This window comes from Rhizobium sp. R693 (assembly GCF_002211315.1).
In the GTDB taxonomy this organism is placed as follows: Bacteria; Pseudomonadota; Alphaproteobacteria; order Rhizobiales; family Rhizobiaceae; genus Rhizobium.
This window is the reverse complement of record NZ_LOKY01000004.1, coordinates 1-57,671: the sequence shown is the minus strand read 5'-3', so window position 1 is coordinate 57,671 and position 57,671 is coordinate 1. Positions and strand designations below refer to the sequence as shown.

46 protein-coding genes and 8 pseudogenes (1 of these 54 running past the window's edge) are annotated in these 57,671 nt (G+C 57.3%); 22 read left to right on the top strand and 32 right to left on the bottom strand.

Going from position 1 to position 57,671, the window contains the following annotated elements; all coding sequences use genetic code 11:
* Positions 1–283 carry the start of an amino acid ABC transporter permease gene (locus ATY79_RS05540; protein WP_088703216.1) on the bottom strand. 584 nt of this gene lie to the left of the window's left edge, so the window shows 283 of its 867 coding nt (coding positions 1–283); the start codon lies at positions 281–283; the stop codon falls past the left edge of the window.
* Positions 280–1,734, bottom strand: a complete 1,455-nt coding sequence (argH, locus tag ATY79_RS05535) for an argininosuccinate lyase (RefSeq protein WP_088703215.1) — start codon at positions 1,732–1,734, stop codon at positions 280–282. The genes ATY79_RS05540 and argH overlap by 4 nt, the downstream gene beginning before the upstream one ends.
* 123 nt (positions 1,735–1,857) lie before the next feature.
* Between argH and ATY79_RS05530 the strand changes: the two genes are divergently transcribed.
* Positions 1,858–2,775, top strand: coding sequence for a LysR substrate-binding domain-containing protein (locus tag ATY79_RS05530; protein WP_245312320.1), 918 nt, complete (start codon positions 1,858–1,860; stop codon positions 2,773–2,775).
* A 399-nt stretch (positions 2,776–3,174) separates the two neighbouring features.
* On the opposite strand, the gene ocd is transcribed toward ATY79_RS05530, so the two are convergent.
* A complete protein-coding gene (gene ocd / locus ATY79_RS05525) occupies positions 3,175–4,236 on the bottom strand; it encodes an ornithine cyclodeaminase (protein ID WP_088703213.1) in 1,062 nt (353 codons plus the stop codon).
* Between the two features lie 28 nt (positions 4,237–4,264).
* Positions 4,265–5,185 (bottom strand): arginase, encoded by a 921-nt coding sequence (gene rocF / locus ATY79_RS05520; RefSeq protein ID WP_088703212.1) that lies wholly within the window; start codon positions 5,183–5,185, stop codon positions 4,265–4,267.
* A 118-nt stretch (positions 5,186–5,303) separates the two neighbouring features.
* Between rocF and ATY79_RS05515 the strand changes: the two genes are divergently transcribed.
* Entirely contained in the window at positions 5,304–5,741 is a 438-nt protein-coding gene (locus ATY79_RS05515) for an Lrp/AsnC family transcriptional regulator (protein WP_088703211.1), read from the top strand.
* A gap of 793 nt (positions 5,742–6,534) precedes the next feature.
* Here the strand turns inward: ATY79_RS05515 and ATY79_RS05510 are convergent.
* A pseudogene (locus tag ATY79_RS05510) lies at positions 6,535–6,789 on the bottom strand (transposase); the annotation flags it as partial.
* Positions 6,790–6,997: 208 nt separating this feature from the next.
* Positions 6,998–7,720: an extracellular solute-binding protein gene (locus tag ATY79_RS05505; RefSeq protein WP_141105698.1), complete on the bottom strand. Its 723-nt coding sequence runs from the start codon at positions 7,718–7,720 to the stop codon at positions 6,998–7,000.
* Between the two features lie 165 nt (positions 7,721–7,885).
* Here ATY79_RS05505 and ATY79_RS05500 point away from each other — a divergent pair, with 165 nt between their 5' ends.
* The 3 genes from ATY79_RS05500 (at position 7,886) to ATY79_RS05490 (ending at position 11,102) form a co-directional block, all read left to right on the top strand.
* Positions 7,886–8,713 carry a helix-turn-helix transcriptional regulator gene (locus ATY79_RS05500; protein ID WP_088703209.1) on the top strand — a complete coding sequence of 276 codons (828 nt, stop codon included), beginning with the start codon at positions 7,886–7,888 and terminating at the stop codon, positions 8,711–8,713.
* A gap of 575 nt (positions 8,714–9,288) precedes the next feature.
* A complete protein-coding gene (gene hisD / locus ATY79_RS05495; protein ID WP_088703208.1) occupies positions 9,289–10,599 on the top strand; it encodes a histidinol dehydrogenase in 1,311 nt (436 codons plus the stop codon).
* Between the two features lie 185 nt (positions 10,600–10,784).
* A complete protein-coding gene (locus tag ATY79_RS05490) occupies positions 10,785–11,102 on the top strand; it encodes a lyase family protein (protein WP_280950866.1) in 318 nt (105 codons plus the stop codon).
* 12 nt (positions 11,103–11,114) lie between these two features.
* On the opposite strand, the pseudogene ATY79_RS30405 reads toward ATY79_RS05490, so the two are convergent.
* The 3 pseudogenes from ATY79_RS30405 to ATY79_RS05480 all read right to left on the bottom strand — a co-directional run.
* Positions 11,115–11,286: pseudogene (locus ATY79_RS30405) on the bottom strand (IS3 family transposase); the annotation flags it as partial.
* A 50-nt stretch (positions 11,287–11,336) separates the two neighbouring features.
* Positions 11,337–11,909: pseudogene (locus ATY79_RS05485) on the bottom strand (UPF0149 family protein).
* Positions 11,910–12,016: 107 nt separating this feature from the next.
* Positions 12,017–12,181: pseudogene (locus ATY79_RS05480) on the bottom strand (transposase); the annotation flags it as partial.
* Positions 12,182–12,894: 713 nt separating this feature from the next.
* On the opposite strand from ATY79_RS05480, the gene ATY79_RS05475 reads away from it, so the two are divergent.
* The 6 genes from ATY79_RS05475 to ATY79_RS05450 all read left to right on the top strand — a co-directional run bounded on the left by ATY79_RS05475 (position 12,895) and on the right by ATY79_RS05450 (position 19,676).
* On the top strand, positions 12,895–13,995 hold the full coding sequence (locus ATY79_RS05475) for a Zn-dependent alcohol dehydrogenase (protein WP_088703206.1): 1,101 nt from the start codon (positions 12,895–12,897) through the stop codon (positions 13,993–13,995).
* A 17-nt stretch (positions 13,996–14,012) separates the two neighbouring features.
* Positions 14,013–15,440 (top strand): gamma-aminobutyraldehyde dehydrogenase, encoded by a 1,428-nt coding sequence (locus tag ATY79_RS05470; RefSeq protein WP_088703205.1) that lies wholly within the window; start codon positions 14,013–14,015, stop codon positions 15,438–15,440.
* 359 nt (positions 15,441–15,799) lie between these two features.
* The gene (locus ATY79_RS05465) at positions 15,800–16,849 is read left to right on the top strand and encodes an ABC transporter substrate-binding protein (RefSeq protein ID WP_245312319.1); all 1,050 of its coding nucleotides are present in this window, start codon (positions 15,800–15,802) and stop codon (positions 16,847–16,849) included.
* A 76-nt stretch (positions 16,850–16,925) separates the two neighbouring features.
* Entirely contained in the window at positions 16,926–18,002 is a 1,077-nt protein-coding gene (locus tag ATY79_RS05460; RefSeq protein WP_088703203.1) for an ABC transporter ATP-binding protein, read from the top strand.
* Between the two features lie 2 nt (positions 18,003–18,004).
* Positions 18,005–18,868: an ABC transporter permease gene (locus ATY79_RS05455; protein ID WP_088703353.1), complete on the top strand. Its 864-nt coding sequence runs from the start codon at positions 18,005–18,007 to the stop codon at positions 18,866–18,868.
* Between the two features lies 1 nt (position 18,869).
* The gene (locus ATY79_RS05450) at positions 18,870–19,676 is read left to right on the top strand and encodes an ABC transporter permease subunit (RefSeq protein WP_088703202.1); all 807 of its coding nucleotides are present in this window, start codon (positions 18,870–18,872) and stop codon (positions 19,674–19,676) included.
* 200 nt (positions 19,677–19,876) lie between these two features.
* On the opposite strand, the gene ggt is transcribed toward ATY79_RS05450, so the two are convergent.
* The 6 genes from ggt to ATY79_RS05420 form a co-directional block, all read right to left on the bottom strand.
* Positions 19,877–21,430 (bottom strand): gamma-glutamyltransferase, encoded by a 1,554-nt coding sequence (gene ggt, locus ATY79_RS05445; RefSeq protein ID WP_189637961.1) that lies wholly within the window; start codon positions 21,428–21,430, stop codon positions 19,877–19,879.
* A gap of 44 nt (positions 21,431–21,474) precedes the next feature.
* Positions 21,475–22,869, bottom strand: a complete 1,395-nt coding sequence (locus tag ATY79_RS05440) for a M20 family metallopeptidase (protein ID WP_088703200.1) — start codon at positions 22,867–22,869, stop codon at positions 21,475–21,477.
* A 32-nt stretch (positions 22,870–22,901) separates the two neighbouring features.
* Positions 22,902–24,578: an ABC transporter ATP-binding protein gene (locus tag ATY79_RS05435; RefSeq protein ID WP_088703199.1), complete on the bottom strand. Its 1,677-nt coding sequence runs from the start codon at positions 24,576–24,578 to the stop codon at positions 22,902–22,904.
* On the bottom strand, positions 24,578–25,462 hold the full coding sequence (locus ATY79_RS05430) for an ABC transporter permease (protein ID WP_088703198.1): 885 nt from the start codon (positions 25,460–25,462) through the stop codon (positions 24,578–24,580). The genes ATY79_RS05435 and ATY79_RS05430 overlap by 1 nt, the downstream gene beginning before the upstream one ends.
* Positions 25,459–26,376: an ABC transporter permease gene (locus tag ATY79_RS05425; protein WP_088703197.1), complete on the bottom strand. Its 918-nt coding sequence runs from the start codon at positions 26,374–26,376 to the stop codon at positions 25,459–25,461. Before ATY79_RS05425 ends, ATY79_RS05430 begins: the two co-directional genes overlap by 4 nt.
* 67 nt (positions 26,377–26,443) lie before the next feature.
* Positions 26,444–27,964: an ABC transporter substrate-binding protein gene (locus tag ATY79_RS05420; RefSeq protein ID WP_210421392.1), complete on the bottom strand. Its 1,521-nt coding sequence runs from the start codon at positions 27,962–27,964 to the stop codon at positions 26,444–26,446.
* 303 nt (positions 27,965–28,267) lie between these two features.
* On the opposite strand from ATY79_RS05420, the gene ATY79_RS05415 reads away from it, so the two are divergent.
* From ATY79_RS05415 to ATY79_RS05395, 4 genes and pseudogenes are all read left to right on the top strand, one after another.
* Complete coding sequence (locus tag ATY79_RS05415) at positions 28,268–28,945, top strand: GntR family transcriptional regulator (protein WP_088703196.1); 678 nt, start codon at positions 28,268–28,270, stop codon at positions 28,943–28,945.
* Between the two features lie 343 nt (positions 28,946–29,288).
* Positions 29,289–30,629 carry a malonyl-CoA decarboxylase gene (locus tag ATY79_RS05410; RefSeq protein ID WP_088703195.1) on the top strand — a complete coding sequence of 447 codons (1,341 nt, stop codon included), beginning with the start codon at positions 29,289–29,291 and terminating at the stop codon, positions 30,627–30,629.
* Positions 30,630–30,690: 61 nt separating this feature from the next.
* Positions 30,691–32,214, top strand: coding sequence for a malonyl-CoA synthase (locus tag ATY79_RS05405; RefSeq protein ID WP_088703194.1), 1,524 nt, complete (start codon positions 30,691–30,693; stop codon positions 32,212–32,214).
* Positions 32,215–32,656: 442 nt separating this feature from the next.
* Positions 32,657–32,935 (top strand): annotated as a pseudogene (locus ATY79_RS05395) (transposase); the annotation flags it as partial.
* 185 nt (positions 32,936–33,120) lie between these two features.
* Here the strand turns inward: ATY79_RS05395 and ATY79_RS05390 are convergent.
* The 8 genes from ATY79_RS05390 to ATY79_RS05355 all read right to left on the bottom strand — a co-directional run bounded on the left by ATY79_RS05390 (position 33,121) and on the right by ATY79_RS05355 (position 41,665).
* The gene (locus ATY79_RS05390) at positions 33,121–34,566 is read right to left on the bottom strand and encodes an aldehyde dehydrogenase (protein ID WP_088703351.1); all 1,446 of its coding nucleotides are present in this window, start codon (positions 34,564–34,566) and stop codon (positions 33,121–33,123) included.
* Positions 34,567–34,587: 21 nt separating this feature from the next.
* The gene (locus tag ATY79_RS05385) at positions 34,588–35,373 is read right to left on the bottom strand and encodes a coniferyl-alcohol dehydrogenase (protein ID WP_088703350.1); all 786 of its coding nucleotides are present in this window, start codon (positions 35,371–35,373) and stop codon (positions 34,588–34,590) included.
* A 41-nt stretch (positions 35,374–35,414) separates the two neighbouring features.
* On the bottom strand, positions 35,415–36,440 hold the full coding sequence (locus ATY79_RS05380; RefSeq protein WP_088703193.1) for a branched-chain amino acid ABC transporter permease: 1,026 nt from the start codon (positions 36,438–36,440) through the stop codon (positions 35,415–35,417).
* Positions 36,437–37,351, bottom strand: a complete 915-nt coding sequence (locus ATY79_RS05375; RefSeq protein WP_088703192.1) for a branched-chain amino acid ABC transporter permease — start codon at positions 37,349–37,351, stop codon at positions 36,437–36,439. The genes ATY79_RS05380 and ATY79_RS05375 overlap by 4 nt, the downstream gene beginning before the upstream one ends.
* Positions 37,348–38,076: an ABC transporter ATP-binding protein gene (locus ATY79_RS05370; RefSeq protein WP_088703191.1), complete on the bottom strand. Its 729-nt coding sequence runs from the start codon at positions 38,074–38,076 to the stop codon at positions 37,348–37,350. The genes ATY79_RS05375 and ATY79_RS05370 overlap by 4 nt, the downstream gene beginning before the upstream one ends.
* Positions 38,073–38,825 carry an ABC transporter ATP-binding protein gene (locus ATY79_RS05365; RefSeq protein ID WP_012555840.1) on the bottom strand — a complete coding sequence of 251 codons (753 nt, stop codon included), beginning with the start codon at positions 38,823–38,825 and terminating at the stop codon, positions 38,073–38,075. The genes ATY79_RS05370 and ATY79_RS05365 overlap by 4 nt, the downstream gene beginning before the upstream one ends.
* A 6-nt stretch (positions 38,826–38,831) precedes the next feature.
* The gene (locus ATY79_RS05360; RefSeq protein ID WP_088703190.1) at positions 38,832–40,133 is read right to left on the bottom strand and encodes an ABC transporter substrate-binding protein; all 1,302 of its coding nucleotides are present in this window, start codon (positions 40,131–40,133) and stop codon (positions 38,832–38,834) included.
* 68 nt (positions 40,134–40,201) lie between these two features.
* Complete coding sequence (locus tag ATY79_RS05355) at positions 40,202–41,665, bottom strand: aldehyde dehydrogenase (protein ID WP_088703189.1); 1,464 nt, start codon at positions 41,663–41,665, stop codon at positions 40,202–40,204.
* Between the two features lie 222 nt (positions 41,666–41,887).
* Here ATY79_RS05355 and ATY79_RS05350 point away from each other — a divergent pair, with 222 nt between their 5' ends.
* On the top strand, positions 41,888–42,787 hold the full coding sequence (locus ATY79_RS05350) for an AraC family transcriptional regulator (RefSeq protein WP_088703188.1): 900 nt from the start codon (positions 41,888–41,890) through the stop codon (positions 42,785–42,787).
* Positions 42,788–42,827: 40 nt separating this feature from the next.
* On the opposite strand, the pseudogene ATY79_RS05345 reads toward ATY79_RS05350, so the two are convergent.
* Positions 42,828–43,147, bottom strand: a pseudogene (locus ATY79_RS05345) (MarR family transcriptional regulator); the annotation flags it as partial.
* 4 nt (positions 43,148–43,151) lie between these two features.
* Between ATY79_RS05345 and ATY79_RS05340 the strand changes: the two are divergent.
* Positions 43,152–43,506 (top strand): annotated as a pseudogene (locus tag ATY79_RS05340) (aldehyde dehydrogenase family protein); the annotation flags it as partial.
* A 183-nt stretch (positions 43,507–43,689) separates the two neighbouring features.
* Here the strand turns inward: ATY79_RS05340 and ATY79_RS05335 are convergent.
* Entirely contained in the window at positions 43,690–44,781 is a 1,092-nt protein-coding gene (locus tag ATY79_RS05335) for an AraC family transcriptional regulator (protein WP_245312318.1), read from the bottom strand.
* An 88-nt stretch (positions 44,782–44,869) separates the two neighbouring features.
* Here ATY79_RS05335 and ATY79_RS05330 point away from each other — a divergent pair, with 88 nt between their 5' ends.
* The 3 genes and pseudogenes from ATY79_RS05330 to ATY79_RS31300 all read left to right on the top strand — a co-directional run.
* Positions 44,870–46,327 (top strand): APC family permease, encoded by a 1,458-nt coding sequence (locus ATY79_RS05330; protein WP_088703187.1) that lies wholly within the window; start codon positions 44,870–44,872, stop codon positions 46,325–46,327.
* 99 nt (positions 46,328–46,426) lie between these two features.
* The gene (locus ATY79_RS05325; protein ID WP_088703186.1) at positions 46,427–47,773 is read left to right on the top strand and encodes an aminotransferase class III-fold pyridoxal phosphate-dependent enzyme; all 1,347 of its coding nucleotides are present in this window, start codon (positions 46,427–46,429) and stop codon (positions 47,771–47,773) included.
* A gap of 138 nt (positions 47,774–47,911) precedes the next feature.
* Positions 47,912–48,111 (top strand): annotated as a pseudogene (locus ATY79_RS31300) (aldehyde dehydrogenase family protein); the annotation flags it as partial.
* Between the two features lie 220 nt (positions 48,112–48,331).
* Here ATY79_RS31300 and ATY79_RS05315 read toward each other — a convergent pair.
* Genes ATY79_RS05315 through ATY79_RS05290 form a run of 6 tightly spaced genes read right to left on the bottom strand, consistent with a single transcriptional unit; the run spans position 48,332 to position 54,427 of the window.
* The gene (locus ATY79_RS05315) at positions 48,332–48,799 is read right to left on the bottom strand and encodes an Lrp/AsnC family transcriptional regulator (RefSeq protein ID WP_088703185.1); all 468 of its coding nucleotides are present in this window, start codon (positions 48,797–48,799) and stop codon (positions 48,332–48,334) included.
* A gap of 18 nt (positions 48,800–48,817) precedes the next feature.
* The gene (locus ATY79_RS05310) at positions 48,818–49,603 is read right to left on the bottom strand and encodes a phosphotransferase (RefSeq protein WP_088703184.1); all 786 of its coding nucleotides are present in this window, start codon (positions 49,601–49,603) and stop codon (positions 48,818–48,820) included.
* Positions 49,604–49,607: 4 nt separating this feature from the next.
* Entirely contained in the window at positions 49,608–51,029 is a 1,422-nt protein-coding gene (locus ATY79_RS05305) for an aspartate ammonia-lyase (protein ID WP_088703183.1), read from the bottom strand.
* Between the two features lie 14 nt (positions 51,030–51,043).
* A complete protein-coding gene (gene dapA, locus ATY79_RS05300) occupies positions 51,044–51,919 on the bottom strand; it encodes a 4-hydroxy-tetrahydrodipicolinate synthase (protein ID WP_088703182.1) in 876 nt (291 codons plus the stop codon).
* Positions 51,920–51,953: 34 nt separating this feature from the next.
* Positions 51,954–53,369, bottom strand: a complete 1,416-nt coding sequence (locus tag ATY79_RS05295; protein ID WP_088703181.1) for an aldehyde dehydrogenase family protein — start codon at positions 53,367–53,369, stop codon at positions 51,954–51,956.
* Entirely contained in the window at positions 53,369–54,427 is a 1,059-nt protein-coding gene (locus ATY79_RS05290) for a homoserine dehydrogenase (RefSeq protein ID WP_088703180.1), read from the bottom strand. Before ATY79_RS05290 ends, ATY79_RS05295 begins: the two co-directional genes overlap by 1 nt.
* 467 nt (positions 54,428–54,894) lie before the next feature.
* Here ATY79_RS05290 and ATY79_RS05285 point away from each other — a divergent pair, with 467 nt between their 5' ends.
* Entirely contained in the window at positions 54,895–55,800 is a 906-nt protein-coding gene (locus ATY79_RS05285) for an amidohydrolase family protein (RefSeq protein ID WP_088703179.1), read from the top strand.
* A gap of 38 nt (positions 55,801–55,838) precedes the next feature.
* Positions 55,839–56,597 (top strand): SDR family oxidoreductase, encoded by a 759-nt coding sequence (locus ATY79_RS05280; RefSeq protein ID WP_088703178.1) that lies wholly within the window; start codon positions 55,839–55,841, stop codon positions 56,595–56,597.
* A gap of 192 nt (positions 56,598–56,789) precedes the next feature.
* Here the strand turns inward: ATY79_RS05280 and ATY79_RS05275 are convergent, their stop codons facing one another.
* A complete protein-coding gene (locus ATY79_RS05275) occupies positions 56,790–57,464 on the bottom strand; it encodes a LysR substrate-binding domain-containing protein (protein WP_088703177.1) in 675 nt (224 codons plus the stop codon).
* Between the last annotated feature and the right edge of the window lie 207 nt (positions 57,465–57,671).

Here is a 57,671-nt window from a genome sequence, read left to right as displayed (position 1 = left end):
GCATGATGGCGATCAGGACGCCGAGCGCGATCCCGAGCGACATGGCCGCCACGGTCATCAACAGGGTGTTCGTGATGCCTTGAAGGATGACTGGGGCAAAGAGAAACTGGCCGACGACCGGCCATTCGATCTGGCCGACAACGAACGCCCGGATCAGGAGTGCCACCAAGAGCAGCACGACGGCGGCGAAGATCTTCCGTCCCACGTGTTTGCGCGGGACGAGTTCGAGATGAGCGATGTCATGGGCATCGCGGCCGGTTTGAGGAAGGGCTGTGACGCTCATGCGGCCGCTCCTTCCAAAGGTGCCAGCGCGAGGCCGACCAGGTTCCGTTCGGCCCAGGCACGCTGTTCCGTGCAGGTCTTGGCGAAGGCGGCGATCTGCTCGCGCACTCGAACGGGAGCGGTGCCACCTTGGCCAAATCGTTCCGCGAGAGCCTTGGCCGGGTCGATGGTTGCCAGCACTTCGGCGGTCAGTGCCGCGTCAATGTTCGGCAGGTCCACCTCGGTCAGGCCGTCGAGCTCAATTCCCCGCTCCTCACAATACCGTACGGTGGCGCCGGAAATTTCATGAGCGTGCGAGAAAGGAATGCCTTGCCGGACCAGCCAATCCGCTACCTCCGTCGCGAGTGTGAAGCCACGCGGCGCGTCGGTCGCCATGCGATCGACATCGAACGCCATTGTCGCAACCATGCCGGCGAAGGCGGGAAGGATCAGGTCCAGCAGATCGATCGTCTCGAACAGCGCGCGCTTGTCTTCCGCGAGATCCCGGTTGTAGGCGAGCGGCATCGCCTTCAGGGTCGCCAGCATGCCGGCCAGATTGCCGATCATGGTCCCCGACATACCGCGCGTCAGTTCCGCGATATCGGGGTTCTTCTTCTGCGGCATGATCGATGAGCCGGTGGAATAGGAGTCGTGCAGCTTCACCCAGGCGAATTGACGGGTGGCCCAGATGCAGATTTCCTCCGAGAGGCGCGAAAGGTTGACGCCGAGCATCGCCGTGACGAAAAGGAACTCCGACACGACGTCGCGGCTCGCCACCGCGTCGATGGAGTTTTCGCACGGGCGGGCATAGCCCAGGTCGCGGCACGAGCTTTCTGGGTTGCGGGCGAACGCCGAGCCGGCCAGAGCCGCCGCGCCGAGCGGCGATCGGTCGAAGCGGCGATCCCAATCAATGAAGCGCTCGATATCGCGGCTCAAAGACTGTGCATGGGCCATGAGATGATGCCCGAGCGAAACCGGCTGTGCCGGCTGCAGATGCGTGAAGCCCGGCATCACTGTGTCCACGTGCCGGTCCGCCTGCGCGGCCAGCGCATCCTGGACGGTAAGGACCAGCTTCGCGAGCCGACGCGCTGTGCGGCGAAGATAGATGCGGGTGTTGTTCGCGGTCTGATCATTGCGTGAACGGCCCGCCCGCAGCTTCCCGCCGATCGGGCCCAGGCGTTCGATCAACAGGCGTTCATGGAAAGTGTGAAGATCTTCGTCCGAAGCTTTGGGCTTCTCGCGGCCGCTTGCAACGTCGGCTTCGATTGCATCGAGCGTTTCCAGCATTCTGGCCAACTCGTCGTCAGTCAACACCTTGGCGCGCGCCAATTCCCGAGCGTGTGCGCGGGATCCGGCGATGTCCTCGGGAGAAAGGCGAAAGAAGCTTGGATGGGATCGTGAGAGCGCTTCGAGTTCCTGAGACGGGCCGCTCGAAAAACGACCGCCCCACAGCGATGTGGACTGTTCTGTCATGCAATTCCTCCCCTGGGTAAGCGCATGCTGATGCAAGGATGATTGACTCTTTGGGGAACTTGTACAAACGAGAAAAATCGCTAATGGTATGAGGAAACCGACTAGCCCCATTGGAGGGCGACATTGCCCCACACTTCCGCACTGTTTCCGTCCATGACGGCTTTACGCGTGATTCTGGCGATCGCTGAACGAGGCTCGACCACAGCCGCGGCAGAAAGCATCCATCTGTCGCAAAGCGCCGTGAGCAAGCAGCTTCTCACCTTGGAGACGGCTCTTGCGGGCCAAATCTTTGAGCGCAGGCCGAGCGGCATGGTTCCGACCGAGCTTGGCCGCATCTACCTGGAGCAAGCACAGGTCGCAGTTAAAGCGATGGAAGAAGCAGCCTTTCGCGCCGCGCTCCTGCAGCCGGAGTCGCACACCTTGCGCCTCAAGGTCCTCCCAATTCTGGGGGATCGCTGGCTTTTGCCGCGTTTTTCAGACTTTAGCTCGAAGCATCCCGAGATCGACGTGCAATACACGACGTTTTCGACCGATCACCCTTCCGTTCAGCCCGACGGGTCGTTTCGCTTCGGTCGCGGTCCATTTCCCGGCGAAGACGCCATGTACATTTTCGGGAAGAACGTGCGCTTGGTATGTTCGCCCGCGTATCTTCAACGTGTTGGCAGATGCGAAAACATCGAGGACGCGGCTAGGGGAGTGATCATTGAACACCCCGCCACACCTCTTCAGTGGAGCGATCTTGTGGACGCCCTCGACGTTCCTGATTTGAAACCGAGTGGCGTGCTGCGCTTTGACTACTACACGCTGGTGCTGCGCGCGGCGATCTCGGGTCAGGGGTTTGCGCTGGTGCCCTGGCAACTTGTTGAGGAAGAGCTTCGGTCCGGTAGTTTGGTCAATCCAGGCGGGCTGGGATACACTTCACAAGTGGTCTACTGGTTTGCCACTCCCAGCAATCGGAAGCCGACCGTCGCGCTCAAGTTGTTCTTGCACTGGCTTGAAGCGAACAAGGCTAAATGGGAAACAATAGGTCCGGTTGAATGACATTCCGCCTCGGCGTCAGGTGGCAAGGACCGCCAAAAACGGCCTGAACATTTGACCGAATGTGTCATTGGCGGCCGCAATGCTGCGGACGCGTAGCGCAGCGTGCCCCTCGTCGCGACCGTGGATATTGGACCTAGCGGTGCGAAGGCTGCCTAGCCGACAAGAGCAATTTGACAAATGTTCCAAACTGAAACCGCGATACTTCGTTGTCGGGGCCGCTCGCATCAGTCATATGTGAGACCACGAGGCCCAGTTGCCAGCGTCAACTGATCCTTATCGCACCCCTCGCCAGCTTTCAAGGCGTTCATTTGGCCTCTATCAGGCTGCTTGGCGACTGACGCCTAGCGTTCCCCGGTTTGACCGTCGACAAACCGGGGAGCGCGATTGCTGCGCGGCGGTCTATGCCGCTTCGAGCTTTTTCTCACAGCGAAGCAGCATGCCGTAGAGGTCGCGCGGCTCGTCGGGGTCGGCGAGGAGGTCAAGTTCTGTGAACATGCCGTTCTCGGCAATCTGCTCCCGGACATAGCGCAGGGCGGAGAAGTCCTCGATGGCGAAACCGACACTGTCGAAGAGCGTGATCTGGTCCGGGCTCTTGCGGCCCTCTGTCTCGCCGGTCATGACCTGCCAGAGTTCGACGACGGGATGCTCGGCCGGAAGCTGCTGGATTTCGCCTTCGATGCGTGTCTGCGGCGGGTATTCGACAAAGATGTCCGAGCGCAGCAGGATGTCCTTGCTGAGTTCGGTCTTGCCTGGACAGTCGCCGCCCACCGCGTTGATGTGAACGCCGGGACCAACATGGTTGTCCGAGAGGATCGTCGCGTACTGCTTGTCGGCGGTAACCGTGGTGATGATGTCCGCGCCTTCGACCGCCTCTTCGACTGACGTGCATTCCTCAATGGTAAACCCGAGGCCCGCGAGGTTGCGCGCGCATTTCCGGGTGGCTGAGGCGTCGATATCGTAGAGGCGAAGCTTGTCGATGCCGAGAAGCGACTTGAAGGCACGCGCCTGGAATTCGCTCTGTGCGCCGTTGCCGATGATGGCCATGGTGCGAGCGTTCGGGCGTGCCAGGTACTTCGCCGCGACCGCCGAAGTTGCCGCAGTGCGTAGCGCGGTCAGGATCGTCATTTCGGTGAGCAGCATCGGGTAGCCGTTGCCGACATCCGATAGTACGCCGAAGGCCGTCACAGTCTGCCGGCCATCGCGCGTGTTCTTCGGATGACCGTTGACATATTTGAAGCCGTAGAGCGTTCCGTCGCTGGTCGGCATCAACTCGATGACGCCTTCCTGCGAATGGGAGGCGACGCGCGGGGTCTTGTCGAAGACCGGCCAGCGGCGGAAGTCTTCCTCGATGGTGGCCGCCAGCTCCGTCAGGAACCGGTCGATACCGACCTTCAGAACCAGTTTCATCATGTGGTCGACGCTTACGAACGGAACCACGTTCAGTTTCGGATCAGTATTCATTTTCCCTCCAACCAAAGAACATTCGAAATCAGCCAGTAACAGTCGGGCGATCCATCACCCGCTTGCCCATCAGGCTGGCGACGAGATCGACGAGCAGCCGTGCGGTCTTGCCGCGCTCGTCGAGGAACGGATTGAGCTCGACGATGTCGAGGCTGGTCACGAGGCCGCTGTCATGCAGCATCTCCATGATCAGGTGGGCCTCGCGGAATGTTGCTCCGCCCGGTACCGTGGTGCCAACGGCCGGCGCGAAGTCCGGCTCGAGGAAGTCGACATCGAAGCTGACATGCAGGAGGCCGTTTGCGGCGCGGACCTGCTCGATGAAATTGCGGACGAGGACGGCCACGCCATGCTCATCGATCACGCGCATGTCGTGCACCGTGATCCCGGTGGTGCGAATGGCGGCCTTTTCTGCGGCGTCAACGCTACGGATACCGATCATGCAGACGTTTTCTGCGGCAACGGGATGGGTAAGCGCAGGGAAATAGCCACCAAAACCGGCCTGGCCGGTATAGTACGCGACCGGCGTGCCGTGCAGGTTGCCGCTGACCGTCGTTTCGAGAGTGTGGAAATCGGTATGGGCGTCAAGCCAGAGCACGAAGAGCGGCCGCCCGAGTTCGGCGGCTCGGCGTGCGAGACCCGGAACGGTTCCCGCGGATATGGCGTGGTCGCCGCCGAGGAAGATGGGCATGCCCGTCTTGCTGTGTTCGTAGGCAGCAGCCGATAGCGCTTCTACCCAGGCGACCGTTTCGCCGAGGTGATGGACGGCCTTGTTCGGATGCGGCATTTCATCGAACGCCCGTGGGCTGAGATTGCCGGTGTCCTTGACCGTATGACCCAGTTCTTCCAGAGCGGGGCGGAGGCCAGCGATTCGCAGGGCACTCGGGCCCATCTCGCAGCCAAGCTGCCCTGCGCCGATTTGCAATGGCGCGCCGATGAGCGTGCAATCCATAGTTTACTCCCGTTTGTTTTTATGACTTTAAAGGCCATTGATGGCGGATTGAACATTGAATTTTGGCACATCGAGATCCTATTTTGACCAGATTGACAAGAACGGAAACCAATTTGGCATGGATGCTCTTGACCAGAAGATCGTGATGCTGTTGCGCGGCAATGGGCGTCGGAGTGTCTCGGATCTCGCGCTGGAAACGGGCGCCTCGCGGGCGACCGTGCGAGCGCGCATCGAGCGGATGGAGCAGGACGGGACCATCCTCGGCTACACGGTGATGCTGCGCGCTGATGCGCTTGAAGATGTCGTTCGTGGGGTGATGATGGTTGAGATCGAGGGCCATGTGACCGATCGGGTGATCCGCACACTCGGCGGCTTTCCTGAAATCTCGCAGATTCACACGACGAACGGCCGGTGGGATTTGCTGGTGGAACTCAGTGCATCGAGCCTGGCCAACTTCGATGCCGTGCTGCGCAAGATCCGCCTCGTGCCTGGAATTATGGGTAGCGAAACGAGCATTCTATTATCCACGCCTCGGTCGACGAAGGCGAAGCTCTAACTGGGTTAGGGACGATCCGGGGCAAAGTAAAGCCAGCAGGCTTTGCTCCCGCCAGGATGCAGCTAAAGGCCTCCGGACGCTGCCTCGGGGCAGCAGCCTTCTCTTGCTCGCCATGGTACTTTTCGAGACCAATGGGTCCTGTTTCATTTGCCATGAGGCGTCGAACCCAAGGAGCGGAGCGCTCTCCTTGCCGAATTGGCTATCTCGCCGTTGCGGGGCGGCGGAAGGGCTCCCGGGCAGCGAGAAGATGCCGCTGTTGGAGATATCCTGACTGCCAACACTGAGCGTTGCGTCCCGTCTCATCAGATACGCAATCGACCTCAGCGCCCTAGGGATCGAAAGGTAAGTGGCGTCAAAAACTCAGCGACCAGCTTGGCCACGCCTGGCGGTCAGTGTGGTAGTATGGTGGGCTCGGCAGGACTCGAACCTGCAACCAATCGGTTATGAGATGGTGTTGTCTAATCGCTCGGCATAGATCAAGCTTTTTTTGACATGCGCAACAACGGCCGGCCGAGCGTCGTTCGACCTGACGAGTTTCAAACTGAATCGCGGACCGCTGTTTCGTGTTGCGTTGTTAATGACGTTTGCCGGGAGCACGGTTGTCTGCGCGGTCGATACCGGATCGCCGCATGAAGGGTTTTCGCCGGAGGGATCTTCCAATGTAGCGGACGCAGTATGGACGTGGTACACGTTCACCTGCCAACACCATCTGCGGAATGACCCGACCTACGTCCCGGCAGGGACGTTTCTGCGCATCCGATAAGGCGGACGCAATTCAGAACGCCTGGTTAACTCAGGCAGTTATGCCGGCGGACCGGTCAAAAAATTCGCCGGTTGTCAGCATTCTGTGCATTATCACCGATAGCTTGCGCGCCACAGCAACAGCTGCTCGTTTGGAGCCGACCTTTTCTCTCAGCTTCATCCCCCAGGCACGAAGTGAACTGTCAGGATGGGCTCGGATCAGAATCACGGTAGCGGCCTCATAAAGGAGGCCACGCAGATGACTGTCTCCCCGCCGAGAGATGTGGCCGTCATAGTCAACTTCCCCGTCGGACTCTCGAGGAGGTTGTCCATAGATTTTGGTCGCGCCGAACTTTGATCCGAAGTTGTCATGGTCGAAGAGCTTCTTCGTGTCGGCGTCCATCAATGGCGGTGCTTTATTTGAAACGGAGCATACCACATTGCTCTTCGCGCAAGCGGCTTGGTTTTCTGGCGTCAATGCCTGATTAATGAATGCGTGCGCAGTGTCGATGTTCTCAGCCGTCTTGGGAATGAACCAGGCATACCGCCGGACCTTCCTTCGGAAAGATCGCGACCGTTTTAACGTTCTGTTTGGCCAGTTCGATCGGAAGAGCTGTCCATACGCAAAAGCAGGCAACAATTTCGCCATTGGCGAATAGTGAAACCATGTAACCTGCAGACGATCCGAATACCTTTGATTGTTCGTGGTAGGGGATCATCTTCTTGAAGACGTCCGCGACCTCTTCCTTGGTTAGGTTTGGAAATTTATCACCATAGCTTGCGATTTTCGCCATCTGCGGCCATACCGTCAGTGGACTGTCCATGAAAGCGATTTTGCCAGTCAGTTCTGGCCGGAGCAAATCCTCGTAGCTTGTAATCTCGAAGCCGATTGCGTCTGGCTTGACTACGATGGTGTCTACTCCCCACACCCACGGAATGCCCCACTGTTTGCTGTCCCACCGCCACATTTCTCCGCTGAAGAATGGTGGATAAATATCCTGAGCATTGAAGTTTGGAATTTTCGCAAGATCGATCTCCTTCAAAATGCCCATACCGCTGAAGAGGTCGTTGTACCCGTTTGAATATTCTGCGAGGTCAAGTCTGACCGGATCGCCCACGAATTTGGCGGTCACGTCGTCTTGAACTGTTAAACCATCTGCAGAAAGTATCGCCAAGCCGTCATGCAACAAAACTCTGTGCGGAAAGTGGTGCCGGCGCATACCCTGTTCCGCAACCAACAGGTTCTTCTCGATCGTGAGCGGCTGTCAGGTGTCAGCCCGACCGCTCCCGTCGGGCTCGGGTGTTCGAATTTTGAGTTCCTTGACACAACAGTTGCTGATACTCAGTTTGACGCAACAGGCGCGTCAAATTTGCGAATTTTTAGTGAGCAGTGAATAGAGAAGATGGATAAACAGACCGCTCCATTTGCCCAAAACCTGCAGTTCCTGACCCAAACTGCGGAATCGGTCGCGGCGCTTTGCGCCGAGCTCAAAATAAACCGACAGCAATATAACAAGTACCTTTCGGGGAAGCATGTTCCCTCGCGCAGGAATATCGCGTTGATCGCGCGTTTTTTCTCCGTAAGCGAAAAAGACTTCTTCATTGATCCCGCAAGGTTCCGACGCATTTACGAAAACTCCAACCGCCTCATTTCCCGCGCTATCCAAGGATCGTTCTTATTGAAGGAGCACGCCGTGCGCCTTCAGGCCAGTTCGGGTGAGTTTCGAAGCTTCTTGGGCGTGTATGCTCGTTATCAGGTGTCTTCTATCTACACGAACACCGTATTACGTTCAATATTAAGACTTTATGAGAAAGACGGTTTCATTTTCTACTATTATCTTGAGCGCTTCAGGAGCTTAGATAACCCGAATAGCGTTGCGTTTTCATTCAAGTACCACGGAGTATGTAACTTTGTTGATGGAAAAGTCTTTCTTGTCGACGTTGAAACTAGGCAGCAAAACGAGTTAACCTTCGCGGTGCTAACGCCGATCGCTCGCCTGCCGCAACGATTGATGTTCGGTCTGGCGACCGGTGTAGCGGCCGATGTTTTCCGTGAGCCATTTTCGACTCGCGTTGCGCTGACGATGCTTTCGACAGGGTCGCTGCGCCCTGGCCACCTCAGGCTTGCTTCTAGCTTACAGCCGGACGATCCATCCATTCCGGAAGAAGTTCGCCTTTATCTGGGCCTGACACGCGAAGAATGCGGAAGGATGCTGCGCGGAACGGGCTGATCTCGTGAAGACGCTCCGGCTGATAGGTCTTCGAAACGCGGTGCGCAGAACCCAGGTGCTGAATCAAATGAGATCATTATCATCAGTCGGTGCTTCATATTGCGCAAGCAGAGGCAAATCTTGCGCAATTGCGCGAATCAATAGATCGCTCCAATTTCGTTTCGCGAATAACGCATGTTTCGACCACAATTATGGCTGCGAGAACTTCAATCCAACAGGTTCCTATTGCTGATTCAGCTGGCGCTTTGTGCGTCGCGGTGTACCAATCGGCCAACTCAGGGAGGCGGTAAAGCCCGCCGACTATGACCAGCCGATTCGCTAATGTCGTCAAGTTCCACCGGGCGACATGATGATCGCGTCTGAAGAAGAGTGGATCGTCGCCAAAACAAGGAGATCCGGATTACCGGGCAAAGACAATTGCGACGGAAATCTCCTTTCGTTTTCGGATATGGCGTGAATGCATCGCGACAGCGGTGCAAGCGCAAACGTGTGCTCGGAGGTCTGGCTGTGGACTCGCTACATCAAAGAAATTCAGTTCTGCAAATCGCGGACTGTTGCCATAAAGGAATGTCACGATGAGTAAGTATCTAAAAAGAGCGCGAGTGCAACAATCGAACCAGACGCCCTCCTCGGTGACGGAAGCTGTCGAAAAGCTCATCGCCCGAGTCGAAAACGGCGGCGACCGAGCTGTACGCGAGCTTTCCATCCAGTTCGATGGTCTCGATCGCGAGACCTACAGGCTCAGTGATAAGGAAATCGCTGACTGCCTGGATAGTCTCACTCCTCAGGAACGTAAGGATCTGGAATTCGCACAGGCTCAGGTTCGGAATTTTGCCGAGGCCCAGCGCACGACACTGCTTGACCTCGAAATCGAGACCATGCCGGGGGTCATCCTCGGCCACCGGAGCATTCCAATCGAAAACGTCGGGTGCTATGTACCGGGCGGAAAGTATCCTCTTCTCGCATCCGCCCACATGACCGTGCTTACGGCCAAGGTTGCTGGCTGTAAACGGGTCATCACTTGTGCGCCCCCGTTTAAGGGGAGAATCGCTTCGAAGATTGTCGCTGCCCAGCATCTCGCCGGTGCGGACGAGATCTATTGCCTAGGTGGTGTTCAAGCAATCGCTGCCATGGGCGTCGGCACTGAAACCATTGCGCCTGTCGATATGCTCGCCGGTCCAGGAAATGCGTATGTGGCGGAAGCCAAGAGGCTGCTATTCGGCCGCGTAGGGATTGATCTTTTCGCCGGCCCGACGGAATCCCTTGTCATTGCGGACGACACCGTAGATGGTGAAATCGTCGCAACTGATCTCCTTGGCCAGGCCGAACACGGCCCGAACTCTCCGGTCGTCTTGATCACCAACTCCGAAAAGCTCGCGAACGATACTATGAGGGAAATCGAGCGTATTCTCACCATACTGCCGACGGCGGAAATCGCTTCGCAGGCGTGGGAGGATTACGGCGAAATCATCATCTGCGATAGTGTCGACGAAATGGTGGCGGAGGCAGACAAAGTGGCTTCTGAACACGTGCAGGTGATGACGGAAAATCCAGACTATTTCCTGCACAACATGACCAACTACGGAGCGCTTTTTCTGGGTGCGCGAACGAATGTCGCCTATGGCGATAAGGTCATCGGTACCAATCACACACTTCCTACATTGAAGGCAGCGCGCTACACCGGTGGCCTATGGGTTGGCAAGTTTCTGAAGACATGCACATACCAGCGGATTCTGACGGACGAGGCGTCCGCCAAGATAGGAGCAATCGGCTCTCGTCTTTGCCATATGGAAGGCTTCATTGGACATGCTGAGCAGGCCAATATCCGCGTCCGACGCTTCGGGCGGCGAAACGTTGAATATGGCGGGGTCGTAACCGCCGAGTAATTACACGTCATGAACATGGGAGAATGCTCGCTGTCCGAGCCTTCTCCTTTGCTCGCGAGCGTGAATATCTTCCCGACTGCAAAGAGTTGCGTGGTATCCCTCGCAACCTGTGACCAATCACTGGCCCCTTCGCTTTGAACTTTCCAATAACTGCAAGACGGTTGGACACTATCCCGACCTAGTCCGTGCGCTTGTGCCCGGGTTATCTTTCGAAGACTAAATGCGCGGCGATCGAGAAGGCCTGCCTTATGGTGGCCGATGAAGGCCGACATCACGACCAGTTCATCGTAGATGTGGTGCAGGGCGGCCCGGGCACTTCCACCAATATGAACGCGAATGAGGGGATCGCGTATATTGCCTTCGAGGCTATGGGATTGCCGAAAGGTAAGTATGCAATCCTAAATACCGACAAGTGGCCGCCTAGCTTCATCGATCATCCGGATCAAATCCTTGAGCTGGCGAATCCAGGGCAGTCGTCCCAGGCAGAGTATCGCGACCCGTGACCACCGACCGCCGAGAGCTTCCTTGAGGATTTCGCTTTCATCGCCTTCTTGCCAACAGGCGCTGCAACTCCTTCACCTGGGCCTGAAGCGCCCGGTATTCGGAAGCCGGAAAGGACCTCCTTCTCGGCGGCCGTCGCCGTCAGCGCTCTTGCAACGCGAGATTGCGCCAAGCGAACAACGTATGCGTTGCGAGCGCCCCAAAGCCATGGCCGTGACGCCGATCCTCAACCCAGACTAAGCGTCGTTGGCGGGCGCGCCGGGGTTGAAGCGCATCGGCTGGCAGTGCGCGTAAATACCCGCGACCGCAAACGGAAGCGTACGCCAAGCATCTTTGAGACTGGCATCGAGGCTTGGGGAATGCTGTCGAGATCATTCGGATCAGCTAAGGCTTTGTGCAGTGAAGAAGAATAGCTATGATCGGATCGCCGGTCTGCTTTTGCGCGAATAGCGGTGCCCATTCCCCGAGCTGATGGCTCCGAAGAACCCGTCGGCCCAGTCGCCAGCAAACACTTCGCCGTCAGTCCGCATTAACACTGGCGCATAGCGGCCGGGCGCCGTCAGTTGGTGGGCTATGAGGTTATAATGATCGACGATCGTATCGATCACTGCCTGGATCTTGCTGCCGATGAAGGCCCTCTTTTCGTGATCGCCAATGACGTGGATCATTCAGTCATTGCGCAACAGGAAGACGGGTCCAGCCGCCAGGCCGGTCAGGAAGCCATTCATCATCGAGACGTCGCGGCACGGAGGTGCCGGCTCGACCTTTTCGAGCCAGGTCTCGAGTTGCTCCAAGGCTATGCGGCACACTCGTCGCTCTCGATTGGCACCAGATCCATCATTCCCATCTCTCAATCTCGAAAGATCGGGATTATGCGCGAACTGAAATTCAACGAAATGTGCTCGCAACGCTTACCGAACAACTGGTTCGGCTGAATGCCGTGCCGCCGGGCAACAATGCTCACCGTAGCGCCCGCCTCGTAGGTCCCTTGAATGATGGCCAGCTCCTCCGCTCTGCTCCAGCGCCATCGCCGTTCCGGACCCGAAAGGACTTTTACCCACTTAGCTAAGTGGGGAAGCATGTCCGGACCTTTCGGGGGCTAATTCACTATTCGAGTGCGCCAGGATGCGAAGGGTCTGGTCTATCGTGCGAACTTGCGAATACAGAGGAACGCGAGCTTTATCCGACCATAATATGTGCTCATTTCCTCTTGGAAGTCTCATACAATTTCGCGCCGCGACGTGCGCTACGAGACATGAAGGTGCAAGAATTGTGATGGCATACGTCAAGATATGGAAGTTTATAAAGAGAGATCGAGAAGCTCCCTACCTAGAGGTATCTCAAGTTGTTACGCGTAGCACGAACGATGTTGCGGAGAATGACCATGTATCATTTCGAGGTTACTATCTACGCTTTGATGTGTGCGGTGCGAACTCAACGCGCCGAATCCGACATTTCCGCCGTAGCCACGCAAGTTGATGCTCCGGGGACGGCCGAATTGGCCTACAGCAAATCGGGAAATTCCTCGAGACCTTTCTCATCAGCGGATCGGAGCCGTAACTTCAAGTGTGATGATGGGCGAACTCGGCGGCCGCCGCGCATTGGGCGATAAACGCGGGATCGACCTGGGTATCGAGACATTTGGCAACAGACCGCGTTCGGCGTAGCGACGAAACGCTACCGGGGATGCGGCAGGTAAAGCAACTTCCTGGGTGAGAGAAGGAAGAGACCTGTACCTGCGATTAATACCGTGATGCGTGGCCTTCGCACGTCGCGCCAGTTTGGGAGAATAAAATGCGCGCTGCAGTTTGGACAGGTAAGGAACAGCCTGTTGTTGTGGAGGACGTCAGCCTAGGTGAAGTGCAACCGAACGAGGTCCGCGTGAGGATCGCTGCAGCGGGCGTATGCCATTCCGACGTTCACATAACGCGAGGAGACTGGATAGGAATTGCAGCGCCTCTCGTGCTGGGTCACGAAGGGAGCGGAACGATCACCGAGGTAGGCCATGACGTGTCAGACTTGTCCGTCGGCGATCATGTGGTCCTTTCATGGATCGCGCCCTGTGGCAAATGTAAGTCCTGCCTGAATGGGCGGCCGACGCAGTGTACGACCCACGCTAACATGGTTTCCGCCTGTGGCGTTCTTCACGACGGCAGTAGCCGCCTGTCATGGCATGGTCGGCCACTTTATCACTATTCCGGAGTCTCCTCCTTTGCCGAGGAGGCGATTGTTCCGGCGTCCGGCGCCATCAAGGTGCGCAAGGATGCACCACTGGACGTCATCTGCATAATCGGCTGCGCCGTTGCCACAGGAGTCGGGGCTGCAATCAACGTGGCTAACGTCCGTGCGGGATCGTCCGTCGTGGTTATCGGTTGCGGAGGGGTGGGCCTTAACATTGTACAAGGTGCCCGCATCGCAGGCGCATCGACCATTGTCGCGGTGGATCTTCGTGCGGAGAAGACAAGCCTTGCCCGCAAGTTCGGCGCTACGCATGAAGTCGATGCGAGCAAAGTAGATTGCGTCGACGCTATCCGTGAAATTCTGCCTGACGGCGCTGAATTCACCTTCGACGCGATCGGCGGGAAGGCGACAGCGGAGCAATGCATCGCTGCCCTGGCGGTCGGGGGGATAGCAACCATGGTGGGTATACCGCCGACAGGGTTGAAAGCCGAGTTCGAACCACAGCGCTTGGTAGATCTAGATCAGCGCATCTTAGGCGCGAACTATGGCGGGATCGTTCCAGCACGTGACATCCCCAGACTCGTCGATTGGTACATGGAGGGCAAGCTTCTACTCGACGAACTTATCAGTGCGCGCCGACCACTAGACGAAACTGAACAGAGCCTGCGCGACCTGGCGTCAGGCTCGGCATTGCGCCAACTCCTCATACCTTGAGCTCGGAGCGGTCCAGAATGAACTACGGACGGAATCTTATTGAAGGAAAGTGGGTCGAACCACACGCAGATGGGCAGATCGACCTGATCGACCCGACAAACGAACAAACATACGGGTGTACACCGTCCTCCAACGATGCCGATGTGGATTCCGCGTTTCGCGCGGCTGAACGCGGTTTCTCTACTTGGCGGAACACCACGCCGGCGGAGCGCCAGCGAGCGCTCCTACGTATTGCCGATGGGATGGAAGCGCGTGCCAATGAATTCGCCGACGCGGAGTCTCTCGACACCGGCAAGCCAAGAGCAAAGCTGGTCGAAGAAGAAATCATGCTTTCGGTGGACCAGCTTCGCTTTTTCGCAGGGGCGGCGCGGAATCTGGAAGGAAGGTCGGCAGGGGAGTATCTGAAAGACCACACTTCGATGCTCCGGCGCGAGCCAATCGGCGTCGTAGCACAAATCGCACCATGGAATTTTCCGCTGAATATGGCGGTGTGGAAGATCGCCCCTGCGATCGCAGCGGGAAATGCAACTGTTCTCAAGCCCTCTGAAACCACGCCTTCAACTGCGATCCTGCTTGCCGAGATAGCGGCGGAACACCTGCCGCAGGGCGTATTCAACTTGGTTCTCGGTGGCAGGGAGACAGGTGCCGCAATGGTGCGCCATCCGATTCCTCAGCTCGTTTCGATCACGGGCTCGACGCGCGCCGGTCTTGAAGTCGCCCGGTCCGCTTCAGCGGATCTAAAACGGGTTCATCTCGAGCTTGGGGGAAATGCTCCTGTAATCATCTTCCGCGACGCGGATCTAAATGCGGCGGCAGACGCCATAGCTATGGCTGGGTTCTTTAATGCCGGCCAGGATTGCACGGCGGCAACGCGTATCCTTGTCGAGCAATCGGTGCATGACGAGTTTCTTACGCTGCTATCTGAAAAAGTGAAAAACAAGGCTACCACAGGAATGCCCTCGGACCCCGAAGTACTGTACGGGCCGGTAAATAACGAACGTCAGTTCCGTCACGTTAAGTCGTTCGTGGAGGACCTGCCGAGCCATGCCAAGGTCGTTGTGGGCGGAAAGAGCCCTGGCGGGTCGGGGTACTTTTACGAAGCAACCATTGTTGCCGGGGTGAAGCAGGAAGACCGTATCGTTCAAGAGGAAATCTTCGGACCCGTCGTTACGTTGCAGTCCTTTGCGGACGAGGCGCAGGCGCTCAGATATGCCAATGGAACTTCCTACGGATTGTCGTCGTCTGTATGGACGCGGGATCACGGCAGAGCCATGAGAATGTCCAGGTTACTCGATTTCGGCTGTGTTTGGATCAACACCCACATTCCCGTCGTGGCCGAGATGCCGCACGGAGGCTTCAAGCACTCCGGCTACGGGAAAGACCTGTCGGCATACGGTTTCGATGAATACACCCGTATCAAGCACGTCATGTCCTACATCGGATAACTCGCAAAACGGGGAGCAGTTAAATGAGATAGCGCAAACTCAAACCGCATCAAACGCCAGATGTCGGACGTGCAAAACCGAATTCGTTGCAGCCGCGATTGATAGGCGAAACGTTAGGACATTCACGTCAGCAAACCGACGCCAGAGCCTGAGTTTGCGCGTGGAAGCCTCCGGTGAAGGTCCGCTGGAGGAACTAGAACAAAAGACGTGCTCAAGCACGCACCTTTGAGAACAAGATCAATAAGGGGATCACTCACATGTTTGACAAGAAGTTCACTCGCCGATCCTTTCTTGCCGCCGGCACCGCGGCCGCCCTCGTCACACCCTACGTGCGACCATCCTGGGCCGAGCCGGACAAGTTGCGCGCCCTGATGTGGGAAGGCTACCTGCTGCCCGATTACATCAGCGCCTTCGAGGACACCCACAAGGTTAAGTTCGTCCCAACCTTCTTTGACGGTAATTCCGAAGCATACAACAAGCTTCGCGTCGGAGGTTCGAAGGAGTTCGATCTTGTCCAGGCCGACGGCTTCTGGCCGCAGTTGTATTTCCGTGAAAAGCTGCTGCGCGAGGTCGACTATGCCAGGGTACCCAACTCTGCCAGCTACCTGCCGGAATTCAGCCAAGGAACCTTCAAACTGCTCTCCGATCCAGAGTCTGGAAAGAAAATTGGTTTCCCATTCTGCTGGGGCGCCTACGGCATTACCTATAACGCCGCCAAGGTAGCACCGGAAAAGACTGAAACGCTGGAATGCATGTTCAACCCGGAATATTCCGGCATGTTGTCGACCAGCTCCCGCTTTGAGGAAAATATCGCACTCGCAGCCCTTCTGGTCACCGATCGCATGGGTAGCCGTTCTAACCCGCGGCCTGATGGTAAGCGTTTCAACCCTTACGTTCTGACTGATGCAGAGTTGGCGGAGGTCGAGAAGCTGCTGATCCAACAGAAAAGTCTACTGCTGACCCGCTACCAAGACTTCCCGACGCTGTTCCAATTGTTCCAGAGCGGAGCGGTCGTCGCGGCCACCGAATTCGCCCAGGTCTTTCGCCAATTGCTGACGGCAGAAGACCAGGGTGCTGCTCCCACAGATTTCCGCCACACGTTGAAGATGAAGGAGGGCGGCTTGGGCTGGGTCGACACCTGGTTGATCACCTCGGGGGTCGCCGATGGCGCTAAGTTCGAACTCTGCAGCAGTTTCATCGATCTGATGATCTCGCCGAAAGTCATCAAGAAAGTTGCCGAGGCTTCGGGTTGCTCGACCACGATCGATTTGCGTTCCATCTCGACCGAAGCGGAGCGAAAACTCTTCCTCATGGACCGCTCGAGCGAAATCGCCGACCTCTTTATGTTCGATCAGCCATCCTCCCCTGAAAAGTGGGAACGGGTATGGTCGAACGTACAGGCGGCCTAAACGCTTACTCTATTCTCCCAAGTCCGGCGTCCGGGGCAACGTCCTGCGGGCGCCGCCGTCAGCACAGGTCATTTCCATGAGCCACAGCGGTTCCTATATCCGTATCGACAATATCTCGCGCCGTTACGGCTCGGTGAGGGCGCTTGAAGGCGTCTCCCTCGACATCGCCAAGCACGAATTCATCGCCATTCTCGGCCCAAGCGGCTCGGGCAAAAGCACGCTGCTGCGCCTCATCGCGGGTCTCGACCAACCGACCGAGGGTCGCATCCATTTTGATGGCAAGGACGTGACGGAGCTTGCGCCGCACAAACGTGGCATCGGTATGGTTTTCCAAGAATTCCTGCTCTTCCCGCACCGGACGGTTCGGGAGAACCTCGCATTTCCGCTCCGCATGCGAAACGAACCTCGGGCGGCGATCGAAGAGCGCGTCGAATGGGTGGCGGGCATCCTGTCGCTCAACACGCTGCTCGATCGCTATCCCAGCCAGCTCTCCGGGGGGCAGCAGCAGCGAGTGGCGCTTGGCCGCGGCCTCGTGTCTCGGCCGACGCTGCTACTGCTCGACGAGCCACTAGCCAATCTCGATCGTGAGCTCAGACAGGAAATGGAGATTGAGATCCGCCATTATCAGAAGCGGCTCGGCATCCCGTTCATCTATGTCACGCATAACCAGGAAGAAGCACTTTCGATGAGCGACCGCATTGCTGTCATCAACAACGGTCGGCTAGAGGCACTTGGCGAGCGGCAGGCAATTTACGACCACCCCGAGACGCCCTTTGTCGCCCGTTTCGTCGGAAAGTCCAGCAAGTTCCAGGGTTCAGTCCTTCCCGACGGAAAGTCGGTCCGACTCACGCGCTACGATCATGAATTCGCACTGCCTACGGGCAGCATCTTCAAGTACGGTGATGCGATTGACATCTTTGTGAAGAACGAACGTTTCGACCTGGACCGCAAAGCGAATGGCGGCGCCGGGATCACCTGCACAGTCATCGATGTAGTGCTGCGCGGACCGTTCCTAGAATATGTGCTGGAGACTGACCGCGGCGACACCCTCATCGCCGTCAAACCGAAACGCAACGAACCACTGCTAGCTCGGGAACGCGTACTGCTTTCCTGGAACCCGGCCGATTGCCACATTTTTCGTGCGGGGGCGTGAAGATGGCGAATGATAGGCTCCAACGCCGGCTAATGCTCGACATTCCCACCGGGTTCCTGTTTCTCTTCTTCGTCCTGCCGCTCATTGCGCTCGTCGTACTCAGCTTCTGGCAAACGGAGAACTACAAGATCGTCCGCGATTGGACGCTCATGAATTACGGCACGCTCACAACCGAGGGCGCCTATCTCACCTTCTTCGCCCGGTCACTGGCGATGGCGGTCGGTGTTTCAGTGATGCTGGTCACGGTTTCCTGGCCGGTCGCCTATTTCATCGTCCGCTATGGAGGGCGCTACAAGGTCATCTTCTCATTGCTTTTGGTGATTCCATTTCTGTCAGGCGAGGTGCTGCGGCTGATCGCGCTGCAGGGCATGCTGGGACCGGCAGGCCTAGTCAATGGAGCGCTCGTCCACATGGGGGCGGCACCGCTGAGAATGATCATGTATTCCAATGTGGCATCCTTCATCGCGTTCGTCTATCTATACCTGCCACTGGTGGTGACGACGATCTATCTGTCCCTGATCAACTTCGATTTCCGGCTGGCCCAAGCTGCGAGCGCTTGCGGAGCCAATCGCTTCCAGGTTTTCCGCGAGGTCGTCTGGCCGCTCAATCTGTCCGGGACTGTCGTGGGTTTCATGTTGAGCTTCATACCGACGCTGTCGGCGTCGCTGGTTCCGCGTTTCCTCGGGGGCCCCAACGGTACGCTCTACGGTATGTCGATGGCGCAGCAATTCGGCGAATCTGGCACATGGGCGTTGGGGTCGGCAATGGGCGTAGTACTATTCCTATTCTCAGGTGCGGCACTCGCCATATTGGGCTTCGGCGTGGACTTACGCCGCACGGGCTTCACTGGGCTTGGGAGACAGTAAGATGAGACCGCACTTTACAGATGCCATCATCAAGTGGAGCCTCGCGGCATTGCTGATTTTGGTCTTTGCCTTTCTCTATATGCCGATCGTGCATATCCTCTTCGCCTCGCTGTCGAGCCAGCCGAATTTCCCCTATCCGCCGGAGTTCAACGTGGCAAGCTATGTGCGGCTCTCGACCAACACGGTCTACCAGAGCGCCTTCGGCAACAGTCTAATTCTCGCGTCTTGTACCGCCGTGCTTTCGACAGTACTCGGCTTTCTCGCCACCGTTGGGGTGCTACGATTCGGTGGCACGCGGGCGCTATTTTACGCGATTCTCTTTGCCGCACCGCTCTTCGTCTCGGAGATCTTGCTCGGCGTCTCTAGCATGGCGCTCTACTATCTGCTGTTCGAAATACAGGGCAACATGCTTACGGCGATCATCGCCAACACAGTGCATTGTTTTAGCTTCTGCTTCCTCATCATGGCGGCGCTGCTCTATAAATACGACTGGCGAATGAACGAGGCGGCGATCGTCTGCGGGGCCTCCCCTTTCCGGTCCTTCATCGAAGTGATGCTGCCAATCACGTGGCCCGGCATAATGGGAAGCCTGATCACCGCCTTCGTGTTGTCGCTGAACGGGCTTGATGTGTCGTTCTATCTGTTGGGTGCGACGCCAACCATGCCGTCGGTTGCGTGGGGCGCGCTGCGCTACGGGGTCAAACCGGAGCTCTATGCGCTATCGACCCTAATCAATCTCATTGTCCTTGCGCTGATCATTGGCCTGCTCATCTCCATCAGGATGCGGGCGAGGGCCGGTAAGGTATAGGAACGGAGGGAACGTGATGAATGCTCCAAATAGTGGGGAATGTGTATTGTTGGGCATTCGTTGACCACTGCGTTTTCGCCGGAAGTTCGTTCGCCGCCGGCGGAAACACTCATGCGCGACGGCTTCAATCGCTAGATTATCGACACGCTTACGCCTGTAATCGCAAGCAGGAAAAACAGCAGTCGCGCAACCCACACAAATCAGTCAAAAGCCGCAGCCCAACCATCGCGTCGTGGGTCACTGGCTGCGATTTTCAATCCGTCTTCCTGGATCTTGATAATCTCCAAACTGCAAGGGCCTTCCAGTGTGCCGACTGTCTTTAGATTATGTCCGCGACTTTTTATACCTGCCTTCACCTCCTCGGGCATCTGATTTTCGACGGTCAGGGTGTTTTGCCCGCCATGGGGCCAGTTAGCGCTCTGTCCGCACTGATCACTTGACCAGCGTGGCGCCTCGGCCACTGTCTGAGGATCCAGGCCAAGATCAATAAGGGCAACTATAGCTTGGAAATTTACCTGAACTTGGTTGTCGGCGCCCGGAGTGCCGAGCACTGCTCTCACCTTGCCATCCCTTAAAAGAATGGGAGCATTCATCGTGTGGCGCACCTTCTTGCCCGCAACAAGTGCGTTGGGATGCCCGCTGGTGAGATGCCAGCAACACATCCGATTGTTCATCAAAATGCCCGTTTGAGGAAGCATGACGCCCGATCCGAATGTCGCGTTGAGGCTTTGAATAGCCGACACAACCTGCCCCTCTCGATCGGCAACGCAGAAATATGTGGTTTCCGTTGTCTTTTCTGGCTCCGCAATTGGTAAATCGGCGGCCACGTTCATGTCGATCTGGGATACAAGCTTGGCGAGCCGGTTCTGATCGAGCAAATGACCTAGGTCGAGATCAACGTAGCGGGGGTCGCCTGAGAACCTTTCTCGGTCCAGGAATGCGAGCTTTTTAATTTCTACCATCAGATGGATTAGCGTGGCGGGATCATTCCGCGCTGCCGCCAGATCGCAAAGGTCGAGCATCGCCAATTGTTGCAAGAGAGTGAAGCCCGTCGAAACAGATGGCGTCTGCAGGATCTCATAGCCGCGGTAATGACCTTTGATCGGCTCACGGGTGCACGATTCGACGGCAGCCAGATCTTCCGGTGTAACCAGCGAGCCTAAGGCCTGCAGGTCCTGTGCAATCACTCTCGCTAGGCGTCCTCGATAAAAGCTTTCTGGACCTTCTTCCGCGAGTGCTTCCAAGGTTTCTGCCAGGCGCGGGTTCGCGACCCGCGAGCCGATGTCTGGTACTGTTCCATTCAGCAGGTACGTCGAAGATGCAGAACCTTGCGTGGCGAAGCGCCAAGCGTCCGTCTTCGCGGACCTTCGGTAGGTGTGGCCAACGGGAACGCCCCGCCGCGCGAGTTGGATGGCAGGTTCGGCAAGCTCCTTGACAGACTTACGGCCGTGCCTTGTGTGCATTGCGAAGAGCCCTGCAATGCTTCCCGGTGCAGAAATCGACATGGGGCCATTATCCGGTATTCCCATTGGATAGGTGTCGGTGCGAGCTGCTAGCGGAGCACACCCGACACCCTCGTACACATATCCCTGCCCGTCGTGGATGTGATAGAAACCGTCGCCACCAATGCCCGACATGAAGGGTTCGGCAACACCAAGGCACAGAGAGACCGTAAAGGCCGCATCAACAGCATTTCCTCCCGACTTTAGAACATCCAGTCCCGCTTGAGTTGCTGCGGGGTGATTCGTAGCCACGGCAGCGTTCCCCATGATAAGGGGCCGCCAGGTGCGGACTGAGCTCACTGAATCTTTCCTCCACGCTCGCCAATGTCCCAAAAAAGCCCGGTCATGTTTCGCAGCGCGTCGTGTACCAGCGGCGAAAGGACATGTTCGTTCGGCGCGTGCTGGCAGCAGCCGGCATAGCTATGGGGAATCCAGATTGTCGGTAGGTTGAGTATCTCGGTGAAGGCATCATTGGGAAGCGAACCCGCAAGATTTGGCAGGATGTCCGGCCTCATGCCACTTGTCGCGGAAATTGAAGCGACGACGAATTCGACCCAAGGATGATCCGGTGCAAAACGAGTGGCGGCAACCGCATCTTCGCGTCGTCCAACGAGCTGAACCGCCTTGTAGCCATTATCGTCCAGGTGGCGGCGTAATGCCGGCAATATTTCGGCTGGATCAGTTCCTACCACGTACCGAAGTTGGCAGGTGGCAACCGCACTTCCGGCAATAGCGTTCTGTGGCGAAGCAGGGTTGCCCGAATGTATGCTCAGTACCGCGAAACTATTCCATCCAAACGCCCGTTCGATCGGTGTTAGATCTTCTTCGCCCCAGTCGTAATCAATCGAGGGGCCGTCTACGAGGAGTGGCAGCGACGCGATCGATGTGCGGAAGTCGTCGGTCAAGCTCGTCGGTCGCCATTCCGAAATTCTTATCTGCCCTCGCGCATCAGTAATGCTCGAAATTGCGTGGGACAGGATAATCGCGGGGTCGGCGAGCAGTCCACCAAAGTTTCCCGAGTGATAGGCGCGCTCGCGCAGATTAACCCGTAACTCGAAATTGAGGGCCGCGCGGGATCCCATGAATACGGTCGGAACGCCGCTGCGGAGGCGAGGACCATCCGATGCAATCAGTACGTCTGCCGAAAGTCGGTCTGCATTTGCCTTGAAAAATTTTCGCAGTCCTGGGGAGCCTATCTCCTCCGAGGTCTCTATCACGAGCTTAACATTGAAGCCGAGACTTCCCTTCTGCTGCAAGATTGCAAACAGGGCTTGCAGATTGATCAGATGTTGAGCCTTGTTGTCAGCCGTTCCTCTGCCATAAAGGCGGTCGCCCTCGACGGTTAGGACATATGGATCGAGCCCCTCTCTCCACGACCGTGTGTCGGGTGCACAGACGTCGCCGTGACCATAGATCAGAACCGTACCAAACTCAGGGTTTTCGATCCGGTTCGCAAGCAAGATTGGAGAGGCGTCCGCTGTCGCTTCTATTGACGTGACAAAACCAAATTGATCAACCAGTGAGGTGATCATGTCCAAGTACCGACGCAGCTCTCCCGCGAAGGCCGGGTCTTGGCTTTCACTTCTAACGGCAATGAGGGAGGCAAGGTCGTCGTTAAAGCTGTTTCGGAAATAGCAATCAATTTTGGCGATCGCCTGATCGCGACCTCCTTGATCGGCCGAATTGGTCATCGCGGTCTCCCAGATATTCTACCAGGTTGTCTTCAGACTAAATCAGGACCGCCAAGGTAAGGCGAAGCCGACTTCGGTTGCTCGTCGAATCTCGGAACCTCCCAACCTTGCCCCGGCATGGCCGCCAAAAGCTGTTTCGTGTAGGGATGTTGAGGGTACCCGAGCACGGTTTCGACCTTTCCCCGCTCGACAACCTCTCCGTTGCTCATGACGATAAGTTGATCTGAAACTTGGGCAGCTACCCGCAAGTCATGAGTGATGAAAATCATCGTGAGGCCCATTTTCTGTTTGATCTCCTGAAGAAGATTGAGCACGTCGCGCTGAACCGACACATCGAGGGCAGAAACGGATTCGTCAGCGATCAGAACCTTCGGCTCTACCATCAATGCTCTTGCGATACAGATGCGCTGTCGCTGTCCACCGGAGAACTGCGGAGGATAGCGGTTCAGCGCATCCTGATTGAGCCGCACGATCCGAAGCAATTCCCGCGCACGTTCGATCGCGACTTTTTTCGGCACTCCGAAGTTGGTCGGTCCTTCGATAAGCTGGTCACATATAGTACGGCGCGGGTTGAGGGAGCCGTACGGGTCTTGAAAGACGATCTGGATATCTTTGCGACGGCTGCGCAGTTCCTTCTTCGAAAGCGTCAAAAGGTCTGCGCCGTCTACGACTACCTCGCCGGTGTCGGGATCCGTGAGCCGCATCAGACAGCGCACGAGTGTTGATTTGCCCGAGCCGCTTTCGCCAACGATGCCAAGCGTTTCGCCTTTTCTTACCTCGAAACTGATGTCGCGAACAGCCACAACGGACGACGATCTCCCCAAAAAGCTGGCGGCCGTGTGAAAGCTTTTGACAATCCCTGTTACCTGTATCACGACTGGAAGATTGTTCTCGAACGGCGCGCTTTCTTTCGTTCTTCGCGGGACGGCCGAAATGAGCTGACGCGTATAGGCGTGGGTCGGCCGGTTCAGAACTTCATCGGCAGCACCTTGTTCGACGATCTTGCCATTTTGCATGACCACAACCCTGTCGGCGATTTCCGCGACGACGTCGAAGTCGTGCGTCACGAATACGATACCAGCGCCATGACGGTTCTTGAGGTCCTTAAAGAGGTGGAGGATTTGCGCCTGGGTGGTAACGTCCAAAGCCGTGGTAGGTTCGTCGGCGATCAGGACAGTAGGATCAAGGGCGAGTGCCATCGCGATAACAATACGCTGTCGCTGCCCGCCCGAAAGCTGATGAGGGTAACTACGGTAGATTCGCTCTGGATCGGGCAGCTTGACCTCACTAAACAAAGCAAGCGTACGTGCCTTTCTCTCGGCACTTCCCATGTTCGCGTGCTGCTGGAACACCTCGGAGACTTGATCGCCGACAGTGAAGCAGGGATTAAGCGCGGTCATCGGCTCCTGGAAGATCATGGCAATTCGGTTGCCACGTATCTTGGCCAACTCACGCTCTTTCAAGGACAGCAGGTTCACACCGCCAAGAAATATTTCGCCAGACGTGGGGACGAGCGCTTTCGGCAAGAGGCCCATCGTCGCAAAGCTCGTCATCGACTTTCCAGACCCACTTTCCCCCACGATGCAGACGATTTCCTGAGGACGGACGTCGAGGCTGAATGACTCCACCGCATAAGAACGATCGCCACCTCGCGGCAAAGCAATATTCAAGTTGCGGATCGACAAAACGGGTAAAGTTTGCGCATCCATTAGTTTCTGCCTTCGGGGGTCGTAATATCGCGGATCCCATCACCAAACATGTTGATGGCCAGCACAAGGATAAATAGCGATGCACCTGGAATGGCGATAAGCCAACTATTGAAGAGCAGCATTTCCTTGCCCTCCGAGATCATCAGGCCCCAGGACGGCGTCGGCGGCTGCACTCCCAGCCCGAGGAAGGATAATGCTGCTTCCAGGATTATCGCATGCGCCATTTCGATCGTGCAGATGACGATCAGGTTGTTGGCGATGTTGGGCAGGATGTCTTTGATCAGAATGCGGGGCAGGGGCGCGCCAAGGACCTCGGCAGCGGCGACATATTCATGGTTTCTGACCTGCATCGTCGCGCTGCGGATAACCACTGCGGCACGGTCCCATAGAAGCAGACCGAGCACGGTTGTAATAACGAACAGAGAGCCGCCAAAAAGCGAGACGATTGCGAGGGCGACAAGCACGACCGGGAGAGCGAGTCTCACATTGATGATAAAGCGCACAACAGCATCTACGCGCCCGCCAAAATAGCCGGCGAGGATTCCGAGCGTCGTGCCTATCAGCGTTGACACGGAGGCAGCAGTAAAACCAATCATTAGCGAGACGCCTGCACCGAACAATAGGCGCGAATAATAATCGCGGCCGAGCGCGTCGGTGCCAAGCGGATGATCCCACGAACCACCGAGAAAAACTGGAGGCCGCAATCGCGCTGCAAGGTTCTGCAAGTATGGATCGTGCGGGGCAATGAGCGGAGCGCTGATCGCGAGAATGACTATGGTCAGGAGGATAGCCCCTGATAGGAGAAATCCGGGATGGTGCAAGGCATGAACAATCATCAGCCGCCGCGGCGACGAAATGGTAACTGTCTTGGCTGGAGTCGTCATGTTTTTCGGAGCCTCGGATCGAGCCATGCATTGAGCAGGTCGGCAACAACCGTGAACACGATGTAAAACATGGAGAACACGAGAATGAGCGCCTGCATAGTCGGTATGTCATTGCGAGCGATTGATTGCCAGGCTAGCAGGCCGGCTCCCGGCAGCGCGAACACCGACTCGACGATGATTGAGCCGCCAAGCATGAAGCCCATCTGAACGGCAGCGAGGCTCACTACGGGAATTACGGCGTTGCGCAAGGCATGCTTGAAGAGAATTTTCCTCGGCGACAAACCCTTGGCCCTGGCGGTGCGTATGTAGTCCGAGGTCAGCACCTCCAGCATGCCGGCGCGCGTCAGCCGCATCAACGCCGGTGTCGCATAGTATCCGAGCACGACCGTCGGCATCACGAAGCTTTGCCAGGATTTGGCGCCGGATGCGGGGAGCCATCGCAGTTTGATGGCGAAAACAACGATCAGAATAAGACCGAACCAGAAACTGGGAATGGCCTGCCCCACTACAGCGAGAGAAAGAGACAGCCGATCGAAGAAGGAATTCGGCTTGACCGCAGCAACGATCCCGAGCGGAAGCGACACGACGAGTGCGAATGTAATGCTCAGCAACCCCAGTAGCATGGTGATCCCCAGGTGTTGAGCCAACAACTGAATGACAGGGAGCTTGAAATAATAGCTGTAGCCAAGGTCACCTGTCATGGCGCGGCCCAGCCAATCGAAATATTGAATGATCACAGGGCGGTCGAAACCGTACTGCATTTTGATTTGCGCGATGTTCTCCGCACTTGCGCCCTCGCCAGCGATCGCGATAGCTGGATCGCCTGAGAAATTCAGCATGAGGAAAGTGATGGCAGAGACGGTTACAGCCACAAAGAACGCCATCGCCAGCCTGCCAGCTAAAAACCTGATCATGTAACGACCTCCCTGTTCCATGGTGACGAGATGGTGAGCCGTTGGCGAAGCTCACCATCCGGAACGGTTAGTTCCATGCCATGTCAAAGAAGCGAAGTAGTTCGTCGGGTGTTGGCTCGAACTTCAGATCCTTCGACAGCGCGTAACTCACTGTATAAGACCAGAGCGGAACGACGTATGCCTGATCTGCGATCCGGTTGAATGCCCGGGAATAAGCCGCCTTCCGCGCCCCTTCATCGACGGTGGTCCCGCCCGCTTGGAGGTCGCCAGCAACGACTTTATCTTGCGCATAGTCCTGACTGCTAAGACCAAAGTAGATAGGCGTGATGGCCGCGACATCAGCTATTGAGCTCGATCCGTCCGTAAGGAAAGAGATCGGCATTTTTCCTTCAATTCTTTTAGATGTCAGGGCGGAATACTGCAATATCTCGGTACTGACGCCGATTCCGACGGAAGCCAGATTGCTCACTATCGCCTCGGCCAGAGGGCGATCCCGGTAGACACCCATTGCCGTTTTAAAGCCGTCCGGGTAGCCTGCCTCCTTTAGCAGTTCTTTCGCCTTGATTGGATCGTATTCATAGCTCTGGACGTTTGTATCGCAGCCAAATTGCGCAGGATTGCAAAGGCTGTTGATGGTTTCAGAACCGCCCTGAAGAAGACCTTCGACGATCCCCTTTCGGTCAATTGCGTAGTTGATCGCCCTGCGGACACGCACGTCCTTGAGCGGACTCTGTTCAGATGTCCTGCCGGCGGCGTCAAGAGCCAGAAACCCAACGCGAAGGCCGGGCTTGCTGGTGACGTTGAATTCACCGGTGCTCGCCAGATTGTTGGCGATGTCCGATGGAAATTGCCACATGAAATCGAGGTTACCTGACATCAATTCGGCAAGCTGGGTGTTGACGTCGCGTATGGTGCGGACCTCTATCTTTTCGATAGCAGGCTTTGCCTTCGGGCCATCGAAGTAATTGGGGTTCTGCTCCAGCGTGTAGCCCGATCCCGGCGTCACTGCCGTCACCTTGTACGGCCCGGTGCCGACTGGCATTGCGGCCATGCCCGAGACGCCGACTTTTTCATAATAATCCTTTGGATACATCGGAACGAAGCCGCTGAGGGCAGCCATCGCCATCGCATAGGGTTGGGCAAGATGTAGCCGCACGGTGTATGCATCGACCTTTTCGGCCGACTTCATCCATTTGACCCAGTCGTACAGCACAATCTTGTTCGCGGGGTCGACGATGTAGTTGATCGTGAACACGACATCGTCGGCGTCGAAAGCTTCGCCGTTGGAGAACTTGACACCTTTGCGGAGCTTGAACTCAATTGTTTTGTCGTCACGCCAAGACCACGATTCTGCGAGATCGCCTTTGAATTCGCCACTGGTTGGATCCCGATACACAAGGCCGTCGTAAATTTGGAGACCGGTGATCAACCCCTCTCGAGAGCTATCGAAATAGTAGTTCAACGTTCCGACTTCACCGTTTAAGACAATGCGCGCGACGCCGTCATCCTTTCCGGCGTGTGCCGGGGCGGATGCCGCCACACTGATCAAACCGGCAGACATGATCAGGCCAATCCATTTGTGTGTCATGGTGTTCGTTCCTCTGGAGTTTATCGGAGCATTGGAGCTCTCGCTTCTTTTGCCGTATCTGCGCCAAACTTTCACGCGCAGCTGAGCGTGCTAGAACCTTCCGCTCGCCTTGATGCAAGGTTCTGCATATCGTGCACAATGTCAACAAGATTGCATATTTTTTTGGTATCATTGCATCGTGGTATGATCAGTGGCAAAAATAGGTGAAGACTCACCCTGTGGTGGAGTCATCAGGAACTAGAGGCGTAACCGAAAAAAGTCGGGGACATGCGCGTTAAGAATTGACAGGCGATGTGAGGTTAGATGACAGAGGAAAAGGCGTCCAAGAGCACAGCATCAAAGGTACGCGACGCTATCGAGAACGACATTTTGACCGGCGTGCTTGCTCCCGGTCAGCGCATTGATGAACAATCTGTCTCCAAACGATTTGGCATTTCGCGTACACCTGTTCGTGAGGCACTGGCTCAGTTGGCCTCAGACAGTCAAGTGGAACTGCGTCCCAACAAGGGTGCATTTGTCTCAACCGTCCGTATCGATCGCTTAATCCAAATGTTTGAGGTAATGGCCGAATTGGAAGGAATGGCCGGCCGACTGGCCGCCATACGCTTGCGGATAGAGGATCGGTCTGTCCTTCAGCAAGCAATGGATAAATGCATTCGCGCTGCGTCAAGCGGTGATACCGATGCCTACTACTACGAAAACGAGGAATTTCACCGAGCAATCTATTCTGCCAGCCACAATGGTTTTCTGATCGAGCAATGCCAGACTTTGCAGAGAAGGCTAAGGCCCTATCGGCGTCTCCAGCTACGCGCCGTTAATAGAATGCGCAGCTCTCTTGCTGAACACCAAGTCATCATTGACGCGATTTGTGCTGGCGATGGCGCGAAGGCCGAGACAGCGCTTCGAACGCATGTTGTCATCCAAGGTGAGAGGTTCCAAGATCTTGTTGCATTCATGGCGGAAGCGGCCTCGCAAAATTGAACGGTTCGCGCTGAAACCGCGGGTATTCAGGACACTTGCCGTCGAAGGTCTGCGCCAACCCGCTAGAGTGTAAGGCCGCCGCTTAGAACCCACGTCACGCCCCTCGAAAAGTAGAAGCTGGTGGCCATCCGCCTGCCAGCATACATGTCGCACGTCGCCGAGATGAAAACTTATCTAGATACGGTTGGGAACCTGCCAGTTCTATCTGGGTTTCTACGGCGCTGCCCCCACTGGGTAGCGACACCGAAGAAAAAACCAAGCGTGCCCAAACTTGAAAATGCAACATGTTTGACATTGTGTACGATCATTGCAATATTGCATTTTTAGGCGGCGGGAGAATGCAATGATCGCGGGCAGTTCGAGCACATCGCCGTCATTCCTGATAGCTTTAATCGAAAGCGCTACGAAGAGTGGCCGGCGGTTCTTAGGTGGGGCCGGTCACGGCAGGGCGCCTGTTCCGTCAACGGATCTGATAAAAATTGCCGAGGAATTGCTTTCCCGTCGCGGCGAGGCTTCGGGCATTGCTCTCGCAGAGAGATTGCTCGCTGCCTATGAATGGTCTTCGACTGAGAAGCGTCTTGAGTTCCTTTTCGCGCTTGCGAACGACTTCGGACCGAACATGGAGGCGCTGACGAAGGCCCTCGATACAGTCAACAGGGATCCGTCGCCGGATCATCTAAACGCGCTTCATGCGGTTTCTGAACCGCGACGGCAGCAGCTTTTCAGGCGGATCAATCTTGCAGGAGGCGGTACCAAATCTCTCATCGCAATGAGAGAGGATCTCCTGGGCAATTTGCAGAAATATCCGGAACTCAAACGCGTTGACGCGGATTTCTCGCATCTCTTCGCGTCGTGGTTCAACCGAGGTTTTTTGGTGTTGAAGCGGATCGATTGGGAAACACCGGCCAACATACTCGAAAAAATCATCCAGTACGAAGCCGTGCACGAAATCGCAGATTGGAGCGACCTGAGGAATCGTGTGCAGCCGTCGGACCGCCGCTGCTATGCATTTTTTCACCCACAGTTGGTCGACGAGCCGCTCATATTCGTTGAAGTAGCTTTGACAACCGAGATGCCGCTGCGCATTCAGCCTCTACTGAAGATTGATCGGAAGTTCGTGCCGGAAAGTGATGCGACGACCGCCGTATTCTATTCTATCTCGAATACCCAGAAGGGGCTGAGGGGCGTCTCTTTCGGAAACTTCCTTATCAAGCAGGTCGTGCAAGACCTCAAAGCGGAATTGCCTAACCTCAGAAATTTCGCGACGTTGTCGCCCGCTCCGCGTTTCTCCAAATGGCTGTCAACTCGTGCTGGCAATGGGCAGCCTCAAATTCAGTGCGCTCCGTTGAATGCGCTAAACGACCCCGCCTGGTTTGATGACGAGAAAATGGTGGAGACCATCGGGCCTTATCTCATGCGCATGGCAGCTCTCTACTACTTGGATTCACGAGGTTCAAACGGACGTACAATAGACCCTGTAGCTCAGTTTCATTTGGGGAATGGCGCACGGCTCGAAAGCATAAATATCCTCGGCGACCGTTCGGAAAAAGGCATCGCGCAATCTCATGGGTTGATGGTGAACTATGTCTACCATCTCGCCGATATCGAGGCGAACCACGAGGCGTTCGCGGAGAGAGGCGAGATCATCGCCGCACCTCACATTCGCAAGCTTCTCGAATCTTGAAACATCAGTGTCCACACTGCCGGCTCGTTGAGCCGCATACGAGGCCATGTTGGGAGTTGAAATGAACGGAAATCTTTTCTCGTACATCCAGGATCATACCCGCGATGCTTCGAGTGTCGCGCTCGATGATACCAACGGACGCATCTGCACCTACGGGGACCTTCTGGGCCTTTCTGGGCAAATTGCAAACGTTCTCGTTGAGCGAGGCGTCCGCCCTGGCGACCGGGTAATGGTGCAGGTCGAAAAATCTGTAATGGCGGTTTGCCTTTACTTGGCGACGCTGCGTGCTGGCGCTGTTTTCCTCCCCTTGAACACGGCCTACACACATTATGAGGTGGAGTACTTCGTTCGGGACGCTGAACCGGCTCTCCTTATTTGCGATCCCTCGCACGAACAAGCATTGTCGCAGATTGCAGGGCGGGTGGGCGCGCGGATAGATACGCTTGCCGCCGATGAAAGCGGAAGCTTGTTTGAAGCGGCGAGTGTGGCTTCTCCCACGTTTCCGACGATTATAAGGCAGCCGGATGACCTGGCGGCCATCCTCTATACATCGGGCACGACGGGACGATCGAAAGGTGCAATGCTCACCCATGCGAATTTGTTATCCAACGCGCTGACGCTCGTAGAGGCGTGGAAATTTACGAAACGCGACATTCTTATTCACGCCCTTCCAATCTACCATACGCACGGTCTGTTCGTTGCGATCAACGTCTCGCTCCTGTCCGGCGCGGCAATTAAGTTTCTGAGAAAGTTCGAGCCCGACTTGATCATTGAATTGATGAAGGAGGCCACGGTTCTGATGGGGGTGCCGACATTCTATGTGCGGCTCCTGCAGAGCCCCCAACTCGATAATACCTGGTCGGGTATGCGGCTCTTTATTTCGGGGTCAGCTCCATTGCTCGCGGAGACCCATGCCGAATGGCAGCGCCGCACTGGCCACGCCATTCTTGAGCGGTATGGGATGACAGAAACCAACATGAATACGTCGAACCCCTACGACGGCGAACGAGTTGCCGGAACGGTCGGCCTGGCCCTTCCCGGCGTTTCAGTCAGAATCAGTAATCCCGATGACGGAACTCCCCTCGGTATTGATGAAATCGGCATGATCGAGGTCAAAGGGCCGAATGTTTTTGCAGGATATTGGCGCTTGCCGGAGAAGACGGCGGCGGAAATGCGACCGGACGGGTTCTTCATCACCGGAGACCTAGGTAAAATTGATCAACGCGGATACCTCCATATCTTGGGACGGGGCAAGGATCTGGTGATAACAGGGGGCTTTAACGTCTATCCCAAAGAAATCGAAGAGGAAATTGATGCGCTCCCAGGTGTGGTTGAAAGCGCCATTATTGGGTTGCCTCATCCGGATTTTGGGGAGGGTGTGACCGCCGTCGTTGTTCGTAGCCCAGGAGTGAATATCGGGGAGGATGATATCCTCGTGGCCATTCACAACCGACTTGCCAGGTACAAACTTCCCAAACGCATTCTGTTCATTGAGGCGCTGCCAAGAAACACAATGGGCAAGGTCCAGAAGAACGTTCTGCGTGACAATTTCAAGGATCTCTATCTACACCCAGCCGTCGGTTAGAGCTCAAACTAGTTTTACAGCTGCGCGGTAAACGCCCGATTGTTGCGGTGGGGAATATGTATTGACACGCGCAACGATGTCTTCGTCGAGGACGAAGCAATCGAGGAACTCCTGCCATGTTTCGGCAGACCTACGCGCGTCGCTTAGCATCTGCCTGAGTTCGTCAACGCCATCGTCTGTCAAAGCTGGCGTACTCTCGTCGTCTCCGGTCACGATGCTGATGATATTGCCATAGGTCAGGTTGTCATCATTGCTGATGATCTCCCGGAGGAGGTCGAAGTCCTCATCGAGGATTTCCGCGACATAGTCGATGGTGAACGAATCTGACAGTTGCCATCAGGCGGCCTCGGCGCAGATGATTGCCGTCGTCGGCACCCAGTTCCCGGGAAGCAGTTCTGCGAGACGATTAATCTTGTGATCCTGAATGCGGTCGAGCACGTCAAAGGGCAGGCTCTGGACCTATGTCCGGGACTAACGCCCACGGGGGTGTAGCTCCGCCCGGTGCGGCCTACTATTTTGCTCCCGACTGGAAGGAAGAGCACGTTACCGTCACCTCAAGCCGGCGAGAGGCATCCTTCAGGCCGACGGCTACAAAGGCTATGCGAAGTGATATGAGGCCGGAACCGACGGGAAACGCCGCTTCCGGGAGGCTTCATGTTGGGCGCATTGGCGGCGCGACTTCCATGATATCTGGACCTCGAACAAATCCGAGATTACACAGTTGCTTGTTGTGATGAATGATCGATGCAGCATCCTCGTACGGTATAGATAATGCGATGACTTCCTCACGTGTCGCTCCGTGAGGAAGTATGCGGATCTTAGATTTCACTTCACGGTCACGGTGAAATTCGAGCGCACTACGACATACATTGATCGCTGGCGTCCCGCAGGCGATACCGCCGACGGTCAGAAGGGATAATGCTGGGCGGAATCCTCGACTGTGATCCAGCGAAGGTCTGTGAATTCGGCAATTGCCGCCTTGCCGCCGAAGCGGCCGTAGCCGCTGCCTTTGACGCCGCCGAAGGGCATCTGCGCCTCGTCGTGCACGGTCGGACCGTTGATGTGGCAGATGCCGGATTCGATGCGCGCCGCAACCGCCATCGCCCGCTGGATGTTGCGACTGAAGACTGCCGATGACAGGCCGTATTCGGTGTCATTGGCGATACGGATTGCTTCCTCCTCACCCGAGACGCGAATGATCGGCTTCACCGGGCCGAAGGATTCTTCCGCATAAACCCGCATATCAGAGGTGACGTGATCGAGCAGCGTGGCCTCGACCACAGTGCCCGAGCGTTTGCCGCCGGCCACGAGTTTGGCGCCCTTGGCCGTCGCATCGGCGATGAGCTCTTCCATCTTCTTGGCGGCGTCGAGGCTGATCAGTGAGCCGAGAACGACATGGCCGCGCGGGTCGCCGGCCGGGAGCTGGCTGGCGCGGGCGGCGAGTTTGGCGACAAACTGATCGGCGATCGCTGTATCGACGATGATCCGCTCCGTCGACATGCAGATCTGGCCCTGATGCATGAAGGCGCCGAAGATGGCGGCATTGACGGCGCCGTCGATATCGGCGTCGTCAAGGATGACCAACGGCGCCTTGCCGCCGAGCTCGAGGAGGGCGGGTTTCAGATGCCTTCCGCAGGTCTCGGCGATGATCCTGCCGACCTTGGTCGAGCCGGTGAAATTCACCCGCCGGACGGCGGGATGGGCGATCAGCGCCGCAACGATTTCAGGCGCGTCCTCCGGCGCATTGGTAATGACGTTGATGACGCCGGCGGGCAGGCCCGCTTCGGTAAGCGCCGTGGCGATCAAACGATGCGTGCCGGGGCATTGTTCGGATGCTTTGAGGATGACTGAATTGCCGCAGGCGATCGGCATGGCAATAGCGCGGGTGGCGAGGATGACAGGTGCATTCCAGGGAGCGATCGCCAGGCACACCCCGGCGGCCTGGCGAACACCCATGGAAAGCGAACCGGATTTGTCGGAGGGGATGATTTCGCCTGAAATCTGCGTCGTCATGGCGCCCGCCTCGCGCAGGATATTGGCAGCGAGCATGACGTTGAAGCCGGCCCAGGGTGCGGTCGCGCCAGTCTCTTCGATCATCAGCTGGGTAAACTCGCCCACCTTGGAATCCATGACGTCGGCAGCCTTCATCAGGATTGCACGGCGTTGACTGGGACCGGTCTTCGACCAGCCGGCGAAGGCGGCGGAGGCGGCATCGACGGCTGCGGCGACATCGTCGAGGTTCGCCGCCGCAGCCCGGCTTGCGAGCTTCTCGGTGAAGGGATCGATGCGGTCATAGGTCCGGCCGCCGGAAGCCGGGCGGTCCGCGCCGTTTATGAGCAGGGAAATATTCATCATGGTGTCTCCTGGAAAGAGTCAGAAGCCGAGCACGTCGGCGTTGATGGATGCTTCGAGGCCGCCGTCGGTGGCGAGATTGGCGCCGTTGATCCAGCGTGCGCCGTCCGAGCAGAGAAAGAGCACGGCGGGCGCGATATCGGCGGCGGTACCTGCACGACCGACCCGGGTGATGTCGCTGTCGACCCTGGCATCGCCGAGCACGGCGCGGAACTGTTTAAGGATCGGTGTTTCCACCGGCCCCGGGCTTACCGCATTGACGCGGATACCGCGGTCCTTGAACAAGGGCTGGTGCGCCGCGCGCATGGTCCAGAGCAGCAGCAGTTCCTTGGAAAGCGGATAGCCTTCCTCGTCCCTGAGGTTGTGTTCGGCGGCGACCGCAGAGACATCGGGAAAGCCTTCAATGCCGGTCAGGATCTTTGCCCGCTCGAGATTGGCGCGCCAGCCATAGCCGGCAATGGAGGCGACGTTGACGATCGCCCCGCCTTCACGCAGGCGAGGTGCCACGGCTTCCGACAAGGCACGCAGGCCGTAGAAATTGACCGCGAGTGTCGAGACGACGCCGGTATTGCCGGAAAGGCCGGCGACATTGGCGAGCGCATCGAGCCGCGACGGAAGCTGCGCGACGATCTCGGCAACGCCCGATGGCGTGGACAGATCGCCGTTGATGAAAGCGGCGCTTCCATTGGCGGGTTCACGCACATCGACGCCGATCACCTCGGCGCCCATCTGGCCGGCCAGTTCCGCCGTGCGCGCGCCGATGCCGGACGCTACACCTGTTATTAGGATTGTTTTACCAAAAAGCATGAATGTCACCTTTCGCTGGAGAGTCCGGGAAGTAAACTGGCTCATTCCTTCCATTCGATCTTGGTGGGACCGGGCAGTTTCAGTCGGTAGCCGACGGGCAGAAGCTGGAAGTCGAAGCGACGCTCGATTTCACCCCAGAGCCCGCGTGGCAGGTAGAGGGAGAAGATCAGGGCGGCCGTGCCGAGGCCGATCAGATACCAGACGCCGGCTCCGCCGAAGAAGGTCTCGATGAGGAAGAATAGGATGGCGCCGAGGATGGCGCCTTCGAACTTGCCGATCCCGCCGACCAGCACCATGAAGATCATGTAGGCCGTCCACTGGACGCTGAAATAGGTCTTCGGCTGGAAGGTGGTGGCGGTCGCCAGCCACAGGCCGCCGGCGACTGCAATGCCGAAAGCGGCTAGCACGAAGAGCAGCCTCTTCGTCGCGGTCACCCGCACGCCGACCGAGGTCGCCGCCTCTTCATTGTCGCGGATCGCCTGCATGGCCGCGCCCGCACGGCTGCGCATCAGCATGAAGAGAGTGCCGAGCAAGGCCGCCATGGACGCCAGCGCAAGCCAGTAAATCGTTGCCCGCCGTATGCCGCTGTCATAGAGGTTGAGCGAGATCAGCGAGGTTCCGGTTTCGCCCTGGATCAGCCGGTCGAGATTGACGAGCAGGTGTGCAAGCTCGGCCACGACCCACATGCCTATCGCGAATTCGCCCCCCTTCAGCCGCAGCATGAAGAGCGACAACGGGATCGACATCGCGCCGGTCACGATCGCGGCGGCAAAGACCGAAACGAAGGGGTCGAGCCCGGCATCGGCGAGCCGAATGGTGAAATAGGCGCCGAGGCCGAAGAACACCTGCTGGCCGACCGAGACCAACCCGCCGAAACCGGCGAGCGCATTCCACATGGCGGCAAGGATCACGTAGATGAAGAGAGCCGTCAGCCTGTCGATCGCGCCGGCGCCGAGCACCGCGGGTGCGAGCGCCAGCAGGGCAAGCACTGCGGCCATCGAGCCAAGCGCCAGCCGCGAAGCTCTCGTCCAGCGTTCTATCGATATTCCGTTGGAGACGAATGTCATGTCGGGCTCCGGAGACGGGCGCGAAAATTCAGAAATGCGCCGAGCTTGTCGAGTTGAGGCATGCCGAAGCGGGACAGCCTGACGAAAAGGACCAGCAGAAACACGGCATGGCCGCCGATCAGAAAGCCTTGCGGGTGCAGCTGTGCGCCGAGCGATTGGGCGAGGCCGAGAATGATGCCGCCGGCAAGCGTGCCCCAGAGCGATCCCGCTCCGCCAATCACGGCCGCTTCGAAGGCGAAGAGAAGCTGCGGGCCGCCGGCATAGGGGCTGAAGGTTGCCCGCATGCCGAGAAAGGCGCCGGCGATCCCGATCGTCACCATGGTGATCGCGGTGGCGACGGCATTCACTCGGCGCGCATCGATTCCGACCAGCCCCGCCGTATCGGGATCTTCGGCCGTGGCGCGGATGGCGCGGCCGAGCGCAAAGCGGCTAAGGAAGAATTGCAGCGCGCCGAGAAGGAGGACCGCCGTCACCATCATCATCACGGCAAGCTTGCCGACGAAGATGTGGCCCGGCAGCTGCCAGGACGCATAGGAAAGGTTGCCGATGAAGGGCGCGAGCGACCGTGTATCGGCGCCGAACTGTTCGAACAGCAGATTGTCGATGACGATCGACAGGCCGAAGGTGGTGAGGATCGGCAGCAGCGTGCCGCCGCGGGCGCTGCGTTCGAGGATGAAGCGCTGCAGCAGCCAGCCGATCACCGCCATGACCGGCAGCACGATCAGCAGGCCGGCAAAAGGCGGAATGCCGGCCTTGGCGGCGAGCAGCCACAGCCCGTAGGCGGCCGCGACCGCCATGCTGCCATGGGCGAGATTGATGATCCGCATGACCGAAAACATGAAGGACAGGCCGCAGGCGATGACGGCGTAATAGCCGCCGAGCAGGATACCCTGGATGAGGGAATTGATCATGATGGGCTCCTTTCGCCGGCTGCCCGGTGCAGCCCGAAATAGGCCTGGGTGACGTGTTCGCGGGTGACGGCGCCAGCCGGCCGGTCGAGCACGATGCGTCCTTCCAGCATGCAGATAACGCGACTTGCGACGCTCATGGCGCGGGCAAGGTCCTGCTCGACGAGCACGATTGTTGTTCCCGATGTGAGCAGGGCCTGCAGTTGGGCATAGACGCGGTCGACGACGAGCGGCGAAAGCCCGAGCGAGACTTCGTCAAGCAGCAGGATATCCGGGTTGCTCATCAGCGCCCGGCCGATGGCAGTCGCCTGCTGTTCGCCGCCCGAGAGGTGCCCTGTCTTGGCATGGCGGCGGGGTTTGAGGTTCGGGAAGGCGTCGAGGACGCGATCGATGCTCCACTCGCCCTTGCGCCCGCAGCTCTTTCCGAGAAGCAGGTTCTCTTCGACCGTCATCTGTGAAAACAGCCGCCGGCCTTCCGGCACCAAAGCGATGCCCTTGGCGATCCGTTTGTGGGAAGGCACGGAGGCCAGGTCTTCATCGTTGAGAAGAACGTGCCCGGCAGACGGAAGGTGGGCGCCGGCGATCGATCGGAGCAGCGTCGTCTTGCCCGCGCCGTTGGCGCCGACCAGCGCCAGCACCTCGCCCTTGGCGATATCGAAACTGACGCCGCGCACCGCCTGGAGCAGGCCGTGGCGGACGTCGAGGTCGCGGATGGAGAGAAGGCTCATGCCGGCGTCCCTCCGAGATAGGCTTTGACGACTTCGGCATTGCTCATGACCGCTTTCGGCTCGCCATCGGCGATGATCCGGCCGGCGTCCATGCAGATCAGCCGTTCCGCCACCTGCAGCAGGATATGAACGATATGCTCGATCCAGACGATGCCGATGCCGCGCCGGCGCAATTCGAGGATGGTTTCGACGAGTTCGCTCGCCTCGCCATCGGTCAGGCCGCCGCCGATCTCGTCGAGCAACAGCAGCCGCGGCTGCGTGGCAAGTGCACGGGCAAGCTCCAGGCGTTTGCGATCGAGAAGGCCGAGCGTGTCGGCCGGACGGTTGGCGACGCCAAGCATGCCGCAGAGCGAAAGCGAATCCACCACACGCTCATAGGCTTCGTCGCGGCTTGCGGCATGGCCGTGCGATGCGGCGACGAAGACATTTTCGAAGGTCGTCATGCCGCTGAAAGGTTTGGGCACCTGATGGGTCCGCACCAGCCCGGACCGGCAGCGCTCCGCCGCCGTCCGGCCCGTGACGTCGGCGCCGTCGAAGGTGATGGTGCCGGCACTTGGCGGGAAGGCGCCGGCGAGCACGGAGAGCAGCGTCGTTTTGCCCGCGCCGTTCGGCCCGACGATGCCGACCGCATCGCCATCGCCCATGGAAAAGTCCAGGTTCTCCAGCACGACGAGGGCGCCGAACTGCTTGTGGATCCCTTTGGCCGAGAGAAAGGCTCCTCCCGGCCGATTTTGAGCTAGCTGCTGCACCGTGCGTTACCCGTTATAAGCGATGAGCTTGGCGCCGACCGGGACATTGGGATCGGTGGCGTTTTCGGTGACGACATAGTCGAGCGCGAATTTCGAGCCTTCCGGCGCCTTCACCCATTGCGTGCCGATGATTGGCCCCGGCGAGACATTGGCGACGGGACCGCTGGTGAAATCGACCTTGCCGGCGATCGTGGTGGTTTTCAGCGTGGAAATCGCCTTGGCGACGGCTTCCTTGCTCTTGACGTCGCTGCTCGCTTTCAGCGCATCGAAGCCGGCATCGAGAAGCGCCAGGCTTGCGCCCAGTTGCTGCGTCCACTGCTTGCCGCTCGCCGTTTCGTAGCCGTCTGCGAGTTCGGTTCCCGACACGCCCGTCAGCGTGGATTTGTAAGGGAAGGCCTTGTGCCAATAGGCGGCGCTGCCGATGTTCATCCCGAGATCGCCGAGCGCCTCGATGTCGGAGGGAAACAGGCCCGTCTTGGCGACCTGGCAGATCTTGATCTGCTGGGTGAGGCCCTGCTGGGCGGCCTGGCGCCAGAAGGCAGCGAAATCGGGCGGGATCGGGAAGGAGTTGAAGATCTCCACGCCCTCCTGCCGGAAGACAGCGATCTGCGCGGTAAAATCGGTCGTTCCGGTTTCATAGGCGCCGGGATCGACGATGGTGAAGCCGGCCTTGGCAAGGGCCGGCGCCAGATGGGCGCGGATCGCGTTGCCGTCGGCGTCGTTCGGATACATCACGCCGACCTTCTTGTTGGTCTCGATCAGGTTCCACTGCGAAACATAGGCTTTGTGGAATTCTTCGACGCCAAAGCCAAAATGATAGGTCCATTTGAACGGGGAGGGCGCGCCCGGCTTGGCGCCGCGGCCGAAATACCAGGCCTCCCAGGGCATGACGGTGGACAGGCAGGGAACGCCGGCCGCCTCACAGGCATCGGCCACCGGATTGATGGTTTCGGGCGTCGACACCGCGAGCATCAGGTCGATCGCCTGGTTGTTGATCAGCTCCTTCGCGAGCTGGCCGGCGCGCGACGGATCGGACTGGGTGTCCTGGTCGAGAATCTCCACCTTCCAGGTCTTGCCGCCGGCCTGCAGCCCGTTCGCCAGCGCCTTGCGCGCGAGGTCGAGCACATAGCCGTCCGTCTCGCCGAAGCCGCCGAGCGGGCCGGTGCGCGGGCTGATGAAACCGACCTTCAGCGTATCGCCGTCAGCGAAAGCCATGCGGCTGGACAGCGCCAATGCCGCGCCGCCTGCCGCGGCCGATGCGATGAAAGAGCGGCGGGTCAGTGTCGCCGCGTTGAATTTTCCGTTCATGAAATCATTCCTCCCTCTCGATGCGGGCCTCCCGCCCGTTTCGCTGTTCATTCCGGCCGAGCTGTGGTTCAGATCGGGTATTGCCGTTTTCCCGATGCCATGGTGACCCATCTGAGCTCGGTGAATTCGTCGATCGCCGCCTTGCCGCCGAAGCGGCCGTAGCCGCTCGATTTGACGCCGCCGAAGGGCATTTGCGGCTCGTCGGAAACCGTGGCTTCGTTGATGTGGCAGATGCCGGATTCCAGCCGCATGGCGACGGCAAGCGCCGCATTGACATCGGCGCTGAAGACCGCGGCCGAAAGCCCGTATTCATTGTCGTTGGCGACCGTTACGGCCTCGTCGACGCTGCCGACCCGGATGATCGCCGCGACCGGCCCGAAGCTCTCCTCGCGGTAGATGCGCATGGCCGGCGTCACGTGGTCGATGACGGTCGCATCCATCAGCGTGCCGTGGGCCTCGCCGCCGCAGACCAGGACCGCGCCCTTCTGCAGGGCATCGTCGATCAGCGACCTGACGCGGCGCACGGCCTCTGCATTGATCAGCGTGCCGAGCGGCGTATTGCCTTCCCCGGGGTGGCCTGCGACGAGGCTGGCGGCTTTCGTCCCGAACTTGCCGACGAAATGGTCGGCGATCTCGTCCATCAGGATGATCCGCTCTGTCGACATGCAGATCTGACCCTGGTTCATGAAGGCGCCGAAGGCGGCGGCACTGACCGCCTCCTCGATATCGGCGTCGGCAAGCACGATGAACGGCGCCTTGCCGCCGAGTTCGAGCAGGCAGCGCTTCAGATGCCTTGCCGAGGATTCGGCGATGATCCTGCCGACACGAGTGGAGCCGGTGAAATTGATGCGGCGCACGGCCGGATGGGCGATCAAGGCATCGACGACGGCGGCGGCATCGCCCGGCGCGTTGGAGACGACATTGACGACGCCGCGCGGGAAACCGGCATCGCGCAGGATGTCGCCGATCAGGCCATGGGTCTTCGGGCAGAGCTCCGAAGCTTTCAGCACGATGGTGTTGCCGCAGGCCAGCGGCATGGCGACGGCGCGGGTGCCGAGGATGATGGGCGCATTCCAGGGAGCAATGCCGACGCAGACGCCGGCCGGCTGGCGCACAGCCATGGCGAGGCTGCCGGGAATGCTTGACGGAATGAGCTCGCCTGAGATTTGCGTAGACATCGCCGCCGCCTCGCGAAGAATTTCGGCGCCGAGCCCGCAATTGATCGCCGCCCATTGCGCGGTTGCGCCGGTTTCGCCGGTCATGGCGGCGATGAGTTCCGACGTGCGAGCCTCCAGGAGATCGGCCGCGGCATTCAGCAGCCGGCGCCGTTCGCCGGGGCCTGTCTGTGACCAATCGGGGAAAGCGGCAGCGGCGGCATTGGCGGCCCGCGTCATGTCGGCGACGGATCCCGCCGCGGCGACCGTTGCGACATCGCCGGTCAGCGGATCAATGCGCTCGAAGGTCGCCCCTTGGGAAGCCTCCATCGCCTCATTATTGATCATCAGCTTTGCCGAAAACACCGTTTTCCCCATCCGCCACGAAGCAGCGCTTGCATTGTTGCCAGGGGGAGAAGACGCACAGACACAGCAGCCCGAAGGCTGTCTCAGCGTTGCGCGTCTGTCGGAATGCCTCCTCCCAAAGGCTGATGACAGTCAGGTTACGCCGATGGATTGTGGATGGAATGCGATTTATTGGGTTAATATTGTAATTATTTGGCAATTGCCGCAATGTTTATGGCAAGCGGAGGAGATGTCTTGGTGACAGACGGCGGCATTCATCATTATGTCAGGGGCGAATGGCATGCGCCGTCGCTGTCGCATCGGCGCATCCGTCTGCAAAAGGGACTCTATGCCGACTTCTATCATTTCCTGCTGCTCGGGGAGGGGCGAGCCGAGCTGTACTTCGACAGTGGCGAAGATCGGATATTGCAGGGGCCGCTGCTTGCCTTCCTGCCGCCGCAGGCCGGCTGCGACCTGTCGATTTCTGCCGGGACTGCGGCCCATCTCGTCGGAGCCTCGGCGCAGGTCATGGTCGATGCGATCGGCGACAAGGTGGAATCCTATTCGCTGCGCATCTTCACCGAACAGCGCAAGCTGGTCGAGGCGACGGACCCCTTGCTGGTGGCCGAAATCAGTCCGTTGATTTTGGGCTTCGTGCGGGAACTCGCCGATCCCTCCCGCTCTTCCTGGATGGTGGCTTCGGCCTATATGCGCCTGATACTGATGACGCTGTGGCGCGGTTCCGGCGGCGAGAGAAGCGAGCCCCGCGGGCAGGGCGAAACCGGATCGATCCTGCAGCGATATCGGCAACTGGTCGAGGCCGGTTTCCGCCGGCATCGGCCGATCAGCGATTATGCCGCAGAACTGGGCGTCACCGCCGACCGGCTTCATGCGATCTGCCAGAGGGCACTCGGCCGCTCGCCGATCCAGCTTCTGCATGAGCGGGTGGTGCAGGAGGCAAAGCTCAGATTGGAGCGCTCGGCTCGCAATATCCAGGAAATCTCCGACAGCCTCGGCTTTCGCGACCCGACCTATTTCAGTCATTTCTTCAAACGCAAGACCGGCCTTTCGCCCGCCGGCTACCGCCAGATCGCTCGCGCTTCCGCCGGCTCGGAAAACAGCATGCTGTCCTCGGGCTACGCCGATTGGCCCTAGAGCCTGGGTAGGCATGCTCCAGGAATGAGCCCATCAGTCTTCCTCTGTAAATCCGCTTCAGGGCGGCAAGCAGCCCGTCCATTTCCTCGCGTGAAAACAGGGCGATAAAACGCTGTTCGTGCTTGTCGATCCGCTCGCGCGCCTGCACGAGACTCTCGTGACCGCCCGGCGTCAGATGCAGTTCCTGACGGCGGCGGTCTGCTGCGGAAGGGCGCGTTCGATGAAGTCGCGGGCGGCCAGGCGGGTAACGAGTGCCATCATGGTGGCGCGATCGGTGCCGAGCGTATTGGCGAGGTCGATCTGCGATGCGCCTGGATTGCTGGCCAGCAATTCCATCATAGCGAGCTGCTTCTACGTCAGCCGGCCGGTGCTGCCGGTCATTGCCCATCGATATTGCCGACGTCATCGATCGGATCAACGCCAATCCGCCCTCGCGCGCTTCAGCCCGGATGGCGAAGAAGAACGCCGCGTGCTCGACAATACGACCTCCGGCGGGGTGACGGTCAACGACTGCATGAGCCATGTCACGGCGGAAGGTCTACCCTTCAGGCGCCGGCCATTCGGGCATGGGCGCCTATCACGGCAAGTCCGGCTTCCTGACCTTCTCGTACCCACGTGCCATCTATCACCAGAGCCGGATGGTGGAAGCCGAGTACATGATGCGGCCGCCTTGCGGCGAGTCGATGCGCGATTTTCCGGGCGCTGCGATCTGCAAGTAGGGGCGTACGGGCGTTGGTGGCAGGCATCGATGCCGCAGAGCTAGCCAGCCCCACGTGAGTGTAGAGACGGTTTTGCCCCTAATAAAAGGCCGATTTCTACCTCCTGATCGATGAACGCGAAGTCGCGCGGGACGGTCAATGGGAGACACGATGTTTGCTGTCCATGGCGAACGTTGTTCGGTCTCACGGCTGTGAGTGTTTGTTGCCATCGTTCGAATTAGCTCTGTGGGCGGGGCTACTCCCGGTCCAGGTCTTGAAGGCGCGGGAAAAAGCGGTAGCTTCTGCGTAGCCGAGCGCGGCCGAGATATCTTCAACAGACATATTGCCCTGAGCCAGATACGCGGTCGCCAGTTGCTCTCTATAATCTCTTAAAATAGCACGCAACGACGTCTTTTCCTCCGAAAGCCGCCGTTGGAGCGTTCGCGGCGTCATGCCCATCTCCGTTGCCAGGTCAGGCAGTTCCACAGACGCAAGGCCCAGTCGAACGCTGACCAAGGCTTTGACCTGTTCCGTAGCTGACACCTCGGTACTGCTTGCCGCGATGATTGAGGCCATGTGCTGGTTGAGAATGTTGATAAATTCCCGATCTTCGACCCTGTACTGTCTGTCGGCGTCTCGTCTGTCGATTACGATGCAGTTCCTAGCCTGGTTGAAACGTACTGGTGCGCCAAAAATGCGCTGCAGAGCGCTTTCATTTCCAGAAGAGGCGTGTTCGAACCGAACCTCCAGTGGCCGCCAATTGTTATCGAAGGCTGTTCGAAGCTGGCCGCATATGCAGGCGAGAGTAAATTCGCTGTCCTGCCTGAAAAGGCTCGTGGGCCTTATATCGGCATAGACGCGATAGCTGCACATGAGGCCTTCCGGAGCGATTTGAACTGAGAAAGTTGTCGCTGTCTGAAACGCGGTGGCATAGCGCGCGTAATAGCTGAGAGCCGAGCCAATCGAACTAGCTTGCATCAAAAGTAGCCCTATTGGCCAAAGATCGCCGGGTCGCAATGCAAAACCAAGGCGTGCCCCTAGAGTCTGATCTTCGAACGTCCTTGCAGCATCTTCGAAAAACTCAAAGTAGTCGCGCATGTCGAGCCGCGCGTTGGGGTCGCCAATACGCGCATTCGAAAGACCGTGTCTTATCAGTAATGCCTTTAAGTGGGTTCCCGTGCTCGGAAGGTTCTGAATGATCGCTTGCAGTACGAACACGCGCACAGACGCCGCACCGCGCCGGTCGTGCAGAACCATTTTCTCCTCTTGGGTCCGAAGTTTGTCGTAAATTGTCATTTTCTTGGCATGCTCTGTGATGGACGCGCCGTGAGACACTGGCATCCTACATTATCAAAAATCAAACAAACTTGTCAGGGGAACTAGGATGCCAAACGAAATAAACTCAAAGTCTGCGAGGGGAAAACTCGCAGGCAGCTCGGTGGGTGTGGCGCATATTGTCTTCTTCGTCGTGGCCGCTGCAGCACCTATGGCTGCTGTAGTCGGCGCAACGCCTCCGGCCTTCGCTTTCGGTAACATAGGCGTTCCCGGAGCGTTTGTTCTCGTGGGACTGCTTTATCTTGTCTTCTCTGCTGGCTTTACGGCTATGGCCCGTCACGTCAGTAGTGCAGGCGGATTCTATGCTTATATCTCCAGAGGATTGGGTCGCCCGTTTGGAGTGGCAGGTGCCTTCCTTGCGATGGTAACGTATTTGGCCATCCAGATCGGTGTGTACGCGCAAGTAGGAGTTTTCGCTCGCGCGGCTCTGGAGCCTTTGGGGATCGCACTGCCCTGGTGGTTCTGGTCGTTTCTCGTGCTTGTCACCGTGCTATGGTGCGGCCAGCGGCATATCGTCTTCTCGGGAAGGTTACTCGGCGTTTGCATGATCGCCGAACTCTTCATTCTGGCGCTTTTTGCCCTTGGCGTAGTCTTGGCGGGTGGCGGGCCTGACGGCTTGACATCAGCAGGACTGCGACCTTCGGATGTTTTTGCGCCAGGTGTTGGCGTGACGCTGATATTCGTCGTTAGCGCGTTCATTGGCTTTGAGGCTACTGCTATCTTCGGCGAAGAGGCCGCCAATCCCGACCACGCTATCCCACGCGCGACCGTCGCGGCGGTCACCATCATCACCGTCTTCTACGCTTTCATCAGTTGGGCAGTCGTCCAGTACTACGGAGCCGGCGCTGTTGCCAGCAAGGCGAACGAATCGTTAGAAAATTTCTACATGGGCGCAATTGGCGGGGTGCTCGGCGGTTGGTCGACGGTGGCCGTAAACATTCTGCTGCTCACAAGCCTCTTTGCCTGCCTGCTCTCTTTCCACAACACGCTCAATCGCTACTTCTATGCGCTCGGGCGTGATGGTCTCTTGTGGGCCGGTCTTTCGGCTGTTCACCGAGCGAATTCATCACCGCACATAGCTGGCCGAGTGCAGTCTGCCCTTGTTGGCGCGATTCTTGTAGGCTTCGCCCTGATCGGTGCCGATCCCTATGCGGTCGTTTTTGCTTGGACTGTCGCGTTCGCGGGTATCGGGATTTTGGCGGTACAAGTCCTAGTATCGATCTCCATCCTCATCTTCTTCCGAAGACAGCGCCACGGTTTCTCGGCTTTGCGGGTGGTGATTGCGCCTGTCGTCGCCGGCACCGCTCTCGCGGCAGCGTTCGTACAGGTTTCTCGAAACCTTCCGCTGCTTACAGGAAGCGAAAGCTTGATGGTAGCTTCCTTTCCTGCATGCGTCATCCTGATCGGCCTGGCGGGTATTCTCTTGGCTCTTCACATTCGACGCAGCAACCCCGCCCTCTACGACCGGCTAGATAGAACTTTTGCCGAGGCGACGGCTGAGGCGTAAGCGCTTGGCACTCGTCATACCCGATATCACTGGTGCTCAGTGGCCAGTCACCCCTGCGGGACTGGCAGAGTCCGTCCCCTGAAATGAACGGAGCAAAAAATGAAACTCAACTATGAAACCTCTCTCAAAAACTTCTCGGAGACTTTCAACGTTTCCAAAAGCGAGACACGAAAAGGTAGGGACTTTATCCCCGGTGGCTTCAGCAGGAGAACCTTCAACTACGGTCCGCATGCAGTGTTCGCGAAAAGCGGCGAGGGACAGTACATCCATACGATCGACGGAAAGCGGCTTCTCGATCTGAACAACAACTTCTCCACCAACGTCCTGGGTCACAATCATCCTGCGGTCGTGAAGGCTATCGAAGAGCTTCTTCCGGCGGGATTTTCTTTCGGTAATCCAACCGACCACGAGATCGAGCTTGCGCAACTGCTCAGCGAGCGTATCGCGTCAGTTGACCAAGTGAAGTTCTTTTGCTCGGCTAGCGAGGCCTGCCTTGGGGCAGTCCGAATCGCGCGGGGTTACACGGGCAGGAATAAGATCGCGAAGTTCGAAGGCGGCTATCACGGCTTCACTGACGACCTTGCCATTTCCACCCATCCTAGCCCCAGCAACTTTCCTGGGCCAGACTCCAATCCGAGGTCAATACCGGACTCCGACGGCATACCCGCCTACAAAATCGAGAACGTTGTCAATTTGGTTCAAAACGACTACCAGGCTTGCGAGAGCATTCTGAGGCGGCATGCCGGAGACATCGCTTGCGTCATCATGGAACTTCAATCCTGCGCTGGCGGCATTGTCTCCCTCGACAAGGAGTTTGTGAGTAGGCTAGGTGATCTTGCGAGGGAACTCGGCATCCTGCTGATCTTCGACGAAACGATCACGTTACGTGCTGCTTATGGCGGACTACAGAGCCTCTACGACACCAAGCCCGATCTTACAGTAATGGGCAAGATGATCGGTGGGGGCCTTCCCATCGGGGCCGTTGGTGGGTCGCGGCAGGTATTCCGTGTTGTCGAAGAAAACCAGGTGATGATGTCTGGCACACATCACGGCCATCCGATGGCCTGTGCGGCTGGTTTGGCAACCATGAAGGTCATGGACCATCAGGCGTACCAGAAACTCAATTCAATGGCGAAAAAGGTTCGTGACGAGCTCAATTCGTGGGCAGACGGCAAAGGGCATCCTTTTGTCGTGTTCGGCGATTTCTCGGTTCTCGGTTATGCCTTCACCAAAGAAGCGGGCCAGATGATCAAGACACACCGCGACTACTGGAACAAGATCGACGACGAAAAGATGACGATCTATGCCCTGGAAATGGCGACGCGCGGCTACTTTCCCGTCCATCGTGGCCAACTCGGTCTTACGTTGCCGATGACGGATGAAGATGTCACCGGATACATCGATACGACAAAAAGGATTATATCGGACATCTACGCAGCGAACTGATCAGGGCAGCCTCATTTTGAACGGCGAGGGGTATCGTTCCCCATACACTCTTCTCAGGGAAGGAAAGTAAATGTTTGAACTTCGACGGATTGGCGGGAAGTTTGTACCAGCCATTTCCGGCAGCACCTGCAATCGCATATCGGTGAACTGTGTGGACGTCATCTGAAGCTTGCCTTGCCAGAACTTGGAGGCAAAGCGCCGATGATCATCCTCGATGTCGCCGGCATTGGTGCGGCGGTGAATGGTGAGACCTTTGGCGCGTTTGCGACCATGGGACAGATTTGCATGTTGACGGAACCATCGTTGACGAGAAGATCACTGATGAATTCGTGGCGAAGCGAAATTTGTCAATCGGCAATCCGACCATCGCCGATGCCGTGCTGGATCGGCTCGTGCACAATGCTAACGCGTCGAGTTGTCCGGCGAAAGCATGCGAAAGCAACGTTCTTGCCGTCATCGCCGCTGCAACAACCCAGGCTTGACGGCGCGCCAATCCAGATCCATTTGAGGCTTTTTGCCGGAATTGTGGCCGAGGTGAATTCGGAATGGTGGCAGGCATCATCGGATCACGCGCTCGGAAGGCCGGTCCTTACGAATGACAGATGAAAGGGCAAAGGCTGTCAAGGTATCGCGAACACCGGACATTCCAGAAATTTGCTGCCAAATCTGTCTAATGCGGTCTGCCTCGGTTGCCTCAACGCGCACAAGCAGATCAAAGTCACCAGTCATCACGTCACAAGCTACAACCTCGGGAATTTTCCGAAGGGCATGGAGGACGTCGCCCCCTCGCATTCGATCATGTCGGTAGACAAACATTAGAGCGGTCGTAATATTCTGGTCGGAATCACCAGCGCCAGTGACAATGGTATAGCCTTTAATGAACCCCTCTCTCTCCAAGCGCTCAATGCGAACACGCACTGCATTTCGAGACAAATTGACCTTCCCCCCCAAATCCGCGTGAGAAATTCGGGCGTTCGATTTCAGCTCACTCAGTATTTGTTGATCGATATGATCAAGGGGTCGCATGGAAAACGCATCAGCCCATTAGTTGAGAATCGCCGCAAGCATAGAATCATAGACAGCCAGAGCAAGCTGCGGAAGACTGTCCCCCGCTTTTCTCCCAGCAAAATACTTTGCCGCCGCCGCGAGAACGAAACCCGGCAGAGCGTCGCTTTCCGCCACTGTGAGGCCCCTGACCGAATTGTAGCCTTTAAGGACGCTACGCACCTTGTCCTCGTTAAGCTTTCCACATTCCTCAAGCGTCCAGCCTACCAGGACATCAGCCAGCTCGGCGGCTAGAACATCGTCGTGACGCAGTCTGAAGTTTATGACTCCGCCAACCGTATCGTTTAAGAAAAAAACGTTGTCTTTCGAAAGAGCACCGTGCACCGACCCAATAGGAAGCTCCGATCTCGATCGGTCCGTTTTCCGTTCCAGGCAAGAGTGAATTTGTGCAACCACCCGACCCAGGTTTTCGCATTTATGTATGGTGGCGTTCTCGGTGGGACAGCCAGGCAAGAAATCCACGATCGCGATCAGTCGCCCAGCTGCCTGGAATGTCGCATGCCCCTCTACCGTTCGCCTTGGCTTCGGACAAGGTACGCCACAATTGTAGAGTGTATCCATAGTGGCAAAGGCGCGTTCGAGATCGAGCGGCACCGCGCCGTTCTCGAACAATGTGACTATAAAATCGCCGTCGCCGGTTCGGAAAAGGTACGTAGTCTCGGTGTCGCCATTCTGGATGCCAATCACAGAGGACAAAGACCTAAACCCGTACGCTGTCGCAATCGATTCACGATCCTCGTCAGACAGCTCTGTGAATACGGCCATTACATCATCCTTTTGACATCAGGGTCACAGCAACTCCAGCGAACTCGGCACTGCCTTCGAAGATTCTGACGACTTCGGAATTATCCAAACATCCGTCTTCCTCCACGACATCGCGAAGTTGGCGGCGTTCTGTGAGCGCTTTCTTGGAGAGAAATGCTGCTTTACTGTATCCGAGCGACATTGCAAGCGGCGTCGCGAGGACCAAGGACTGTTCCAACATTTGTCTACAACGATCAATGTCAACCTCAATCCCATCAACGCACCGTGTCCGGAAAATATCCATACCTCGGATCAGCATTCGCATAGACTGCATTATATTAACGACGATTACGGGCTCCATCGCATTCAGCTGCAGTTGCCCGGCGCTCGCAGCAAACGTGACGGTTAGATCGTTGCCAATAACCTGAAAAGCTATCTGATTCATCATCTCAGGTATGACCGGGTTAACTTTTCCCGGCATAATTGACGAGCCCGCTTGGACAGGCGGAAGTTTTAACTCGCCGAGCCCGGCACGGGGGCCACTGCTAAGTAGTCGAAGATCGTTGCAAATCTTCGTAATTTTCACAGCAATGCGCTTGAGAACCGAAGAAAATGTCACGAAGCCCCCAGTGTCAGACGTCGCCTCAATAAGATTTCTAGCTGAGATGAGGTTAAGTCCGGAAATGCTTCGTAGATGACCGCAAGCTGCCTGCGCAAAACCAGGATGAACATTGATGGCCGTCCCGATTGCAGAACCGCCTATATTGACCTCGCTTAGTAGCCGCGCAGCCGATTGGACCTGCAGGATATCTTCGTCGATCAATTCAGCGAAAGCCTCGAACTCTTGTCCGACTGTCATTGGCACCGCGTCCTGCAACTGGGTTCGGCCGACCTTCAGGGCACCCCGATGCTCAAGCGCCTTCGCTCGAAGAGAATCTCGGAGATTTGACAGAGAACCTACGAGGCCGTCGCAGATCCGCAGGGTGGTTAGACGTGCAGCGGTGGGGTAGACATCGTTTGTTGACTGCGAGAGGTTTACGTCGTCGTTGGGATGCAGGTGAATGTAGTCGCCTACACGATTTCCAAGCTTCAACAAGCCAAGGTTGGCCACCACTTCGTTGACATTCATGTTTGTCGAGGTTCCCGCGCCACCCTGCATCATGTCGACGGGAAAATTTTGATCGATCTCGCGCAACTCGATGAGATCGTCGCATGCGTCGCAAATGGCCTGCGACTTTTCTGGTGACAGAATGCCAAGATCGCGGTTAGCCAACGCCGCCGCTTTCTTGACCATTGCCATCGATTGGATCAGTTCGGGAAAATCTCTTAGGCGGAGACCCGACACATCAAAGTTCAGCTCTGCCCGGCGCGTATGAACACCATAAAGAACATTTGCCGGCAACGATATTGTTCCCAGCAAGTCAGCCTCGACACGCTCTACAATCATGTTCAACTCCTCCCTTATGCAATCCCGGCGTGACGCATCGCGTCATCGATCTCACGCTTGGTGCTATCGCTTACTTCGACAAGTGGAAGCCGAAGATCACCTCGGATGCGACCAAGACGCGAGAGCGCGTACTTCGGTCCCGCTGGGTTCGTTTCCAGGAATAGAGCGCGATGGAGCGGCATCAATCGATCATGGATTTCGAGCGCTCGCTTATAGTTTCCTGCAAGACACGAGTTCTGGAAGTCCGCGCAGAGGCGAGGGGCGACGTTGGAGGTCACCGAAATGCATCCATGCCCACCATGTGCCATGTAGCCTAATGCTGTCCCATCCTCACCCGTGAGCAGGTTGAAGTCTGTTCCGCATGCCAGGCGTTCAAGTGACGGGCGAAGGATATTTCCTGTCGCATCTTTCACGCCGACGACGTGGTGGCAGTCGTTGTAAATCCGGGCCAGAGTCTCAACGTGGATGTCGATCACACTACGTCCTGGTATATTATAGATGATGATCGGTACCGACGCCGCCGCATCGATGCTGCGGTAATGCTGATAAATCCCTTCTTGGGTCGGTTTATTGTAGTAGGGTGATACAATCAGCAGTCCGTCGGCGCCTGCTTCTTGGGCGTGACGAACGAAATCAATGGCCTCTGCTGTGCTGTTTGATCCAGCACCGGCAATAACATGTGATCGGCCTTTCGCGACTTCGACCGTAATTTCGACGATCCGCTTGTGTTCAGCGTGGCTGAGTGTCGGGCTTTCGCCCGTTGTTCCGCATGGGACAAGGCCGGACGAGCCCTCCGCGATCTGCCAGTCGATGAGGCTGCGGAGAGCAGCCTCATCGATTTTACCCTCTGCGAATGGTGTAACGAGCGCCGTTATCGAACCTTTGAACATCTCTTTCTCCGTGCAGATATGCGCATAGTGCAGACTATCTCTTGGCCCGATTTAGGCACACGACCTTTGGCTGCGTCATGTCTTCGTACGCAAACCGGACACCCTCTCGGCCCATGCTACCGAATTTCGAGCCCCCGAAAGGCATGGCATCGAAGCGATAGTCAGACGAGTCATTGATCATGACACCGCCAGCATCGATGCGACCGGCGGCCTCCAGCGCATCCTCAAGGTCGTTCGTGAAGATACCCGCGTGAAGGCTATATTCGGTGCCATTTGCGAGCTTGATCGCCTCATCAAGGCTGTCAAAAGGCTCCAAAATAACGATGGGCGCGAAAACCTCTTCGCTCCATGTTTCGCAAGTAGTCGGTACGTTCTCCAGCACGGTCGGTGGATACAGCGTACCAGAACGTTCATGACCGCAGAGCAGCTTTGCACCTGCCTCAAGTGCGTAGTCGACCATTGCAGCTGCACGTTTAGCGGCCTTCTCCGAAATCATCGGGCCGACGTCTGTATCGCTGCTCAACGGATCTCCGGTTTTTAGAACTCGCGTTTGCGAAACGAATGCGTCTCGGAAACGATTGTATATCGGTCTCTGTATGAGAATACGCTGCGTGCCGATGCAGTTTTGCCCCGCTGCCCAGAATGCGCCCGAGACGCAACCGTCAACAGCGGCATCGAAGTCGCAGTTTTCCATAACGATGACGGGTGCATTGCCTCCCAATTCCATGGCAAGCTTCTTGATGCCCGCATCTCTAGTGATCGCTTCGCCCGTGGCGAAGCCGCCGGTGAACGAGACCATCCGGACGTCTCTTGCCGACACGAGCGCTCGCCCCAATGCCGCACCACCAACTGCGATGGTGACGACCTCGTCCGGAAGCCCACACTCTATCAGCGTGTCGACAAGCGCGATTGACGACAGCGGAGTAAGCTCCGACGGTTTGAGAATGACTGAGTTGCCACCTGCAATCGCGGGTCCGAGTTTGTGAGCGACTAGGTTTAGAGGGTCGTTGTACGGTGTGATGGCACAAATTAACCCGAGAGGCTCTCGGGTGAACCATCCCTGGCGGGTTTCTGATCCAGCGTAGGAGTCAAAGGGCACCACCTCTCCTGCATTCCGCTTGGCTTCATCAGAAGAAAGCTTAAGCGTGTTAACGCAGCGCATCACCTCTTTGCGAGCTTGGGTGATTGCCTTTCCCGCTTCACGAACGATAAGGACAGCGAAATCCTCCTTTTTCGCATCGATGGCGGCGGCCGTTTTTTCGAGAATTGCGGCACGCTGGTGACGGGGCAGCGAGCGAGATACCTCCGCACCGCGCTTGGCGCGGGCCAAAAGGAAGGGCAGGTTATCTGCCGAGCTCTCAACGACCATACCAACTTCCGATCCATCGAACGGGCTGGTTACAAGAATTCCGTCAGACAATGGCTGATCCACACGAGCGGTCGTCGGCATTATGCGGCTTCCTTGTTGTTGGCTGTTTTTGCAGCGTGGATCGCAATGATGTCGGAAAGGAGCGCGTAAGCGGTTTCGATCCGACCCGCGCCTGGGCCGGTGACCGTCACAGTACCTAGAAGCTCGGTGAGGAACGAAACGGCATTGGTTGCTCCATTTACGCCTGCGAGCGGGTTGTCGCGTGGGAGAAGCTTTGGTGCGACGCTTCCAGTAACGCTGCCGTCTGCATTTCGCTTGGCAGCGCCGATCAACTTCCAGCGACTATCCGACTTGGCTGCATTTTCAATGTCGAGTCCCGAAAGGTCAGAGATACCTTCGCAAGAGACGTCATCTGGCGTAAGGCTTGCGCCGAGCAGCTCGTTTGCGAGAATAACTACCTTTAGGCGGACATCAAATCCCTCGACATCGGCAGTCGGATCGGCTTCTGCATAGCCAAGTTCTTGAGCTTCTTTAACTGCTTCAGCAAAAAGCTTCCCAGATTCCATGCGACCGAGCACAAAATTCGATGTGCCGTTGAGAATACCTTCGAAACCCTGCAATTCAGCCCCAGCCAAGGCTGTATCGGCCAGTCGGATGACGGGGGTCCCGCTCATGACCGAGCCTTCGTATTCGAAGCATACTCCCTTGGCTTCGGCCAATGCCTTGAGGCGTTTCGCGGCGAAGGCTACCGGTCCTTTATTGGTGGTGACAACATGCTTGCCGCTCTGAATTGCCCATTCGCAATGGGAGACCGCTGGCTCTCCATCATTTGGATTCGTGAAGGTGGCTTCGACGATGATATCCGCCGGAGCCTTCTTGATGATCATCTCATTGTTGGCCTCGGGGCTTCCACCAGACAGTTGTCCAAAGCCACCCTTGGTGAAGTTGGCCGCCAAGAGAGTTTTTGCATCGAGACCATTCGGTGAGATTACCGAGCCAAGATGGAGATCGCTCACCGCGACAATGTTCAGGCGAAAGCCAAGATCGCGCTCCCAGAGATCGTTTTTGGAAGCGATCAACTCGGCAACGGCGCGGTTGACGCCTCCGAAGCCGATTAAGGCGATGTTATAGTTTGTCATGAATACCTCCCTCCGTTTCGATGCTCAATCTTCGGAGGCAGAACTGTCAGTCGGAACAGAGCAACTTGACCATTCGAGATGGCAATCCGCTCAAAAACACAATTCGCTTCTCGGCCACGAAAGCATGAGCGGCGGACAATCACGGTGGTGGGAGGGCGACCTCCATCGCCAACCAAGAGCAAGGCTTCGGTTGCGTTGAAAGCACTGGTTAGTCCGATGGACATGAATATGAAGCGATCATTGTGATCCCGCCAGAACGGAATGCGAGGAGAACTGTCCCGACACCGCAGTGTTCTAATTCTGGCAACAGGGCCAAGCATATTTTGATCCTTGTCCACCTACTCGTTCCGGTTTCGAATGCGGAGAAGTAGGCAAACCTACGCTACCTAGCACATTTCCCTTACCGATAGAGCTGCGCGAGTAGTTCGCGGCTAGAGACTCGCAAGTGCAACCAGGGAGGAAACAAAGTGCAATACGAAGGCCCTATTATCGACGCGCATCATCATCTCTGGGATTATAGTATGGCGAAGCACCCATGGCTTCGTCCGCAGGATCAATCGGTCCAGGCCTTGGGCAATCTGGATAAAATACAGAGAAATTTTCTACCCGCGGACTACCTGCAAGACCTGAGGGATCAAGGCATCGTTGGAAGCGTCCACATTGAAGCGCTCTGGGACGATAGAGACCCGGTTGCGGAAACCCAATGGCTGGATTCGCTTGATAAACCTCACGGTGTCGCCGCTAGATATGTTGCCGGTGCGCCCCTTGGAACCGATAGGGCGGCCCAGGTCTTAAGAACGCAGAGTGCCTTCGACCGTGTTGTCGGTGTTCGGGGCATCCTCAGTCACCATCCGTCGAAACCTGAGAAGTCCTTCGTAAGAAACCCCAATCTCTCTAGCGATCCGTCTTGGAGGCGGGACGTAGCACTGATTGCGGCTATGGACCTACATCTCGAGCTAATGATTTACCCCTACCAAGGGCTGTCTGTTTGCGATCTCGCGCGAGATTTCCCGCATCTTACCATTGTGATCAATCACTGTGGTAGCCCTATCGACCAAGATGAGGAAGGTCTCGCTCGGTGGCGAGAAGCGCTCCGGACGTTGGCACGTGAGCCGAACATTCATTTGAAGGTATCGGACATCGCGGCTTACGTCCCTGACTGGACTGAAGAGGTCGTCAGAGAAATCGTGAACGAGTGTGTCCAAACATTCGGCGATCAACGTTGCATGTTTGGTTCCGACTACCCGGTTGTCGAACTTGAGATGCCAATCAAATCGGTTTTCTCAACTTTCAAGAACGCTATCGGGCACCTCGGTACTGACGCGCAGCGCCGGATAATGCACGATAATGCGTTCAAGCTATATCGATTTTAAGGAAAAGCGCTCAGCCTACAACATCTGTAAGGAACGTCATGTCAAATTTAACTGGTAAAATAGCCATTGTAACTGGTGGAGCATCCGGTGTGGGTGCCTCGGCCGCGAGGTTGCTCGCTGAGCAGGGGGCTCGCGTGGTTGTCGCTGACCTAAATTTCGACAAGGCCCAGGAAGTCGCCAAAAGTACCAATGGAATAGCGTTCAAGACCGACGTGTCGCGTGAGGAAGATATGCGCCACCTCGTCGAGCAAACATGCGAGAGACTTGGTGGGGTAGATATCCTCTTCAACAATGCGGGCGTAGGCTTCAGCTCGACCAACGTCTACAAAATGGCGAGTGTCGTGGACACTCCGATGGAGGCATGGGACGCGATCCTCTCGATCAATCTGAAGAGCGTTGCCTTGGGATGCAAGTACTCCATCCCGGTCATGAAGACGCGCGGCGGCGGCAGCATCATAAACAATGCTTCTATTCAAGCCATTGCGGGAGTTTCAGGCGCGGATGCCTACACGGCCGCAAAGGGGGGCATTGTCTCGCTTACCAGAGTGCTCGCCTGTGACTGGGGCCCATCAAACATCCGAGTCAATTGCATTTGCCCCGGACCGATTGAAACTCCGATGATCTCGGAGCTTTTAGGCGATGATGAATTCTTTAAAGCGATTGTCTCCCCAGTGCCCTTAGGTCGAGCAGCGTCGGCCCGCGAAATCGCCGAAGTGGCAGTTTTTCTTGCGGGTCCCGGATCATCCTATGTCAACGGCGCCATCATTCCCGTCGATGGCGGCTGGTCTGCTCGTTGAGCGGCGAAAACTGATTGTCAGCTTCTCAACCCCTCGCCTTTGAGAATGAAGGCAAGGCTGTCATATCAGTCTTGCATTATTTGGGCTGGGTGATGAGGTTGCATAGTGTAACGCCTGATTGACTAGTTCTCCCAGCGCATGGAGCGGATAAGCATGTAACCGTCGCTCGGAAAACAACAGCGCGACCCGGTACTAGGCCGCTGATTTTGGTTCCGAGCCTGAAAGCATGAGTGTGTTCTCAAGTACGTTCAGTAGCGCCACGGCAGCAGGCGAAAGGTGCCGCTCTTGTCGGCTAAAGACCACGGCTTTGGTTCGAAGCATGGTACCAGCGGATACAGGCACGGCGACGACGGTACCCGCCAACAACTCCTTGCGACACGAGAATGCGGGCAAGAACGTTCCCCCCGCGCCCATCGCAGCGAACTGTATAAGAGCGTCAACCGTCGAGACTGTGAGGAGGGGCTCCAATGTTATCTTGGCAGCTTCAAACGCCTTGTCCGTGACTTGCCGGATACCGGAACTTGAAGGCGGGAGTCCTAGCGGAATCTTGCTAACTTCCTCAAGGGTCACTTCGGTCTTTTGGGCCAGAGGGTGCTCCGGTGCAACGATGAAGCTTATTGGGCGCTCGGCATCTATCAGGACATTGAGACTAGGGTCATCGATTGCTCCGAACACTACACCGATTTCAGCTACGTCGGCCACCACCGCATCTACTATTTCATCGGCCTGTGCGATTACTAATTCGACACGTATTCGTGGATACGCTGAAAAAAAAATTGCCAAAGGGCTGGTCACAAATTCTCGCAAAAAGCCGCTGCCCATTGCGACTACGACCAAACCTTCTCGAAGCCCGCGAAGATTGCTCATTGTCTGATTGAGGGAGATATCGAGCGAGCGCACGTTTGACAGGTGCCGAAAGAGTGAACCACCTGCTTGAGTGAGCTGAATGCCGATTCCGATGAAGCCGCCCCTTTGTTCCGAGATTATTGCGCCCCCGGATTCCGGGATGATCTCGCCCCCTTGAGGCTGGGGTCCTGCTGGCTGTGATTGTTGTCAGTCGATCGTCGTTAGGAG

Excerpts from the sequence above, each read along its gene's own strand:
- argH (WP_088703215.1), bottom strand. The coding sequence starts at position 1,734 with ATGACAGAACAGTCCACATCGCTGTGGGGCGGTCGTTTTTCGAGCGGC.
- ocd (WP_088703213.1), bottom strand. The coding sequence starts at position 4,236 with ATGAATACTGATCCGAAACTGAACGTGGTTCCGTTCGTAAGCGTCGAC.
- rocF (WP_088703212.1), bottom strand. The coding sequence starts at position 5,185 with ATGGATTGCACGCTCATCGGCGCGCCATTGCAAATCGGCGCAGGGCAG.
- ATY79_RS05515 (WP_088703211.1), top strand. The coding sequence starts at position 5,304 with ATGGATGCTCTTGACCAGAAGATCGTGATGCTGTTGCGCGGCAATGGG.
- ATY79_RS05500 (WP_088703209.1), top strand. The coding sequence starts at position 7,886 with ATGGATAAACAGACCGCTCCATTTGCCCAAAACCTGCAGTTCCTGACC.
- hisD (WP_088703208.1), top strand. The coding sequence starts at position 9,289 with ATGAGTAAGTATCTAAAAAGAGCGCGAGTGCAACAATCGAACCAGACG.
- ATY79_RS05475 (WP_088703206.1), top strand. The coding sequence starts at position 12,895 with ATGCGCGCTGCAGTTTGGACAGGTAAGGAACAGCCTGTTGTTGTGGAG.
- ATY79_RS05470 (WP_088703205.1), top strand. The coding sequence starts at position 14,013 with ATGAACTACGGACGGAATCTTATTGAAGGAAAGTGGGTCGAACCACAC.
- ATY79_RS05460 (WP_088703203.1), top strand. The coding sequence starts at position 16,926 with ATGAGCCACAGCGGTTCCTATATCCGTATCGACAATATCTCGCGCCGT.
- ATY79_RS05455 (WP_088703353.1), top strand. The coding sequence starts at position 18,005 with ATGGCGAATGATAGGCTCCAACGCCGGCTAATGCTCGACATTCCCACC.
- ATY79_RS05450 (WP_088703202.1), top strand. The coding sequence starts at position 18,870 with ATGAGACCGCACTTTACAGATGCCATCATCAAGTGGAGCCTCGCGGCA.
- ATY79_RS05440 (WP_088703200.1), bottom strand. The coding sequence starts at position 22,869 with ATGACCAATTCGGCCGATCAAGGAGGTCGCGATCAGGCGATCGCCAAA.
- ATY79_RS05435 (WP_088703199.1), bottom strand. The coding sequence starts at position 24,578 with ATGGATGCGCAAACTTTACCCGTTTTGTCGATCCGCAACTTGAATATT.
- ATY79_RS05430 (WP_088703198.1), bottom strand. The coding sequence starts at position 25,462 with ATGACGACTCCAGCCAAGACAGTTACCATTTCGTCGCCGCGGCGGCTG.
- ATY79_RS05425 (WP_088703197.1), bottom strand. The coding sequence starts at position 26,376 with ATGATCAGGTTTTTAGCTGGCAGGCTGGCGATGGCGTTCTTTGTGGCT.
- ATY79_RS05420 (WP_210421392.1), bottom strand. The coding sequence starts at position 27,964 with ATGACACACAAATGGATTGGCCTGATCATGTCTGCCGGTTTGATCAGT.
- ATY79_RS05415 (WP_088703196.1), top strand. The coding sequence starts at position 28,268 with ATGACAGAGGAAAAGGCGTCCAAGAGCACAGCATCAAAGGTACGCGAC.
- ATY79_RS05410 (WP_088703195.1), top strand. The coding sequence starts at position 29,289 with ATGATCGCGGGCAGTTCGAGCACATCGCCGTCATTCCTGATAGCTTTA.
- ATY79_RS05405 (WP_088703194.1), top strand. The coding sequence starts at position 30,691 with ATGAACGGAAATCTTTTCTCGTACATCCAGGATCATACCCGCGATGCT.
- ATY79_RS05390 (WP_088703351.1), bottom strand. The coding sequence starts at position 34,566 with ATGAATATTTCCCTGCTCATAAACGGCGCGGACCGCCCGGCTTCCGGC.
- ATY79_RS05385 (WP_088703350.1), bottom strand. The coding sequence starts at position 35,373 with ATGCTTTTTGGTAAAACAATCCTAATAACAGGTGTAGCGTCCGGCATC.
- ATY79_RS05380 (WP_088703193.1), bottom strand. The coding sequence starts at position 36,440 with ATGACATTCGTCTCCAACGGAATATCGATAGAACGCTGGACGAGAGCT.
- ATY79_RS05375 (WP_088703192.1), bottom strand. The coding sequence starts at position 37,351 with ATGATCAATTCCCTCATCCAGGGTATCCTGCTCGGCGGCTATTACGCC.
- ATY79_RS05370 (WP_088703191.1), bottom strand. The coding sequence starts at position 38,076 with ATGAGCCTTCTCTCCATCCGCGACCTCGACGTCCGCCACGGCCTGCTC.
- ATY79_RS05360 (WP_088703190.1), bottom strand. The coding sequence starts at position 40,133 with ATGAACGGAAAATTCAACGCGGCGACACTGACCCGCCGCTCTTTCATC.
- ATY79_RS05355 (WP_088703189.1), bottom strand. The coding sequence starts at position 41,665 with ATGGGGAAAACGGTGTTTTCGGCAAAGCTGATGATCAATAATGAGGCG.
- ATY79_RS05335 (WP_245312318.1), bottom strand. The coding sequence starts at position 44,781 with ATGACAATTTACGACAAACTTCGGACCCAAGAGGAGAAAATGGTTCTG.
- ATY79_RS05330 (WP_088703187.1), top strand. The coding sequence starts at position 44,870 with ATGCCAAACGAAATAAACTCAAAGTCTGCGAGGGGAAAACTCGCAGGC.
- ATY79_RS05325 (WP_088703186.1), top strand. The coding sequence starts at position 46,427 with ATGAAACTCAACTATGAAACCTCTCTCAAAAACTTCTCGGAGACTTTC.
- ATY79_RS05315 (WP_088703185.1), bottom strand. The coding sequence starts at position 48,799 with ATGCGACCCCTTGATCATATCGATCAACAAATACTGAGTGAGCTGAAA.
- ATY79_RS05310 (WP_088703184.1), bottom strand. The coding sequence starts at position 49,603 with ATGGCCGTATTCACAGAGCTGTCTGACGAGGATCGTGAATCGATTGCG.
- ATY79_RS05305 (WP_088703183.1), bottom strand. The coding sequence starts at position 51,029 with ATGATTGTAGAGCGTGTCGAGGCTGACTTGCTGGGAACAATATCGTTG.
- dapA (WP_088703182.1), bottom strand. The coding sequence starts at position 51,919 with ATGTTCAAAGGTTCGATAACGGCGCTCGTTACACCATTCGCAGAGGGT.
- ATY79_RS05295 (WP_088703181.1), bottom strand. The coding sequence starts at position 53,369 with ATGCCGACGACCGCTCGTGTGGATCAGCCATTGTCTGACGGAATTCTT.
- ATY79_RS05290 (WP_088703180.1), bottom strand. The coding sequence starts at position 54,427 with ATGACAAACTATAACATCGCCTTAATCGGCTTCGGAGGCGTCAACCGC.
- ATY79_RS05280 (WP_088703178.1), top strand. The coding sequence starts at position 55,839 with ATGTCAAATTTAACTGGTAAAATAGCCATTGTAACTGGTGGAGCATCC.
- ATY79_RS05275 (WP_088703177.1), bottom strand. The coding sequence starts at position 57,464 with ATGAGCAATCTTCGCGGGCTTCGAGAAGGTTTGGTCGTAGTCGCAATG.